Here is a 56,942-nt window from a genome sequence, read left to right as displayed (position 1 = left end):
GCGACGCCGAGCGAGAACGGATCGCCGAGCCGGCGCGGGGCCGGAAATCGGGCACTACCCGCCGCTGCGGTGCCCGCCAGGACCGCGGCAGACCCCGCGGCGCCGAACCGGAACAGTTCCCGACGTGAGAGGGCCATACATCAGCGTAAAGCCGCGTACGGCGACGGGAAGGCGTCGCGCGAGCGGATGCGGCGTCAGAGCAGGCCGCCGCGGCGAGCGTGATGCAGCGCGTCGACGCGGGAATTGGTGCCCAGCTTGCCGTAGATGCCGCGCAGGTGGGTCTTCACGGTGTTGACCGAGACGCCGAGGTCCTCGGCGATCTGCTGGGCGGTGCGACCGGAGGGCAACTGCTTGAGCACGGTCATCTCGGTGTGGGTCAAGGCGGGGTAGGCAGGCCTGCGCCGCGCCGCGGGATGACGGCGGATCGACTCCGCGAAGCTCTCCGCCCGGCCGAGACGGCCCGCGTAGCTGTCCAGCAAGGGCATCGCGGCGGGCACGTCGAGGAACGGCCGCAGCAGCCGGTGCGGTGTCGCGGAACCCAGCGCGTTCTCCAGCGCGGCGAGGGCTTTGGCCGGAGCGCGGGACTCGTGCTGTGCCGCGGAGTAGAGCAGCCACCCGGTGACCGCGCTGACCGGACGCAGCTCGCCCGCGCGGTCCAGCAGTGGTTCGAGCACCGCGCAGGTCGCCTTGCGACGATCGGCCGCGGTGTGCAGTGCCGCATCGGCCAACCGCACCTCGGGCAGTTCGCCGACGATACCGCGGGCGCGTTCGACCAGCAGTTGCGCCGTCCTGGCATCGTGCACGCGCAGCAGCGCCCACACCACCGGCAGGATCAGGCTGCCGGTCGCCGCGGGCACCGCCTTGTGCTCGAGCAGGACGAGCAGGCTGCGGCGCAGCGCGTCGACCGCGGCCGACTGCTCCTCGGCTCGCTCGAGGTCGAGCAGGCGGCCCACGACGTGCGCGCGCCATCCCGCGACCGGACCGTGGGATCCGTCGTGGTCGACCCGCTCGGTGAGCACCGACGCGATCTGCGCCGCGCCCGGCGTCTCGCCTTGCAGGTAGGCGCCGTAGGCGGCCACGGCGGTCGCCTGGACGGCGTCGGTGGTCTCCAGCAGCCCGTGTTCCTCCGCGATCGCCAGCGCGCGCGCCGCGCGGTCCCGCATCGCGGTGGCGGCGTCGACGGCGTCGGCGGCGAACGCCAGCCGGGTCAGCGCACGCAGCACCAGGCGAGGGCGCCCCGCGTGCTCGGCCAGCGCGAGCCCGGAGTGCAGCAACTGTTCTCCACGCGTGACCGCGCCGCCCGCGACGAAGGCGGTGGCGATCTGGATCTCGGTGTACGCGTCGAGATCGGGATCGCCGGTCGGCGCGACGTCCTCCGGAGACTCGGGCAGCACCGCCCCGGTGGTCGCCGCGACGTCGATGGTCGCGGCGAGGGTGAGCGCGTCCAGCCGCTGCGCGTCGGCGAAGGAGGCCTTGGCCGCGCGCCGCGCCGCCGCGGTGTCCAGGCACGCCACCGCGGCGGCCGCGCTGCCCGCGACGAGAGCGTCGACGACGCGCACCAGCCAGAGAAAGGGGTCGTCGAGCAACGCCGGCGCCGAACGGGCCAGATGATCGAACAGCGTCCGGCCCGTGCCGTCGAGAACCATGCGCAGCGCGCACGCCGACAAGAATTCGCACAGTTGCTCGTGGTCCGCGCTCGCGAGCTGATGCGGCAGCGCGGTCTCGGGCAGCCCCGCGGTCCGCAACCAGCGGGCCGACCGGCGATGCAGTTCCGCGCACACGTGCGGCCCGAGGCGGCGAGCTTCGGCGAGGAAATAGGCGCGCACCAGCGGATGACAGGAGAACCAGACGTCGCCGTCGCGCACGACCGAGTCGATCGGGAAGCCGATCAGGTCGAGTTCGTGCAGCGAGTGCCCCGCACCGCCGCCCACGAGTTCGTCGGCGAGGTGCTCGGTGAACGCGACGGGAATGCTGGTGCAGGTGAGGAACCGGCGCAGCGTGGGCGGCAGTACCTCGACGAGTTCCCCGAGCAGGAAATCGGTGACCGCGCGCGCCGGGCGGGCGAGAACGGCGAGCGCCGCGGCGCGGTCGTCGGATCCGGCGGCCAGATGGATGGCGGCGATGCGCACGAGCGCGGCCCAGCCCCGGGTCAGGGCGCCGAGCGCATCGAGTTCGGCGCCGGTGAGTTCGCACCCGTGGTGGCGGCACAGCGCGTCGATCTCGTCCGCGGTGAAGGCGAGTTCGCCCGCGCCCCAGCGGGTCAGCCGCGCGTGCAGTTCCAGGACGTGCCAGCGGATCGGCGGAGCCGAGCGGGCGCACAGCATCGTCGTGACGGTGGGCGGCGCGTGGTGCAGGAAATATTCGATACCCGCGAGCAGGAGCGGATCGGTGAGCAGATGAGCGTCGTCGAGCACGAGGATCGTCGGCGTCGTGCGCGCGGCCAGTGTCTCGACGAGCGCCGCGGCGTACGCGGCAGGGGGGCAGGCGTCGGTCGTGGTCGCGATCTCGAACCGCTCGTGCAGCACCGTCCACAGCGACGTCGCGTCGTCGAGCTGCTCGGTGACGGTCAGCCAGGCGACATCGGATCCGCCCGCGGCGTGCCGGGCCGCCCAGTCGGCCGCCAGCACCGACTTCCCGGTCCCGGCGGGTGCGCGCAGCAGTAGTACGTGCCCGGTGCCGGACATGCTGTCGGCGGCGGCGTACAGATCGGGCCGGGGAATCGGGGTGAACGGCAACGCCGGTATTTCGGCAGCGGACCGCGCCGCGGCGGGGATGCGGCGTAGAGCGGGGACGTGCGATGTGGTCACCGTGCCTCCCGGGCCGTGTGCTGGCAGATCACTACCGCGCCTCGGTAGCGGAACATACCCGGTGCGAAGTCCGCTCGATCAGATCGTGTGTCGTCGTTATGGAACTTTCATTTCGCGCGAACACGAAGTATCGGAGTCATCCGAAACGGGTGAAGTGCTGGACGGGGCGACTGGTGGAGATTCGGAAGGCGTCCATTACTTCCCGAGAAAGGGGGCGACCGATGACGCACATGACCGAACCGGAGGCACACCCCGTTCGCCGTGGCATCGCGGCGGGCACGTCCATCGCGGCCGCGATCCTGCTGCTCACCGTCGGTGTGCTGTCGATCTTCGAGGGGATCTCCGCCGTCGCCGAGGACGAACTCATCGTCGTCGGCGCCGACTACGTCTACAAGTTCGACACTACGACGTGGGGCTGGATCCACATCGTGCTCGGCATCCTCCTGGTCATCGCGGCGCTGGGCTTGATGACCGGTGCGACTTGGGCGCGGGTGGTGGCGATCTGCCTGGCCGCGCTGTCGATCATCGCGAACTTCCTGTGGCTGCCGTACTACCCGGCGTGGTCGATCCTGGTGATCGCGCTGAACATCGTCGTGATCTGGGCGGTCGCCACCTGGCGTCCGGAAGCCGTCTGACCGGGCGAACATTGTGGCATGTCACTACTCCGGCGTGCGGGAATCGTGGTCCGCCGGTGTGGGTGGGACGGGGGTGGCGGCGATACCCGCTCGGCGAGCAGCGTTGCGGAGAGCAAACTCCGGCGATCGCCCGGTGAAGTCGGGGTTTCCGCTGCCCCCATAGGTGAGGTTGTGGTATCCACCTTCGAGACCGCACTACGAATTCGAAGGGACGCCAATGCCCAGCAAGCCCCCGCTCGTTCTCCTGCACGGTGTCACGATGTCCGAACGGGTGTGGGATGACGTCACACCCTTGCTCGCCGCGCGGCACGAGGTGATCACGCCGACCGCGGTCGGGCATCGGGGCGGACCGCAGGCCCTGCGGCGTCCGGCGCGGGTCGAGCACTTGGTGGACGACATCGAACGGCGGCTGGACGGGCTCGGACTGCGCCGGGTACACGTCGCGGGTAATTCGCTGGGCGGCTGGATGGCCATCGAATTGGCCCGGCGCGGGCGAGCCGAGACCGTCTGCGCGCTCTCGCCAGCGGGCTTCTGGGAAGCCGGGGACCGAAGCCGTTCGGCCGCGACCCGCCGCATCGCCCGCGAGGTGAGCACCGGGCGGCTGCTCGGCTTCCTCGCCCCGGTGGGCCTGCGCAGCGCGGTGGTGCGGCGAACGGCGTTGCGCAACATCGCCGTCCACGGTGATCGCGCCTGCGCGGCGCAGGCCATGACGTTCCTCCGGGACCTGCTCGGCTGCACCGTCACCGCCGATCTGCTCGGCACCGACGAACAGATCGCCGCGCTGGACCCGTTGCCGTGCCCGATCACGGTGGCCTGGTCGGAGCACGATCGTGTGCTGCCCGCGCAGGTCCACTTACCGATCGCGCGGGCGCGGCTGCCCGAGGCCGCGTTCTCCGTTCTGCCGGACACCGGGCACGTTCCGATGATCGACGACCCCGAGCTGGTCGCACAGACGATCCTGACCACCACGAGCATGACCGCCGCCGAGGCATCCTAGGGCTGCCCTGATTCGCGCGGCCGCGGCTCAGGCTCCATGGGAGCGGGCCGCTCACACGTCGAGCAGGTGCGGCAGTCCGGCGCGGTAGCGGTCGGCGTCGATGCGTTTCCACGGGTCGAAGACCGGCAGGGACACCAAGGGAAAGACCGCGACGCGGGGCGCGGGATCGTCGGCGGCATCGAGGATCGCGTTCGTGGCGGCGCGGCCGGATTCGTTGGCGCCCTCCATGGTGGCGAGGTCGATGTTGTTGCGCACGTGGTCGCCGCCGAAGAAGAGGTTCGGCACAGCGCAGCGGGCCTCCGGGCGATGGTCGTAGGAGCCGACGGTGTTGACCAGCAGTGGGGTTTCGTTGTGGATGCCGCTCGCGGTCCAGCTGACTCCGGGGTCCAGATGCCAGGAGCGGATGTCCTCGGGACGCAGCCAGCCCGTGCCGGTGTTGAGCCATTCGCTCAGCTGTGCCCACACCTCTTCGGCGATCTCGGCGGCGGTGCACTGTTTGGCCGTTCGGTGGAAGCGGATGCCGGGGGAGTCCCAGTCGGAGATGTCCACCGAAAGGCATTCCCGCACGGTGCCGTCGCCGTACCGGGCGGCGAAGTCGCCTACCCACATCGGCGCTTGACGCAAGGCGGTGAGCGCCCACGGCGAGCCGAGCGCGGCGATGTGGCCTTCCGGCAATTCGGTCGGGCGGGAGAGGTAGTACTGGATGCCGACCATCCAATCGGTCCGGAGTTCGCGCATGCCCGCCAGATGCGGGTCGGCGTCGATGATCTCGTCGCTCAGTAGCGCGACCGCCTTGTCCACCGGCATCGCGCACAGATACCAGTCCGCGGTGACCGCGCTGGAGCGGCCGCTGGGATCGGTGACGATTGCCGAGGCGATCCGGCCGTCTCGCAGCTCCAACCGCCTCGCCCGCTGCCCCAGCACGAATCGCACGCCCCGCGACCGCAGGTGCGTCACCCACGGATCGATCCAGGCTTCGTTGGTGGGGCGGTTGAGAATACGGTCGATACCGGCGGAGTATTGCGGGATCGCCCCTGTTCCCGCCAGGACCAGGGCCTCCCCGATGGTGCCGATCGTGCGGGCCGAACTCGACTGGGGTTTGGCCGCGACGGTGATGCGGGTGAGGGCGCTGACGAGGTATTCGCGGTAGGCCGCCGACTTGCCTTCGGCGCGCAGGATTTGTTCCCACGTCACGTATTCCCATTGCCCGAACCGCCGTTCGGTGCACGAGGTGAACCAGACGGCCATCTGTTTGGCGAAGAACGCCAGTTCGGCCGGGGGCAGTTCGGGGATGAAGCCGAAGGCGCCGATCAGCGTGTTCTGTATGCGCTGTGGTGTGAGTTGGTCGATGCCCCCGAAATCGACCGGTGCGAACAGTGGCGGCCTGCCGCGGAATCCCGCGACCGTACCCTCGACGCGAACCAGGTTGCCCGCCACGCCATCGGCATTGCCGGGGAACGGAATTCGGCGCATGGTGTCCGGAAGATTCTGATAGCAGCCGGGGAAGAACCGGAAGCCGTGCTCGCCGGGCAGGTCCGCGCGGCCGTCGGCGCCGGTGCCCGGCACGCCCATACTGCGTGCCTTGCCGCCGAGGAACGCCGGTTCGTACACGGTGACCTCGTAGCCGCGTTCGATCAGTTCGTGTGCCGCCGAGAGCCCGGCGACTCCGCCGCCCAGTACCGCGACCGACTTTCCGCCGGTGCGTAGTCCTGGCGTTCGGCGTACTCCCGGTGGTGCGGCGTGGGCGGGGGCGGCGGCGATGGATACTCCGGCCGCGAGCGCGCCGCGCAGCAGGTCGCGGCGGGTGAGGTCCAGGGTCGGCCGAGGGCGCGGGTCATGCATGTCGATCTCCTGAAGATGCCGCGAGACTGTCTCGCGGCGGCCGGGACGGGATGGCGTCGGCGGGCCCGGTGCTGGTGAAGGCCCGGGCTTCCCTTCGTTCGGAGACCGTGTCGCGGCATTCGCCGACCAGGTCGGCGAGGACGGGCCACGGTGCCCGCCACGAGTCGCGCAGCGCTCCCGCCGCGAACGCTGCGGCGCGTGCGGGAGTGAAGACGTCCTTCGGTTCGACGGTGCGGGAGAAGACTTCGGTGACCCGGTCGGCCAGCACGGGGTCGCCGGCGGCCTTGCGGTAGAGCTCGAACTCCAGCGGGCGCATCGCCGTGCCCCGGGCCAGGCGGTTGGTCCATTGGTAGACGCCTAGGCACTCGCGATCGCGCAGCTGTTCCCACGCGGTCAGGACGATGTCGAGATGAGCGGTGTCGTCGAGGGCGGGTGCGGCGAGTTCGCCGAGCAACCGGCCGTAGCGCAAGGCGTCGCGTATGCCCTGCGCGGTCACCGGGTCCTTGAAATGGCCCGCGTCACCCGGCAGCGCCCAGCCCGGCCCGGTCGAGCGCCGGAAGTAGGACGCCAGGCCGGTGGCCGCACGCACCCGCCCGACTCTGCGGCAGTCGCGCAGCCGCAGCCCAAGACCCGGTAGTCGGTCGATGGCCTCCTGATACCGGAGCTCGGCCCGACCGGCGCCCGGCTCGGGAGGCTGCGCGGGCGGTTGGACCAGGCTGAGCAGCAGACCGTCGTCGCAGGGGAACGCGGTGCCGAGGTCGGGACCGCAACGCCATTGCGCGGCGACGTGCCGCTGGTCGGTTGCGCCGTCGTGCCAGTACGCGAAGTAGCAGTCCCGCCCGCTCGGTGCGGACAACCGGGGCCGGGCGGCGCCGACGAGCCGGGCCACCGTACTGCGGCGGCCGTCCGCCCCGACGATCAAGCGGGCGCGCACCTCGTGCACGCCACCGGCTTCGGTGTAGCGGACGCCGACGCAGCGACCGCCGGACCACACCAGGTCGGTGACCCGGACGCCCTCTCGGATCCGCGCTCCGGCCGCGACGGCGGTGGCCACCAGCGCGGCGTCCAATCCGGTGCGCCGCACGCACATCGCGTGGCCGATGCCGTCCACCGGTGTGAACGACGACCGGACCTGAAGGCCGTCACCATCGGCGAAGGCCGTGGTCAGCGGGGGCGCGCCGAGCCGAAGGACGCGCTCGAGAGCGCCCACGCGGCGCAGTTCGGCCAGGCCCGCGGGCCACAGCAGGTGCGTCGAGAGGGTGTCGGACGGAAAGCGCGCCGAGTCCAGCGCGACGACGTCCCGCCCTGCCGTGGCGAACGCGATGGCGGCCGCGGAGCCCGCGCAGCGCGCGCCGACCACCACCACGTCGGTGTACTCGATTGCCGGAGCGGAGGATCCGCGCATCCCCGAACACCTCGGTCGCATAGTCTCGGACACTGTGTCCGATCGATCGTGAGCCGTGGGTGCCCGAATGTCAATATCGGTGCCGTGTCGGCAGAATGGACGCCATGGTGGGACGCACCCGACCGGCACAGCCGAGTAAGGCGGCCGCCGCGCCGCAGAGAGGAGCCGGATGCCCTCGCTGACCCGAGTCCCCAGAAGCGCGCGGAAACCGGTCGACGACCGGCGCGCGGAATTCGAACGACGTGTCCTCGCCGCGGTGGAGGAGTTGCTCGCCGATGGCACGCCCTACACCGAGATCGCCGTCCACCGGATCGCCGCCGCGTCGCAGTCGGCCCGCTCGACGTTCTACCGGTACTTCCCGGACAAGAGTCAGCTGCTGATCAGGATGGCGGAATTGGCCACGGCCGATCTGTTCGAGGCCGCCGAGCGCTGGTGGCTCGCCGAGCACAGCGGGCGGCAGGCCGGTGTGGTGGCCGCCGTGCGAACCATGATCGCGGGCTTCCGCGAGCACCGCTCCCTGCTGCTGGCGCTGAGCGAGGTGGCCGCCTATGACCGTGACGTCGGCGCGTATTGGCGCGGGCGGGTCGCCGAGTTCGTTCGAGTGGTGCGATCGCGATTGGAGACCGAGCTGGCCGAGGGCCGGATCAGCCCGGCGATCGACCCGCAGGCCACCGCCATCGTGCTCACCTCGATGGTCGAGCGGGCGATCGCGGCGAGCTTCTCGTCCGGGTCGGGAGTCACCGACGACGCACTGGCGGAGGCGCTGGGCCGCGCCATCTGGTTGACCGTATACGGCGACGCACCGTCCTCCTGACGGATCACTCGGCGGCACAAGCGGTCCCATTGCTACAGTCGCGCCCATGACGCAACCCGGACCGCCCCTGCGGATCGGCATCCTGGGCGCCGCACGCATCGCGCCCGCGGCTCTCGTGCGGCCCGCCGCGGCGAGCCCGGACGCGGTGGTCGCCGCCGTGGCCGCCCGCGAGCCCGGACGCGGACGCGCGTTCGCCAGGAAGCACGGCATCGCGCGGGTCTTCGACAGCTACGCCGCACTGATCGCCGCACCCGACATCGACGCGGTCTACAACCCGCTGCCCAACGGTCTGCACGGCCGGTGGACCAAGGAGGCGCTCGCGGCGGGCAAGCATGTGCTGTGCGAGAAGCCGTTCACCGCCAACGCCGCCGAGGCGCGGGAGATCGCGGCGCTGGCCGCGACGTCGGACCGGGTGGTCATGGAGGCGTTCCACTACCGCTACCACCCGATGACCAGGCGGGCCGAGGAGATCATCGCCTCCGGCGAACTCGGCGAGCTGGTGCGGGTGGACACCGCGATGTGTTTTCCGCTGCCGCGGTTCTCGGATATCCGCTACGACTACACCCTCGCAGGCGGGGCGCTGATGGACGCGGGCTGCTACGCGGTCCACATGGCGCGGGTCTTCGGCGGCGAGAATCCGGATGTCGTCGCGGCGACGGCGAAATTACGTGGCCAGGATATCGACCGCGCGATGAGCGCCGAGCTGCGCTTTCCTTCCGGCCACACCGGACGGCTGCGTTGCTCGATGTGGTCGTCGGACGTGCTGCGCATCGGTGCGCGAGTGGTGGGCGAACGCGGTGAACTGCGGTTGCTCAATCCGGTGGCGCCGCAGTTGCCGCGCAGGCTGTCGGTGCGTTCGGAGCGCGGCAGTCGCACCGAGCAGGTCTCGCGCCGCAGCACCTACGCCTATCAGCTCGACGCCTTCGTCGCGGCGGTGCGGCACGGCGAGCCGGTACTCACCGCGCCGGACGACGCGGTGGCGACGATGACGGTCATCGACGCGATCTACGCGGCGGCGGGTTTGCCGCTACGGCAACCGGCCTGACGCGGCGATCGCCTCGGTGTAGACCGCGACCAGGCGTTCGGTGAACCGGGACTGCAGCGTCCGATCCGCGTGCCGCGCCAGCACCTCGCGCATGGCGTCGAGCCGGTCCCGCTGCTGCGCCAGCAGGCGCAACGCCTCGGCGAGCGCGTCCGTCGAGGCGTCGCGCGCACGGAATTCGCCGCCTTCGGGGACGGTTTCGGTGACGTCGGGGTCGCAGTGCAGCACCGGAATCCCGGCCGCGACCGCTTCGAGCAGCACCATGCCCTGCGTGTCGCACCCGGCGGACGGGAACAGCAGCACGTCGTTGGCACGCATAGCCGTAAGGCACTCCGCCTGGCTCACTTCGCCGTGCAGCCGGACTCGCTCACGCAGGCCGGGCCGGTCGACGGCCGAGCGCAGGCGCGTTTCCAGCGCTCCCGCACCGTAGATGTCCAGGGTGCAGCCCTCGGCCAGGCGCACCGCCTCGACGGCGTCCAACGGTCGCTTCTCCGCGGAGAAGCGACCGCACCACAGCACCCGCATCCGGCGACCCCGGTCGCGGGAACGCTCCGGGAGGGCGCGCACCAGATCGTCGTCGACTCCGTTGGACACCACGTGCAGCGGCCGATCCATCCCGTGAGCGGCCAACCGCTGCGCGAAATGCCGTGTCGGCACCACGACGTGGTCCGCGGCCTGTGCCTGCGCGACGAGCGGCCGCCAGGCGTGCCGCGCCGTTCGGCTTTCCGGCAGGCGCGGCAGCTCCTTGCGCAAGCCGACGAACCCGCCGTGCAGCACGCGCATGGTGAGGGCGGCGAGGTAGGGAAACGGCGAATTGCGCTCGATGAAGGAATCGTCGCGGCTGTGCATGGACTGGACGACGGGAAGTCCGTGCCTGCGCGCGGCGCGCAATCCGGCGATGCCCGCGCCGTAGGTGGTCTGCGCGTGCACGACGTCGAAACCGCGCTCGGCGAAGACCGTGTCGATGAGGCGCGCGTTCCTGCGGGTCGGCAGCGCCACCGGATACCCGTTCACGCTCATTCCGCCCGTGGTCGTGAGAACGACGATCCCGGAGTCCGGCGGTGTGGGCTCCGGCGGGGGAATGGTGAACACGGTGACGCGATGCCCGAGCCGCTCCAGCGCCGCGCGTTGTGCGCGCATCGACGTCTGGATGCCGCCGAGGGTGGCGGGGTGGAAATCCGCGAACATCGCGATGCGCAGCGAACGTCCGTCGCCCGGTGGCTCGCTCACGCCGTATCCCGCGTTCGGGGTGTGGAGCAGCCGTCGAGGAATTCGAGGATGTGCCCGTACACGTCGAGTGCGGAGCCGCGTCCGAGGAAGGTGTCGAGATGGCCGTAGGAAGGGATCTCGACGTAGCGGACGTCCAGCCCGGGGTGCCGGGCGGTGAGCACGTCGTGGCACAGCTTGTTGGAGTCGAGCCAGACTTCGTTGCGGCTGCCCGACAACAGCAGGACCGGGCAATCGATCCGGTCGGCGTGGTCCAGCGCGTTCTCCGGTAGCACGCGGTAGCGGTCGTCGTTGTCGTTCCAGCGCTGCACGGCATGCGCCAGCTCCATCCGCCGCAACTGGGGCAGAACATGCACCGGGACCGGCCCGAACAGTTGCGCCAAGCGGTCGTGGGTGCGCGGATCGAGATGGTCGTGGACGAACAGCTCGGCACCCATGCCCCAGCCGCCGTGGACCATCCGGCAGGTGGGGTCTGTGCATTCCCCTTTCCGGGTGAGCAGCGCGTACAGCAGCGTTTTCCGCGACCACAGCCCGACTTTGCGGAAATCGGACTCGAGGTGATGGACGCGGGAGCCGAGCAGTTCGCCGCCGACGAGCACGCGCATCCGCACCGCGGCGCTCACTTTCGGAGTGAGGAAGACGCCTTGGGCGACGACTCCGGCGAGGCCGGGCACCAGGCCCGCGGCCATGCTCATCGACAGCGCCAGGGCGCCGACGCAATGCGCGACCACGAACAACCGCTGGTCGCCGATGCGTCCGCGGATCTCCTCGACGGCTCCGGGCAGGTCGTAGAGCGCCACGTCGTCGAAGCTGAAACGCGGGCCTGCGGCGTTGTAGGGCAGCCGACAGCTGCCGCGCCAGTCCAGCAGCCACGGCTGGTATCCGGCGTCGACGAGAGCGTCGACGATCGTGCGGATCTCCGGCAGCAGGAACATCTCCGAGGACACGCCGTGGCCGTGGACCAACAGAACCGAGGGCCGCTCGGGATCGTCGACGACCACGCGCCGCAGGCCGAGCAGGGTCCCGTCGGCGGTGCGGAACGGGATCTCCTCCACGACCGGTGCGGCTCCGGGCCGGGTGGGGGTGAGCATCAGCGCGACTCCTTCGCGTTGCGGCGCAGATCCAGCAGTTCGGTGCCCACGCGCAGCGCCGGTTCCAGCAGGCCCTTGCCGAGCTGGGATCCGAACCAGCTCAGCCACAACAGTTTCGCGGTCCGCCGCTGGCGTTCGGACAGGCGTGGATCCACCTGGATGCCGTCGATTTGATCGTGCAGGTAGGTGTGCAGGGGGACCGCGACCTCGCCCGCGAGGCTCGCCGGTTGGTCCTCCCGGCCGAGTTCGACGGTCAACGTGCGTGCCTGCCGGATGATCGTGCGGCGCGCTTCGGCGTATTTGTAGCCCGACAGCCACCACGTCCCGCCATCGGCGTCGCGCAGCGACAGCCGGTAGTGCATCAGCGGGTGTTTCAGTCCGTGCCGCATCGGGATGCCGTCGTGCGGACGCACCGACGCCACACCGGATACCGTGAGCGGGCCGTCGTGCAGACGCGCGCACCGCAGCTCGCCCCCGACATCGACTGTGCGCCCGGCCACCAGCTGGTGGGTGCTCGCGATGGACAGCCGCAGGTTGAGCGTGCAGGAAGTGTCCGCCGCCGCCGCGACGGGCCCGATCGTGCCCACCAGGGTCTCCGCGAACCACAGATACGGTGGGTCCTCCGGCCGTGGCAGCCGTGCCAGGCCGGTGCCCGCGAGCATCTCCAGCGTTTTGTGTTGCGACCGGGCGCCGTAACGGACCGGTTGGGGCAGGTTGTGCGCGCGCAGGAAGGCGCGGGTGCGTTCGTCGGTCGCGGCCGGAACGGACGCCATCGTCTCCAGCGGATGACGCGCGGTAGGGCTGCCCAGCACCTGCGCCAGCGATTCCAGCTCCGGGACCGGCTCGGTGCGGATCCGCTCGACCACCTCGTCACACCAGGCGGCCCAGTGCCGCACCCGCATGTCCATGCCGATCGCCGCCGATTCACCCAGCATCTGCTCCAGCGTGGTCGGCGTGCCGGTGAGATGGTAGTTGTGGCCCCACGCCGTCGGCGCGCACACGATCGCCGCCGCGACCTTGCTCACCCAATCGACCGGGGCCACATGAAGATTGCGCAGCGCGGGGACGGTGCCGAACCGCGACAGCGCCGCGATGATGCCGCTGTTGAGGTCGCGCGGATTGTGCGCGCCGGTCTCGCGGTGCCCGCCGATTCCACCGGGGCGCAGCACCGTGACGACCAGTCCGTGTTCGCGGGCGCGCCGCAGGACGGCCTCGGCCGCCCATTTCGTCCGGTCGTAGCCGATCACGAGTTTGCCGATGTTCGCCACCGGATCGTCCTCGCCCATCGAGGCGATGCCGAGCTCGTTGAACACCGCGATGGAGGAGACGTGGTGCAACGGTTTCGGTCGTCCGGTTGCCGCCAGCCGGGCCAGGGTCAGCGGGCCGACCACGTTGCCGCGGCGCAGCGACCGGTAGCCACGCAGGAAGTCGACCGCCGCGCCGACGTTGACGATCGCGTCGATCTCCTCCGCCAGCGCGGCCCACGCTTTCTCCGAGAGGCCGAGATTCGGTTCACGCAGGTCGCCCGGCAGCACTGTCACCCGCCTGCGCACCTCCGGCGACCACGGCAGCAGGAAACGCGTCAACGCCGCGGCCAGCCGGTCCACGGCGTCGGCGTCGTCGCGCGCGCGAACGAGGCAGACGACGTGGGCGTCACTGCCGCGCAACAGGTCCAGCAGCAGGTGGCTGCCGAGGAAGCCGGTGGCGCCGGTGAGCAGAACGCGGCGCGGCGCGACCCGCTCCGGCGGGTCGGTGAAGGGCAGCCGGTCGGCTCCGGCGACGTCGGCCATGAGCTGCGCGAGTTCGTCGTCCACGGTATCCGCCACCGGCGACGGCGTTTCGCGTTCGGTGGCTTCCGCTCGCGCGCCCAGCCAGCGCTGCGCCAGCCTGCGCGGCCGCGCGTCGGCGAATACGTCGTCCAACTCGAAGTGGACGTCGAGTTCCCTGGCGAGCGCCGCCACGAATTGCACCGCGGCGACGGATGTTCCGCCGCCGTCGAAGAAATCGGTATCCGGCCCGAGAGGTTCGACGATGAAGCGGTCGGCCACCTGGATGACCGCCGCCGTGAGCGAGTCGGTGTCCCACGCGCCGGGACGCGCGATCGCCGCCGTCGCGGTCGCCACGTCGCCGCCCGCGCGGGCCAGCAACGCGGACACGTCCAGACCGCCGCCGCGTTCGATCGCCTCGGCGAGGTCGCGCCGATCGGCTCGCTCGGCGGGCGGCGGGTACCCGCCGTTCGGACTGCGCACAGGAAACTCCTTGTCGGCCATGGTCATCGCGCCCAGGATCGGAACGTGCGCAGGCGATCCAGCGGCACGTCGACCTCGATTCGTTCGCTGTCGATGTCGCCGCCGCCGAGCGCGGCGGCCAACCGGCGGGCGGGCACGTTGCGCGCGGTGCGGTGCACGGTCATACGCACCGTCGCGCGATCCAGCGCCGCCGCGCGGTCGGCCAGCCAGCCGAGCAGGCGTTCCTCGACGCCGCGGCCGAGGGCGCGGCAGCTGAGATGCCATCCGCGCACCCACAGCGCGGTCGCGTCGGTGTGCACCGCCAGCACGGCGATCGTCCCGTAGTCGCCGAACCGGTCGCACGCCGCGGCGGTCCACACCTCGCCATCCTCCCGCCAGCGGTCGACATCCTGGTCGGTGCTCGCGCCCAGCGCGAATTGGCTGGTGCGCCGGACCAGTTGGACCGCACGCGTCAAGCCGTGGTCCGACAGCGGCTCGACGGTCACCTCCAGATCCAGTTGGTCCAGGAACTGCGCGAAATCGACGTGCTCCCTGGCCAGGTCGCGTTCGCGCTCGTGCCGGTAGAACTCCGCACGGCCGGCGTCCTCCGCGGTCACCGCCACCGGTGTCACCGGCCACAACCGGGTCAGGAACGCGGTCAGCTCCTCGATCGGGGGACAGGTCACCGCGAGCACTTCCGGCAGGCGGGAACGCATCTTCGCGATCTCCACCGGGTTGTCGTCCAGATAGACCACGTCCTCCAGCGCGAGGCCCAACGTTCGCGCCGCCGCCTCGAGCCGGTCGGTCTTGCTGTCCCACCCGGTGCAGACGAGGGTGAAATCGGTGGCGCGCAGCGGACTGTCCGGGCGGTCCAGCACCGCCTGGACGGAATCCTCGTCGTTGTTGCTGATCAGCACCAGCAGCGTGCCCGCGGCGCGCCATTGCCGCAACCGCCGCGCCAGCGAGCGCCGCGGCGGATCGAAAGTGACCGCCGCGGGGCCGATCTCACCCACCACGCCACTCCACAGTGTGTCGTCGCCGTCCACGGCGATGACCTTCGGCGCGGGCAACAGGGCCGTGCGGGCGACGGCGGCGAGCGTCAGCGCCACCGCCGCCTGGAACTCCTCGGTGAACGGCAGGTGTGCCAGCGCGTCGGTCTGCGCGTCGAAGCGATGCGCCACCCGGTGGTCGCGAGTCCAGTCGGTTTCGGTGAGAACCGCGACGCCGGGGATCTCCCGTAGCCGCTCGGCGGTCAGCCGGTCCCACCGCGTCAGTCGCCCATCGGGTTCGGGCGACGGGAGGACGCCGACGATGATCGGAACGCGCGCGCGTTCGGCCGCTTCCCGGACGGCGGCGGGATACCGTGCGGCGAGTTCATCGAGATCGTCGTCGGTGAGCGGTCCGAATCGCTCCAGGTCCGCCGCGCGCAACAGCACGATGCCCAGGGCGGTCGACGGTTGGGCGAAGACCCCGGACGGGTCGCGCAGCCCGGCCGGCACGTGGTGGTACGGCGCCTCGAACACGGTCGGACCGTCGATGCCGTGAGCGTGTGCCGCCGCGCGATACAGATCCGGCAGCTTGCCCAGCGCGAACGTGGCCGCGAACGCGACGCCGCGCGGCGCCTCCGGACGCGCGGGGCGCACCGGCAGCCCGGGACGCTCCACCACCTCCTCGAGCAGCGCGAGGTAGTCGCGCCCGAGCCGGGTGCAGCTCGCGTCATCGATGATGTCGGCGTTGTAGGTGAACCAGATGCGGTCCGCTCCGGCGAGCACCGCCACCATGAGGTCGAGATCGGAGTATCCGGTGCCCACCGGAATCAGGTCGGCGCGGTGCACCGGCGCATCGGCCCGCAGATAGTTGAAGTACACCTCGACCAGCGGCGCGTTGTCCCGATACAGGCCCTCCGCGGCGAGCGTGGCGAGCACGTCGGAGAAACCCGCTCCCGGCACCAGCAGGCGCCGCAGCCGGTCGCCGGTCCTGCGCAGTAGGTCGTCGATCGACTCGCCGGGCTCGACGGCCGCCGGATACGGCACGGGCACACCGAAGTAGCCGACCGCGGTCGGCGCGTCGGCGTGGATGCGGGTGTCCACCGGCACGGCGAGCGCGAAACGATCGGTGTCCTGCCGCCGGGCGAGCAGCACTGTCAGCGTGCCGAGGAACAACGCCGCGGGCGTGATACCCAGCTCCCGAGCGCGTCGCGCCGCCCGCTCGCGCAGCCCCGCGGGCAGCTCCAGCAGCACCTCGCCCGCACGATGGGTGCGCTGGGCAGGCCTGGGCCGGGCGAGGGTGAGTTCGAGGCGGCGGCATCCGGCGAATTCCGCGCGCCACTCGGCGTCGGGCTCGGCCTGCGGCGCCTGGGCGGCGAGCAGATCGTGCATGTCCTTGTTGGACAGCGTGTCCGGGAATTGGGCGCCGGACAACTCGGCGCCGATCTCTCCGGCGACCAGCACCATCGACTGGACATCGCACATACCGTGGTGGGCTCCGAAGACGAGCTCCTGCTCGCCGGAATCGGAACTCAGCAGTTCGAACCGCCACAGCGGCCCCTCCGCCAAGTCGAACGGCTCGCGCATCAGCTCGCGGAACCGGACCCGCGTGACGGCGTGATCGAGCCGATCGACGGCCGACGAGCGCAACAGCGGCCCGCCCGGTCGGGACCGCACCTGCAACCGGGTGCCGTGCTCGTCGCTGGGCACGATCACCGTGCGCAACGCCGCGTGCCGCGCGGCGAGGCGGTCGAGAATCGCGTCCAGTTCGGCGTGTTCCACCGTCCTGGGCAAGCGCATGGCCAGCCCGCCGGTCTGGGCGACGCTCGGAATGCCTTGCTGGGCCGTGCGCAGCAGCCGCATCAGATCGCGGGTGACGGGCAGCGTGACGACCTCGGGGACGTCCTGGTCGTCCGGGCGCGCGGCGGGCTCGCCCGTCTGCGTGCGCGCCGCCTCGCCGACGAGATATTCCGCCAGCGCGGCGGGACTGCGACCGGCGAAGATCTCGCTCAGCGGCACCAGGATGCCGGTGTCGTCGCGCAACCGGTTGCGCAGTTCCACCGCCATCAGCGAGTCCATGCCCAGCCCCTGGAACGACCGGTCCGCCGTAATGGCCTCCGCACCGGAGTGCCCGAGCACGTCGGCGGCCCGGCGCGCCACCACGTCGATCGCGATCGCGGTCGCCTCGCCGGGCGGCAATCCACGCAGCCGCTCGGCGAACCGGGACCGCACCGACGGGTCGGCGGCGTCGCGGTGCACGACCGTTCGGCGCGAGGGCGGACGGATCGTCCCGCGCAGCAGCAGCGGAACATATGGTGCGCGCCGCATCGCGTCGGCATCGATCCGCAGCGGCGCCAGCACCGGCTCGTTCCGTCGCAACGCCGCGTCGAAGGCGGCCAAGCCGTCACGCGCGCCGAGCGGGCGCACGCCGGAGCGTTCCATGCGCCGGATGTCGGCCGCCGCCATCACCTCGTGCATGTCCAGGCTCCACGGACCCCACGCCAGCGACTGCGCGGGCAGGCCTCGGGCGACGCGATGGGTGGCGAGGGCATCGAGGTAGGCGTTGGCGGCGGCGTAGTTCGCCTGCCCGGGATTGCCGAGAAGGCCCGCGACCGAGGAGAACAGCACGAAGCACGACAGGTCCATGCCCGAGGTCAGCTCGTGCAGGTGATACGCCGCGTCGACCTTCGGCCGCAGCACCGCTTCGAGACGTTCGGGCGTCAGCGAGCCCAGCGTGCCGTCGTCGAGCACCATCGCGGCATGCACGACGCCGCTGAGTGTGCGTCCGCGCAGCATTTCGGCCAGCGCGGCACGGTCGGCCACATCGCAGCGGGCGAAGACCACGTCAGCGCCGAGGCCGGTGAGCTCGGCGCGCAGGTCCTCCGCGCCGGGGCCGTCGGCGCCGCGGCGGCTGGCGAGCAACAGCTTCGTGACCCCGTGCGCCCGCACCAGATGCCGCGCCAGCAGCGAGCCGAGCCGCCCCGGCGCTCCGGTGACGAGTACGAAACCGTCGCCGAAATCGGGGGCGGCACCACCGGACACCGGAGGACGCACCAGACGCGGCGCGAACAGGACGCCGTCACGCACCAGCGCCTGTGCCGCACCGGAGGCGAGCACCGTCGCGACGTCGACCTCGGCGTCATCACTGTCGACCAGCACGATGCGGTCGGGGTTCTCCGACTGCGCTGTGCGGGCCAGGCCCCAGACCGCCGCTCCCGCGGTGTTTTCGATGTCCTCGCCGGGCAGCGCCATCGCCCCGCGGGTGCGTACCACGATGGTCGCCGCCGCGAGTCGCGGATCGTCCAGTGCCGCCTGCAGGCCTGCGAGCGCGCGCCGCACCGCCGTGTGCACCGTATCGATCGAATCGCCTCGAGCGGCTTCGATGATCACCGCGTCCGGCGCGGGCTCGTGCGGACCGAGCCGCGACCAGGCGACGGCGGTGACCGGCCGCGGCGTCATCGGCGTCGGAAGCGCCGCCCACTCCGGCCGGAACAAGGTGCGGTGCGCGGCGGACAACGCGCTGTCGAGCAGCTGCGCCTCGGGTGCGGGCCGAAGGAGCAGCGACCGTATCGACACGACCGGTTGTCCGGTGTGATCCTCGGCCATGACCCGCACCCCGCCGGAGTCGTCGAGCGAGATCCGGACCCGCAACGCCGTCGCGCCGGAGGCATGCAAGCGCACGCCGGTCCAGGCGAACGGCAGCAGCGCCGAACCACTCTCGTCCGCGCCCAGCAGCAGCGCCGCGTGCAGCGCGGAGTCGAGCAACGCGGGATGGATCTCGAAGCGTGCGGCATCGCCGTGGGCGTGCTCCGGGAGCGCCACGTCGGCGAAGACGTCCCCGCCGCGCCGCCACGCCGCGCGCACCGACCGGAACAGCGGCCCGTAGCGATGCCCGCGATCGGACAGTCGCGCGTACATGTCCTCGACGTCGACGGCCGTCGCCCCGGCCGGAGGCCACCGGTCGGCATCGAGGCCGCCGGAATCGGTCTCGTCCGTCGCCGCCAGAATCCCGCGGGCGTGCAATGCCCACGAGGTGTCGAGATCGCGTTCGAGTCGCGAGTGGATCGAGACGGGTCGGCAACCGTCGGCGTCGGCGTCGGCGACCACCACCTGGATCTGCACCGCGGCCTCCTCGGTGAGCACCACCGGGGCGTGCAGCACGAGTTCGCGCACGTTTCCGGTGTCCACCTCGTCACCGGCGCGGATGGCGAGCTCGACCAGAGCGGTGCCGGGCAGGACGACCGCGGCGGGCGCGGCATGCTCGGCCAGCCACGGATGGGTCCGCAGGGAGATCCGGCCGGTCAGCGTCACACCGCCGGAATCCGGTTGCGGCACAACAGCGCCCACGAAAGGATGGCTCGCGGACCGCAAACCCAGCGCCGCGGCGTCCTCGGACACCGATTCGGTCCAGAACCGCCGCCGGTCGAAAGCATAGGTCGGCAGGTCGACGCGGCCGTGCGCGGGCGTGAGGCGGGTCCAGTCGAGGTCGTGGCCGGCCACCCACAGCGCGGCCAGGGCGCGGGCCAGACTGCGCGGACCGTCCTGGTCACGCACCAGCGAGCCGACCGCGACGACCTCGTGACCGGTGTCCTCCGCGACGGCTCGCACCGCCGTGGTCAGCAGTGGATGCACGCCGAGTTCGACGAAATACCGGTATCCGTCGCCGATCATCCGCTCGATCGTGCTCGCGAACCGGACCGGTTCCCGCGCATTGCGGTACCAGTAGTCGGTGTCGGCGGGGTCGGTCATCCGCCCGCCCAGCACCGTCGAGTACCAGGGAACGACCGGCGCGGCGGCGGCCGCCCCGGCGAGTTCGTCGAGCAGTTGCCGCCGGATGGGCTCCAGCAGAGCGGAATGCCCGGCCAGCGCGGGTCCCGCGGCCAGCATCCGCACGTCGACCTGTTCGTCCTCCAGTTCGCGCACGAGCGCCTCGACCGCCTCGCGCGCTCCCGCCACGATCGTGGAGCGGGGGATGTTGATCGCCGCGATCGATACCGCTGTGTCCGACGCCAGCCGTTCTTCGAGTCGCTGTGCGGGCAGGCCGATCATCGCCATCGCGCCCTGCTCGGTGATGCCGGCCATCAGGCGGCTGCGTGTCACGACGACGTGGGCGGCTTCGTCGAGGCTCAGCGCACCGGAGACGTAGGCCGCGGCGATCTCGCCCTGGCTGTGGCCGATCACGGCATCCGGTATGACGCCCGCGTCCCGCCAGGTGGCCGCCAGCGCCGCCATCGTGGCGAACAGCAGCGGTTGCACGAGGGTGAAGTCGCCCAGTTGCGCCGCGGTGAGACCGAACAGCGCGGTCGCCAGCGACCATCCGGTGCGGTGCCGGAACGCTTCGTCGCAGCGCGCGAACTCGGCGCGGAACACTTCGGAGCGAGCCAGCATGTCACGTGCCATCCCGGCCCACTGCACGCCCTGCCCCGGGAAGACGAATGCCGTCTTGCCCGCGGTGAGCGCCGCGTCCGCGCCGACGACCACATCGGGCGTCGCTCGGTGCTCGACCAGATCGCCGAGTGCGGAGAGCATTTCGCCCCGCTCGCCCGCCACGACGACGGCCCGCCATTCGAACGGCGTGCGGTGCAGAGCCAGCGAGCGGGACACGGGTGCGGGATCGAGTGTGGGATCTTCGGTGAGGTGATCGAGCAGGCGTCGGGCTTGACCATGCAGCGAGGCCCGGTTGCGTGCCGAGATCGGCAGCAGCGCGATCCCGCGATCGCCCGGCTCGTCGTCGAACGGGCCGGACTCGTCGTCGACGGCGGGCGCTTCTTCGAGAATCAGGTGGGCATTGGTGCCGCTGAGCCCGAACGCGCTCACTCCGGCGCGGCGGGGCCGGTCGCCTCTCGGCCACGGCGCCGAATCGGTCCGCACGGCCAAACCGCTACCGTCCCAATCGATCTGCGACGTCGGCGGCCCGTCATGGGCCATCCCCGGTATCCGCTCGTGTTGCAGCCCGAGTACCAGTTTGACGACGCCGCCGATGCCGGCCGCCGCTTGGGTATGGCCCACATTGGATTTCAGCGAACCCACGCCGAGCGGGCGTTCGGGCTCCCGGTCGGGACCGAAGACGCGCGCCAAGGCGCGTGCTTCGATCGGATCGCCGAGGGCGGTGCCGGTGCCGTGCGCCTCCACGTAGTCCAGATCCGCGGGCCTCAGCCCGGCGGCGCGCAACGCCGCCTTGATGACCTGCTCCTGCGCGAATCCGTTGGGCGCGCTGATACCTTGGCTGCGCCCGTCCTGGTTGACCGCGGAGCCGCGGACCACGGCCAGCACCCGGTCGCCGTCGCGCCGGGCGTCGTCGAGCCGCTTCAGCAGCACCAGACCGGCGCCCTCGGCCCACACCGTGCCGTCCGCGCCCGCCGAGAACGGCGCGCACCGTCCCGACGGCGACAGCACACCGAGTTTGCACAGCTCCACGTGCGCGGTCGGTCCCATCAGCAGCGTCGCGCCGCCGGCCAGGGCCAGATCGCATTCGCCCGCGCGCAGCGCCTGCGCGGCCAGATGCATGGCGACGATCGATGAGGAACAGGCCGTGTCGAGGGTGACGGCGGGTCCGTGGAAACCCAGCGTGTACGCGACCCGCCCGGAGGCCACACTCGGGGAGAGCCCGGTGCCGACCTGCCCGTTCAACTGGCTCGGAGCGGGGTCGGCGAGATAACCGGTGCTGTACACCCCGAAGTACACCCCGGTCGTGCTGCCCTGCAGCTGTCTGGGGTCGCGGCCGGACCGTTCGATCGCCTCCCAGCTCAGCTCCAGCATGAGCCGCTGCTGCGGGTCCATCACCGCCGCCTCGCGCGGGCCGATGCCGAAGAACGCGGCGTCGAACTGGTCGACCTGGGTGAGGTAGCCGCCGCGGAAGGTGTAGGCCTTGCCTTCCGCCGCCGGATCCGGGTCGTAGAGCCCGTCGACGCTCCAGCGTCCTGGCGGCACCTCCGACAGACCGTCGCGTCCGTCGTCCAGCAGGCGCCACAACGCCTCCGGATCGTCGGCGCCGCCGGGAAACCGGCAGGCCATCGCGATGATCGCGATGGCGTCGTCGCTGCGCTCCTGCTGCGGAACGGGCGCGTCCTCGGTTGCGGTATCGTGCAGCGCCGCCACGACTTGCGCGATGGTCGGGTGCTCGAAGAACAGGTTGGTGTCCAGACTCCGCCCGACCCGGTCGGAGAGCTCCACGACGAGTTCCACCAGATCCGCTGAGCCGAGACCGAATTCGACCAGCGGCCGATGCACGTCGATGCGCGCCGGATCGAGGTAGGCCAGCCGGGCGATGATCTCCACCAGCCAGCTCCGCATCTCGTCGGCGCCGAGCGCCTCGCCTCGCGGTGCGCCCGGCGGTGCACCGACCTCGTCGAATTCGCCGCGGACAGGCGACACCGGCGCGAACTCGTCGTCGAGATACGCCGCGCGGCAGGCTTGTCGCTGAACTTTGCCGCTGCTGGTCTTGAGCAGGGCGCCGGGCCGGATCAGGACCACCGATCGCAGCGTCAGCGCGTGTTCCGCGCCGATCACCGCGCGGATCGCTGCTTCGGCGTCGGCGAGCTCGGCGGGATCCTCGGTGCGCACTTCGGCGACCACCACGGGCAGCTCTCCGTCGATGCCCCCGTCCACCGAGAACGCCGCGACGCACCCCGGGCGGACGGCCTCGTGCGCGGACTCGACCGTCGACTCCAAGTCCTGCGGATAGTGGTTCTTGCCGTCGATGATCAGCACATCTTTGCGCCGGCCCGTGACGAACAGCTCACCGCCGGAGAAGAATCCGAGATCGCCGGTGCGCAGGTAAGCGCGATCGTCATCGTCCAACCCGGCATGGAAGGTCTCGGCGGTAGCCGTCTCGTTGCCCAGATACCCCGCGGCGACACTGGTTCCGGTCACCCAGATCTCGCCCTCGACGCCGTCGGCGCACGCGGTGTGCCGGTCGGGATCCACGATGACGATCGACAACCCTTCGGCCGGGCGCCCCACACCGACCAGCTCGGACCGGCCGGGCGGCAGGATCACCGTCGGCGGCGCGCCGAGCCGCGCGGCGCTGACGATGAGCGTGGCCTCGGCCAAGCCGTAGACCGGCTGGAACGACTCCGCCCGGAATCCCGTACTCGCGAAGGTGTCGGCGAACCGGCGCACCGTGGCCGGACGCACCGTCTCCGCACCGTTGAACGCCACTCTCCAGCAGCTCAAGTCGAGGCGGTCGATCTGTTCGGAAGTCATGCGGCGCAGGCACAGCTCGTAGCCGAAATTGGGGCCGCCGCTGGTGTGCGCGCCGAACGCGGAGACCGCTTGTGGCCAGCGCTCGGGGCGCTGCAGAAAATCCTTGGGCGACAACAGCACCGCGTTCGCGCCGACGAACATCGTCTGCAACACGGGGGCGATGAGCCCCATATCGTGATACATCGGCAGCCAGCTGACGAACAGCGCGTCGGTGAGCGAAGCCAGCAGATCCGGCGTATGGCCCAGTGCCGTGGCGATGGCGCGTTCGTTGTGCAGCAGGTTCGCGTGGGTGACCACGACGCCGCGCGGCGCGCTCGTCGAACCCGAGGTGTACTGCAGGAAGGCGACCGAGTCCGGCCCGACGGCGGGCCTGCGCCACGAGGCGGCCGCGTCGTCGGGGATCTCGTCGGTCGCCAGCCAGGCCGGCTCGCCCAGTTCGGGCAGGTGCTCGATCGGCGCGGTGGCGTCGGCGCGGACCTGGGCGGTGGTGAGCACCGCGTCCACGCCGGCATCGGCGACCAGGTGCCGCAACCGCCGCAGGGAGCGGGAGTCCAACTGCGGCAGCGGGGCGGGCACGGCGACGACGTTCGCGGCCAGACAGCCGAAAAAGCTTGTGATGAAATCCAATCCGGACGGGTACAGCAGCAGAGCCCGGCGGATGCCGCGATCCTGCAACGCGGCGGCGATCGCCCGCGCCCGGGCAGACACCCCGGCATAGGTGATGTCGTCGATGGGGCCGTCGGCGTCGCCGGTGCGCAAGAAGCGGTACGCGGTCGCGGCGGGCACGGTCTCGCCGCGGGTGAGCAGGATATCGAGGAACGAACGGTAATCGGTCATGCGGTACAACCTTCGGAACTCGACGGTCACGGTTGTCGTGCGCTCGCCGGTCGCCGCCGCGATCGGTCCGCGGCGGCCGACCGGCAGCTCATGGTCGGGGGGTCGCGGCGGCGAGTTTCTCGACGGCGTCGACCGCCGCGGGCACGCCGTTCTCCTTCGCGGCCGTGTGGCCGACCTCTGCCGCTCGCTGCCGCACCTGGGGCGTCAAGACCTGCGCCAACGCGCGATGCAGACGATCGGTGGTGATCGTGCGATACGGGAAGGTCGCTCCGATGCCGAGCGCGGCGATGCGCCAGCCGTAGAAGAATTGATCGCTGTGCACCGGGATCACCACGGCCGGGATCCCCGCTCGCACCACGTCATGGGTGTTGCCGCTGCCGCCGTGGTGCACCACCGCGGCGCACCGCGGCAGGACGCGGTCGTAGTCGAACGAATCGATGATCAGCAGGCTGCGGTCGGCGCTGAACCCTTTCGGGAATCCCTCGCCTTTCACCGTGACGAGTGCCCGTGCGCCCAAGCGCGCGCAGACCGTCGCGATCATCTCGCGGCATTCCACCGGATCCAGCACGGGCATTCCGGTCATGCAGAAATAGATGGGCGGTGACCCTTCGCCCAGCCACGCGTCGAGTTCCGGATCGATGACCGCTTCGCCCCAGGCGTCACGCAGCGGCTGCGGCAGAACGGAAGCGCCCACGATCGTCGCGCGGTCCGGCCAATCGTGCGGCTTGGGCAACAGCATCGGGCTCACCATGTGGACCAGCGGTATCCGCTCCGCACGCAGGCGCCGGAAAGGATTGCGCGGCCTGCCGGGCAGGCCCATGTGACGGCGCAATTGCCGGTCGACCTTGCGATACAGGAACGTATAGGACCATTCGAACAGGCTGTAGCTCGCCCGTGACAGCGTGCGCGACGAGGTCATGTTCTTCGCCATGAACGACGACGGGAACTCATCGGTGCGTTCGAGCGGATAGGGCAGGCAGCCCAGTACCGGCGTCCCGGTCTTCTCGCGGAACTCCATCGCCCACGGCAGCGTCGACGCGCAGGCGACGACGACGTCCGCGGACGTGCAGGCGCGCAGGAGTACCTCGTGCATCGCGACACCGCGCTCACCTTCGATGATCCGCACCGTGTCGAGCATGATGCGCACGAACGGCAGCGTCTTGCCGGAGGCCAGCGCCCGCTTGGCCGCGGTCGTCTCGAGCAGTTCCGCGGCGTCGAAGGGGATCACATGGGGTTCGAAGCCCGCGTTGCGCACGATCTGCGCTTGATTGCGGGTGGCGGTGATGTCCACCTCGTGACCGCGGGCGCGAAATTCCTGCGCCAACGCGAGATATGGTTGATGATCGCCCCGGGTACCTGCGGGCAACAACGCCACACGCATACTATCGACTTCCGCTCGTGCACTGGGCTCGTCCGGCCGAATCCCACGGATCGACCGACATCTGGTTCGTTGTCGGGGTCCGCCTCCCGCGGACGTCCCGCTCGCTCGACAGAGTTCGGAACGGTACTCGGCCCCCCGCCGTTCTCAACGGGCCGATTGCCTGTCTGCAGAATCGAGAGTTGGTCCTTTCGTTCGAACGATGAGCCGACGGACCGCGCGGAACCCGGCATGGTCGGTTCTGCGAAACCGGCGCAGGCCAGTATCCCGGCTCGACCGGTCGTCGTCCAGACTAGGCGCGGACGGGGGTGCGTTCTTCTCAGTGCTGGGAGGTAGCGGCCCTCGAACCCGCGGCCGAGCCGACCGGAAAATAAGGGGCGTCAAGCGGATCCGGTGCGCTACGGTGCCCGGATGCGCGATACCGACGATTACTTCGGCGAGCAGGTCGCGGCCAGCTATGACGAGTCCTCGGCCGCGATGTTCGAGCCGGGCGTCGTCGACCCGGCGGTGACCTTTTTGGCAGAGTCGGCCGAAGATGGCCCGGCCTTGGAATTCGGCATCGGAACGGGGCGGATCGCCTTGCCGCTCGCCGCGCGCGGAGTTCCCGTGCACGGCATCGATACGTCACCCGCGATGCTCGCCCGGTTGCGTGCCAAGGCCGGCGGCGACGAGATCGCCGTGACCGTCGGAGATTTCGCGTCCACGAAGCTGACGTCACGATTCTCGCTGGTCTACCTGGTGTTCAACACGATCATGAACGTGACCACCCAGGCGGGTCAGGTCGCCTGCTTCCGCAACGCGGCGGCCCACCTCCGACCCGGCGGCCGCTTCGTCGTCGAAGTCATGATGCCCGGACTGCGCGGGCTGGCGCCCGGCCGCAACACGGTGCTGTCTCGGGCCGGATCGTCGAAATGGGCCTACGACGAGTACGACATCGCCACGCAGACGATGAGTTCGAACTACCTGGAGGTCGTCGAGGGACGCGGCAGTTACCGATCGATTCCGTTCCGCTACGTGTGGCCCGCGGAATTGGACCTGATGGCCGAGATCGCCGGCCTGCGGCTGGATGCGCGGTGGGACGGGTGGACACGCGAACCGTTCACCAGCGAGAGCCGCGGACACGTCTCCGTCTGGCAGAAGCCCGGCGGCTGAGCCCGGCGCTGCGGGTTGCGTCGTCGTCCGAGGCGAGGTGTCCTCGCCGTTCGTGAGTCGAACGCGCGGAACGCGCTGGGGCGTACCGATCCCGTCACCACACGCGATAAGGCACGGTGGCGGTATAGCCGGTGGTGCGGTCCAGGAGGACGGTCAACCGCAACTGCCAATAGCCGGGGAGGGCAACGCGCACCGGTTGGGAAACGAAATAGTGCGGGCCCAGTTCGACGGGCTCGATCCGTCGGAAGGGAACGTCGATGGGGCCCGAGGTATCGCCGGTACGGGTCAGGCGGCCGGTGACGGCGGAGGCGTCGATCGGGGTTCCGCTCGCGTCGCGCAGGTGGACGGTCAGCTCTTGTTCGCCCGCACCGGCGCCGTCGACGGTGACCTCGGCTCGTGCCCGGCCGAGGTCGGCGGTCACCGTGATCCGCGGGTCGTAGGCGTCCCTGGCCGGTGTCGTGCCCGCGAGGACGCCGGTCACCACCAGAACGGCCGCCAGAAGGACGAATTCGAGGCGCAGCGCCGAGTGCGGAACGCGGCCGCGAACGATTCGCCGCGCGGCGAGCACCACACCGGCCGCGGCGAGCACCAGCGCCGATTTGAGCAGCAGGAGCCGACCCCACGACGTCGTCCACAGTGCCGCGAGCGGGTCGACCGAGCGGAGGCTCTGATAGACGCCGGTCAGCGCGAGCGCGGTGACGGCGGCGATCGCGACGCGGCCGAAGCGCGGGAGCAGGGCGGATCGGTCGGGCCGCCGCCGGACCGCGACGGCCAGCACGACGGCACCCACCCACAACGCCATCGCGAGCACATGGACCGCGGTGGAGAACAACGCGGCGGGTCGGTCTCCCCCTGCCAGGGCGTGGCCCGACGCCGCCGTCGCCACGACGATCACCGCTCCCGCGACGGCGATCACTTTCGGTCGCGACCGACCGGCCGCGAGCGCGGCGCCGGCGACAGCGCGCACCACGGCCGCCACACCCGGCGAGGATGTGAGAGCCTGCGCCCACACCTGTGGATCGGCCCAGCCGTCGGGGCCGGTGAGGCGAGCCGGTGTCATGGCGAGCGCGAGCAGCGAGACGGCGACGACGGTGGCCGACCCGATCCCGGTCAGTTGCGCGACCAGCGCCGTCCTGGTCCCCGCACGCCACACCAGCAACGTCACCCCGGGGACGCCGACCGCGAGCACCACACCGAGATATCCGACGGCGGTGAGCATCCTGGCTACGCCGTCGGCGGTGACCGCGATCGGATCACGAGGTGGATCGCCGAGGGTCAGGTCGGGCGGCACCCGGATACCGAACACACTGGAACCGCTGACCGTGTGACCGTCCGCGGACAGCACCACCCAGCTCAGCAGATACGTCCCAGTGGGCAGCTCGGGCCGCACTCCGACCACGACGGCACGGCCGCCGTCGGCGGCCGACACCGCCTCGGTGTCGACCCGGCGGCCGTCCTTGTCGGAGACAGTGACACCGGCGCCCGCCGCCGTCACCGGTTCGTCGAAACGCACCGTCACCCGCGTCGGAGCGTCCGGGATGGTCGCACCGTACGCGGGGTCGGTGGCGACGAGCACGGCATGCGCCGACGCGACCGCCGACGGAGCCAGTAATACGGCCGCGACCGCGGACAGCCCGGCCAGCAGTACGCGTGCCCGGACGGTCACCGGCTGCGCGCGCCGCGCACGAACGGCGCCGCCGCCAGAGCCAGCGCGCCGAGCGCCGCCACCAGCGCGATCCAATCGACCCATCCACCGGAATCCGAATTCTGCCCCGCTACAGGCGATTGCGCGGACGCCGCCGCGGTGGCGCCGGGCGCCTGGTGCCCGCTGTGGCCGGATTCGGCGCTCAGACGCACCACAGGAGCCGGTTTGTCGGGCGGTGTCCCGTCGGTGCTGCGTTCGATCCAGGAGACCACGGTGCCGTCGCTGTAGGTCTGGATCGCGGGCAGCGCGAGTTCCCGGACATCCGGTAGCGGACCGAGCAGCAGCCGGAATTCCCCGAATTCCCCCGGCCGCACGGCGGACCCGGGTTGCGCGGTGAACGTCACCGACGAGGTCACCGTCGCGCCGTGCCCGTTGTCGATCGGCGCGGGTAGCGTGGTGCGGCGCGTCGACACATTCCATCCGGGTGTCGTGGCGGTGCGTACGACGGCGAGCGGATGGTCCAGAGGCAGGCCGACTTCCAGCTGCACGGTGCCCGCCGTCTCGGATTCCGTGGGAACCCGCAGCGTGACCACGCTGTACCCGCCGGGGGCCGCGTCCGGTGCGCCGGCCGTGACGTGCGCGGCCGCGATTCCCGGTCCGGCGCACAGCCCGGCCAGCACCATCGCGGCCGTGGCGGCGAGACGTCTCACTGCGAACCTCCCTGTCGTTCTCCGAGTTCCCGCGCCGCGGCCGTGATGCGCGCGGCGTCGACGAGCGTGATGGCCCGCCCTTCGTGCGCCACCACGACCGGCCCGGAATGGCCGGAGATCCGGGCGGCGGCGCGGGTCAGCGGTTCCGTGGTGCCCGCCACCGGCAGCGGCGGTGCCAGATGAGCGATGACGGGGTGGTCGTCCGGCGCACCGGCCAGCGTCGTCGCGACCGCCGCGCCGAGGATTTCCGGTACCACGACCGGTCCGGCCTCGTCGCGCAGCAACAGCACCGGAAGCGCGGGTGCCGCGCCGAGCAGCGTTCGAGCGTGGGCGACGGTCGCATCCGACGGGATGGTGCGCGGACTTCCGGCGACCTCGCCCACCACATCGGCCACCGTCGGTCCGGTCACTCGGTCGCGCAGCGCGAAGCCGAAACGGCCGAGCCACTGGTCGTCGAAATATTTGGTGAGATAGGAGCGACCGGAGTCCGGGGCGATGACGACCACCACGTCGTCCGACCGCAGTGTCCGCGCGACACGCAGGGCGGCGGCGATCGCGGTTCCCGACGATCCGCCCAGCAACAGCCCCTCCTCGCGGGCGAGGCGATGCAGCACCTCCAGCGCCTCCGGGTCACCGATCCGCTCGATGTGATCCACGACGGCGGGGTGATACGAGGTGGGCCACTGGTCGTCCTCGGTGTCGGGATGCCGGTAGTGTCCGACGGATTCGACGTACCAGGCACGACCGTCGCCGCCGCCGTAGACGGAGGTCTCCGGGTCGGCGCCGATCACGCGGACCGCGCCCCCGGACACCTCTTTGAGGTACTCGCCCGCGCCGGTGACGGTGCCGCCGGTACCAACGCCCGCGACGTAGTGGGTGATTCGCCCGCCGGTCTGGGCCCAGATCTCCGGACCCGTCGTCCGGTGATGCGCCGCCGGATTCGCGGGATTGTCGTACTGCCCGGCGAACCACGCGCCCGGGATCTCGGCGGCCAGCCGGGTCGCGACCGTGCGCACGTGCTCCGGATGATCGGCCGGCCGCCCGCCCGGGGTCACCCGCACCTGTGCGCCGTAGGCGCGCAGCAGCGCGAGCTTCTCCTGGCTGGTCTTGTCCGGCACCACCACGATCGTGCGGTAGCCGCGTGTCGCGGCGATGGCGGTCAACGCGATGCCGGTGTTGCCGGAGGTCGCCTCCACGACCGTGCCGCCGGGCCGCAGCTTACCGGAGGCCTCGGCGGCGTCGATCATCGACCGCGCGGCGCGATCTTTCACGCTGCCCAGCGGATTGAGGTACTCGAGTTTGACGTATACCGTCGCGGTGATCCCCTCGGTGACCCGGTTCAGCCGGACCAGCGGGGTATTGCCGATCGCGTCGGTGACGGAGTCGAAGACCCCGCTCGTGCGCGGGTGGGTTGCGGTCATGCGACGGCCCTGCCTGTCTCGCCGAGCAGCCGCAGGATCTCGCCCCGCAGCCGCAGATATTCCGGATCATCATGCGTGCGGGGCCGGGCCAGTGCGATCGGCACGTCCCGCACCACCTTCCCGGGCCGGGCGGAGAAGACCACGACCCGGTCCGCCAGCCGCAACGCCTCGTCGACGTCGTGGGTGACCAGCACGGCGGTGAACCCGTCCTCCTGCCACAGCCGGACGATCTCGGTCTGCAGCGTGGCGCGGGTGAGCGCGTCGAGCTTGCCGAGCGGCTCGTCGAGCAGAAACAGCCGCGGCCGGTTCACCAGCGCCCGCGCCAACGCCACCCGCTGCGCCATCCCGCCGGACAGCTGCGCCGGATAGGTGTCCCGGAAACCGTCGAGACCGACCAGTGCGAGGGCTTCGGCCACCCGGGTCCGGTCCTCGGCCAGGGTGCCGCGAGCCTGCGGTCCGAGCGCGACATTCTGCTCCACGGTCCGCCACGGGAACAATGTCGGATCCTGGAACATCAACGCCCGGTGCGGATCCGGGCCCTCGATCGGCGCACCGTCGGCGCGCAGCACGCCCCGCGACGGCCGCTCGAGTCCCGCGAGCAATCGCAACAAAGTCGACTTGCCGCACCCCGACGGCCCGAGCAACGCGACGAACTGCCCCGCTTCGATCCGCAGGGACACGTCGGTGAGCACCCGCAGCCGGCCCAGTTGCTGGGCGCGGGTCGGTTCGGGTGCGGGCCGCCCGAGCAGGCGCTCGACGACGTTGCGCGGGCGTGCGCCCGCCACCGCGAATTGATGTGAGACCGCATCGATCTCGACCGCGCTGCCGCGTGCCGCGCCGCTCACCATCGCACCAGATCCTTCTCCCAGGCCAGCACGCGGTTGCGGACACGGAACAGCAGCAGCATGAGCGTGCGGCACACCACCACCATGATCACGATCGCCGCGTACATCCGCGGATAGGCCGCCCACCCCTTGGTCCACTGGATGTACCAGCCCAGACCGTTCTTCACGCCGAGCAACTCCGCGACGGCCAGCGCGGCCAGCGAAGCGCCCAGACCCATGAACAGTCCGGTGAAGATGCTCGGCAGAGCGCCGGGCACCGCGACCCGCCAGACGAGGAAATGCTTGGACGCCCCGAGGGTCTGCGCGACATCGAAGTAGCCACGCGCGACCCCCGCGATGCCCGCGCGGGTGAGCACCGCCACCGGGAACCACACACCGAACGCGACCATGAAGATGCTGCCGCTGTAAGTGGTGGGGAACAGCACCAGCACCACCGGCAGCAGCGTGCCCGCCGGCACCGGGCCGACGGTCTGCAGCACCGGATTACCCCAGTAGGCAGCGAGTTTCGACCAGCCGAGAGCGATGCCGGTGCTCAGGCCCGCGACCGCGCCGATGACGAACCCGACCGCCAGCAGCAGCAGCGAATGCCACGTGCTCGACGCGAGCAGTCCCGCGTCGCTGTAGAACACCAGCAGCATCTGCTGCGGCGACGCGAAATGCGGTGGTTGCAGCCACCCGGTCTTGGCGGTGGCGAATTCCCAGAACAGCGCCCAGACGCCGAGCGCCGCGATCCACGGTGTCCAGTACCGCAGCCGCAGGGTGGCCGCGCGGTCGCGGTAGGCGTAGGCCGCCCACACCGTGAGCGCCGCCGTCCAGGCGGTGAACAGCACTCCGGCCGCCAGCGGCGCCGCGACGTCCAGTTCGTCCGGGACCGCGAGCGTCACCACCGCGGTCAGAGCCCACACCGCCCAGGCGAGCGCGAAGCCGAGCGTCGGCGGATAACGTGTCACCGCGGTTCCCGGCGGCCGCGTCGCAGAAGAGGCCGAATCGGCCCGGACGGGGGCGGTGTCGGCCGTTGTCGTCATCGCGGCGTCACCAGTTCAGCCCGAGATCCGCGTAGACCTTGCCGGCCAGCGCGTTCGGATCGGTCTTGCGGTCCAGGTAGCCGGTCTTGGCGAATTTGGCGATGCCGGAAGTGATCTCGCTCTCGAGTCGCGCCGCCGACGGGTTGTACCCGTAGGTCTTCAGGATCGCTTCGATGGTCGGCTGATCCGCCGCCACGTACTTGTTGTCGACTTCGATGGCCGCGGTCTGCGGGATGTTCGCGCCCGCCCATCGGCTACCCTCGGCCCACGCGGTCACCAGCGCCCGCGCCACGTCCGGGTCCTCGCGCAGCAGCCGCCCGTTGATGGCGGTCGCGCAGCAGTAGAGCTGCCGGTTGGTGCCCTGGGAGTTGTTGGTCAGTTCGCGAGCCTTGCCCTTCAGTGTGGGCAGCAGCCCGTTGGGGTCGCTGGCCGCGATCGCGGCGATGTCACCGCGCACCAGCGCGTCGGTCAGCTGGTCGGCGGCGAAGACCCGCCAGTCGATGTCCTCGCTCGGGTTGATGCCCGCGTCGAGCAGGTCCAACGAGAAGAACGACATCGCCGAATCGCCGATCGCGCCGACGCCGATCGGCTTGCCCCGCAGCTCGGCGACGGACTTGATCGGGCTGTCGGGGGGCACCACGATGCGCAGGCAGCCCTCGTGCAGCCCGGCGGCGAGTTTGGCGTCGATGCCCTGTTCGATCGGTTTGAGCCAGGAGAAGAAGATGCCCGGCGCCGCGTCGAGTTTGCCCGCGCCCACCGCGTCCTTGATCTCGTCGCCGCCGGTTTTGACGATCTGCACGTTCAATCCGTGCTTCTCGAAGATCTTCTCGTGATGCGCCACGTACAGCGGCGCCTCGCAGACGCCGCCGCCGTAGCCGATCTTCAGGGCGCGGTTCACCCCTCCGGCGCCGGGAGTGCGGCGTGTGGTGAGCCACGCGGCCAGGCCGCCGCCCGCGACCACCGCCGCGGCGATGCCCGCGCCCGCGAACAGCTTGCGCCGCGACAGTGCGGGAGTGTCCGGTTCCGCCGGTGCTGCCAGATCCTCGTCCTCCGGATCTACCTGGGCGGGCGGGTCCGCGGGCGCGGTGAGCGCGTCGTCCGGCTCGCCGCCCTGCTCCGGGGCGTGCTGATCGTCGTTGTCTGCCATGTGCTCGATGCCTTTCCCTGCTGGCCGACGGTTCACCGCGCCCGAGATTCCGGCGGGCAGGGCGCACCGATCAGCCGAAGCGCCGGAGGCTCTCAGGTTCGCAGCAACACCTTCGCGGAGACATATTTCGCGTCAGCGCGATCGAATTCGGCTGCCTTGTCGTCGCAGCGGCGGTGCGGGGAAGCACAGGCGGTGGTGTTCGCAATTCGGGTGGGATGCCATCGATCTCGCGCGTTGTCCCGCTTCGGAGGTCCGGTTCACCGACGCGACCGACCAGTGTCGTCTTGCCCGGCACCGTCGCCGACGGCGGGATCGCGTGGATTGTTCGGCTGGCCGGAGCCGCTTCGGCCGATGGCGTTGCCGCTCGAAAAGTGAAATGCAGCGTGCGAATGTCGATTGCGCACATCGGTCACCGATAGCCCGCCACCGCGTCTTTCTCCGGTCGCGCTCGTCCTGGCAGGGCGGTTTGCCACTGCGCCGGGTGCGCGGGCAATATGTGGAGGCTCGACGGTTGCCGCAATAGCTGTTCGCCGCGAACCGTCCTGCGCCGCGAGGGGGACCCCGGTGTTCCGGGGGCGGAACCGATCTGTTATTTACTGGCTACGATTGTTTTTTCGACTGCACGCGCTCGGTAACCGTGAAGGGATTATCTGTATGGCACGCAAGGTCGTCGTGACACTGGTCGATGACTACGACGGCAAGTCTCAGGCCGAGGAAACCGTGTCTTTCGCCGTGGACGGCGTGGCCTACGAGATGGACTTGTCGACGGAGAATGCCGGTCAGTTACGCGGATTCTTCGAACAATGGGTTCCGTATGCCCGCAAGGTCGGCCGTGCGCGGCGCGGCCGCGGCGGTGTCATGCGGTCGGCGAACGACCGGGAACAAGCCACGGTGATCCGGGAGTGGGCGCGCAAGAACGGCATCGACGTCTCGGCGCGTGGACGTATCTCCGCCGAGGTGGTCGAGGCGTACAAGAAGGCGAACGGGTAGCTCCGGGACAGTTCGTCTCGGTTCGTGGCCGTCCTCGCGTCTGCGGGGACGGCCACGGCATTCTTACCGCGCCGCGCCGCGATAACAGCGCTCGACGGGGGTAAACGATCGGTATGACGGTCACGATAGGCGCTCCGAAGCAGGACCTGCCCCGCCCGCGCGGCGAGCTGTCGGAGGCGGTGGTGAAACTGCTGGGCAGCCGATCAGGTGGTTCGGTGCCGGTGCCGGTGCCGGTGCCGGGCTCGGTGGACCCGTACGGCGAAGACCTGCATCTGGCGCTGCACACCTGCTACGAACTGCACTATCACGGTTTCGCGGCCGTCGACGCGGGATGGGAATGGGACCCGGGTCTGCTTGGGCTGCGCGCCGCGCTGGAACAGCGATTCCTGCGCGCGCTGCGCGAGGACGTGCCCGGTGGCGACGATCTCGACGCGGAGCTGGAACGGTTGCTGGTGACGCCCGCCGACCCGGAGGGGCTGAGCCGTTTCCTGCGCGACGAGAGCGAATGGTGGCAGATGCGCGAATACTTCGTGCACCGTTCGATCTATCACCACAAAGAGGCCGACCCCTACGCCTGGGTGATTCCCCGGCTGCGCGGCCAAGCCAAGGCGTCGCTGGTGGCGGTCGAGTTCGACGAGTTCGGAGGAGGGCGCGGCGAGCGCGTGCACGCGCAGCTGTATGCCGATCTGCTGGCAGGCGCCGGGCTCAACCCGGACTATCTGCACTATCTGGATGTGGTGCCCGCGCCGATGCTCGCGCTGATGAACATGATGTCGCTGTTCGGGCTGCACCGGTCGTGGCGGGGCGCGCTGGTGGGGCATTTCGCCACGGTGGAGATCACCTCGCCGCCGGGCGCGCGGCGCCTGGTGGAGGCGCTGGAACGTTTGGCCGCCGACCCCGCGTGCCTGCTGTTCTACCGCGAGCACGTCGAAGCCGACGCGGTGCACGAGCAGGTCATGCGCACCGGCGTGATCGGCGATCTGCTCCGGCGGGAGCCCGAGCTGACCGAGTCGGTGGTATTCGGTATCCAGGTGACGAACCTGCTCGAGGACCGATTCGCCGATCATGTGCTCGACGCCTGGCGCGCGGGCCGCAGCTCGTTGCGGGAAACCGGCAGCGGGACGGTCAGCGGGGGTGATTGAGTACCGCTGGGCGGGCTATCCGGCGAATGTGATGTTGATTCGACCCCCCGGTGTCTATCCGCCGCAGCTGGACACCTGGCTGCTCGTCCGCGCTCTGTCCGAGGCGGGTGTTCCGAGCGGCGGGCACGCGGTGGACGTGTGTACCGGCACCGGCGCCTTGGCCGTCGCCGCCGCGTACGCGGGAGCCTCGAAGGTGACGGCGGTGGACGTGTCCAGGGCCGCGGTGGTGTCCGCCTGGCTGAACTGCCGGATGCGCGGTATCGAGGCCGAGGTGCTGCGCGGCGATTTCACCGCGGTCCTCGGGGGGCGCAGTTTCGACCTGGTGCTGGCCAACCCGCCGTATGTCCCGGCCCCCGTGGGGGCCCACACGCGCGGCATCGCTCGCGCGTGGAACGCGGGTTCCGGGGGCAGGGCGGTCCTCGACCAGTTGTGCGTGGCGCTGCCCGCCCTGCTGAAACCGCGTGGTGTCGCGTTGATCGTGCATTCGGCGCTGTCGGATCCGGATACGACGCTGGCCCAGCTACGCGAGCGAGAATTGAAGGCCGCTGTCGTGGCCAGGGCGACCGTGCCGTTCGGGCCGGTGCTGCGCCGCCGCGCGGACTGGCTGGAATCGGCCGGGCTGATCGGACCCGGCCAGCGTATGGAAGATCTGGTGGTGATCCGTGCCGACCGAATCCGGCAATGAGCAGTGGCGGCGAGTGACGCTCACCGCCGACGGCCCCGCGTTGATCGAGGGCCCGGTCGAGTTCGTCACCGCGGACGGCCGGACGGTGCGCTCCGACCGGTTCCTGGTGGCCTTGTGCCTGTGTAAGCGCTCGAAGAACTACCCGTTCTGCGACACCAGCCACCGTAAGCATCGCCGTTCGTCGTGACCGCGGGTCACTTCGGCGAACGGTCCGAGCGCAGGTCGCGCACGGTGTCGAGCAGCGCCTCGGCCGCGCAGGCGGTGGTCTGCTCGAGCACGTCCTCCGGTTCCCCGTCGAACTGATGGTGCCATGCGCGCACGTCGTGCTCGGTGGCGATCGCGAACCACACCGAGCCCGGCGGCTGTCCGTCCTGCGGGTCGGGACCGCCCGCGCCCGTGACGGCAACGGCGACAACTGCATTCAGCAGGCTCCGGACACCGGTGGCCATCGCTTCGGCCGCGGGACGTGACACGACCGGCACGTCGGGCACCCCGAGAACCGTTCGCTTGACCTCCGAGCTGTAGGCGACGAGGCCGCCGCGAAACCAGGTGGAAGAGTCGGGCGCGGCGCCGAACGTGGCGCACAGCCTGCCCGCGGTGAGCGATTCGGCGACCGCGACGGTGGTTTCCGAGCGCTGCGCCAATTCGGCCAGCTCGTGTGCGTAGTCATCGGCGTGGGGCATCTTCGTCCTTCCTGTGCTGTCCGCGGCTCACCATACGACCCGCTGAGGGTCCGGCCGCGCGGCGGACGTCGCGGTTTCGGGGGCGCGGCGCCGGGAATGTCGGCAGAGAACCGGCCCCGACGCAAGGAGAAAGCGATGACCACCGACGCGATCGTGCTGCTTCGTGACGACCACAAGGCGATCCGAAAACTCTTCCGGGAGTTCGAGAAAGCAGGCGACGACGCCATCCGGACCAAGGCGAACGTGGTGAACAAGATCATTGCGGCGCTCACCGTGCACACCTATCTCGAGAACGAGTGCATGTACCCCGAGGTGCGCAAGCTCGTCCCCGAGCTCGAGGACGACATCCTGGAGTCCTACGAGGAGCACCACGTCGCCGACGTGCTGGTCAGCGAGCTGGCGACGATGAAGCCCGACGACGAGCACTTCACCGCCAAGACCACCGTGCTGATCGAGAACGTCGACCACCATATCGATGAGGAGGAGAACGAGTGGTTCCCGAAGGTGCGGGAACGCCTGGGACGTAAGCAGCTCCAAGAGATCGGGGCGCGGCTGCAAGAGCTCAGGAAGAAGGCGCCGACCTCGCCCGCGCAGCCGTCGGCTTTGAAGAAGGCCGTCGACGCCGTGCTGGCCTGATCCGGTCGGGGGGGGGGGGCGCCCCCGGCGGGGGGGGGGGGGGGGGGGGGGGGGGGGGGGGGCCGGGGGGGGGGGGGGGGCCCCCCCCCCGCTACGGCACCGCCCGCTGCGCCGAGGGCCAGGGCGGTGGGTACGCCGATCTTTGCCGCCTTGCGGCCGGTTCGGAAGTCGCGGATCTCCCAGCCGCGGTTCTTGGCGACCTCGCGTAGATCCGAGTCCGGGTTGATCGCGACGGCGGTGCCGACCAGCGAGAGCATCGGCACATCGTTGTGGCTGTCGGAGTACGCGGTGCACCGCTTGAGGTTCAGGCCCTCGCGGATCGCCAGGGTGCGCACCGCATGCGCTTTGCCGAGTCCGTGCAGGATGTCGCCAACCAGGCGGCCGGTGAACTTCCCGTCGACACTCTCGGCCACGGTGCCCAGCGCTCCGGTGAGCCCGAGCCGCTTCGCGATCACCTGCGCCAGCTCCACCGGGGTCGCGGTCACCAGCCACACCTGCTGGCCCGCGTCCAGGTGCATCTGCGCGAGCGCGCGGGTGCCGGGCCAGATCTTGTCGGCGATGATCTCGTCGTAGATCTCCTCGCCCAGCGCGGCCAGTTCGGCGGTCGAGCGCCCGGCGATGAACGCCAGCGCCTTCTCCTTGCCGCTGGCCATGTCGGTGCTGCTCTCCTTGCCGGTGACCCGGAACTTCACCTGTTTCCAGGCGACATCCACCAGATCGGAGGTCTTGAAGTACTTGCGCGCCGCCAGACCGCGGGCGAAATGCACGATCGAGGCGCCCTGCACCATCGTGTTGTCGACGTCGAAGAACGCCGCCGCGGTCAGGTCGCGCGGCGCCTCGGGACCAGCGGCCTCCACCTCGCCCGCGGCGAGCTCGGCGTCGTGCAGGGTCAGCGCCGCGTCCGCGCTCGCCTCACCGGCCAGATTGGCCCGCAATTCCTCTTCAGTCGGGCCGAAGGGGCTGCGCGAGATGCGGGCGAGCTGGTCCTGCAGACCTTGGCCCATCTGGCTCAGATTCCACCGCGCCGGAAACTCACCGAATCGTCCCGCGATGAATCCGGCCCTCGCCACCTTCGATCGTTCCGGCACCAGTACCTCCGCCCGTCGCGCGAACCATGTCAACAGTAGCCGGATCGGCCGACAGTCACGGCAGAAGGCGGCGCGCGACACAATCGCGTGGCGCGCACCGAGCCCGCATGGCGTTCCGGCCGCTGATTGAATTCCGGTCATGACCAATCACACACATTCGGTGACATTGCTGACTCGCGCGGGCTGTGGACTGTGTGCGACGGCACTGGAACAGCTGCGCGTGATCTGCGCCGAATTCGGTTTCGAACCGGCGACCGTCGACGTCGACGAAGCCGCCGCTACCGACCCTGGCCTGCGCGCGGAGTACGGCGACCGGCTTCCCGTCGTCCTGCTCGACGGCCGCGAACACAGCTATTTCGATGTCGACGAGACTCGATTGCGGGCCGACCTGGAGCGCTGAGCGCGCCGTTTTCCGTCCGATTCGGCCACTGTGCTGGTCGCGGCGGAAAATGAGGCCAATTTCACCGACTTTGTGCAGGGCTTCACAAGCAGTTACGGTGGTGGCAACGCGACCCGCATGCCGAGGCTGCGGAGCCGCCCCGAAATCCGAAACTTCGACACCATGGCACCGGACCGCCCCCGGGTCAGAAGGGTCGAGCGACGAACCGGAGCCCGAGGCCCGGGACGAGGAGCCGACGACGTGACAGAGCAGCATGAGGCGCCAGGCGGCGTCTCCGGCAGGGCTCTGCAGAAGGACATCCCGCAGGCCACCGTCGCGCGGCTGGCTACCTATCTTCGGGTCCTCGCCATGTTGGCCGACGACGGTGTTGCCATCGTATCGAGTGAGGAACTGGCTGTCGCGGCGGGTGTCAATTCGGCCAAATTGCGCAAGGATCTATCCTTCCTCGGCCCCAACGGCGTTCGCGGCGTCGGCTACGACGTGGCCAAGCTCCGCTCCCGGATCGAGGATGTGCTCGGTCTGTCGCAGGGCCACCGTGTCGTGCTGGTCGGCGCGGGAAACCTGGGCCGGGCACTGGTGGGCTACGGCGGGTTTCAGCGGCGCGGTTTCACCGTGGTCGGCATTCTCGACAGCGACCCCGCGGTGATCGGCATGCCGGTCGCCGGACTGGTGGTGCGCGACGTCGCGGAGCTGGCCGCGGCGGTCGCCGAGCTGGAGCCGACCATCGCGGTGATCACCGTTCCCGACGACGCGGCCCAGGACGTGTGCGATCGGCTCGTCGCGTTCGGACTGCAGTCGATTCTGAGTTTCGCCCCCTGCGAGCTGGTCGCACCGGCCACGGTCGAGGTCCGTCGCGTCGACCTGGCCGTCGAGATGCAGATGCTGTCGTTCGAACGGGTGCGCAACGCGGAGCAGGCTCCGCTGCCGGTCGCGCACGCCGGGTCGGGTCGCATCGCGCACCGCCTGCCGACTTCGCATCCGGCACTCCAGCACTCGGCAACCCCGCATACGGCAACCTCGCATACGGCAACGGAGCCAAGCAGCAAGGGATCGGTGGTCACACCATGAGTGAGCGCAGCGAGCGAATCATGCAGTTCAGCACGGCGGAGGATTCCGTTCGTGCCGGGACGGTGACGGCATGAGCGTTCTCCTCGTCGGCATCTCGCACCGCAGCGCGCCGGTTCCCGTGCTGGAGAAGGTGGCCGTCACCGACACCGACCGGCCGAAGCTGATCGACCGCCTGATCTCCTCGAGTCATGTGTCCGAGGCGATGATCGTCTCCACTTGCAACCGGGTCGAGGTCTACGCGGTGGTCGACGCCTTCCACGGCGGTCTCGCCGAGATCGGCGATCTGCTGACCAAGCACTCCGGCCTGCCGATGCCGGATCTGACCAAGCACGCCTACGTCCGCTACTCCGAGGCCGCCGCCGAGCATCTGTTCGCGGTCGCCAGTGGCCTGGACTCGATGGTGGTCGGCGAGCAGCAGGTGCTCAGCCAGATTCGCGGGGCCTACGCCTCCGCCGACGCGCAGCGCGCGGTCGGGCGGACCCTGCACGAGCTGGCGCAGCACGCGCTGCGGGTCGGCAAGCGGGTGCACGCCGAAACCGGCATCGACCGCGCGGGCGCGTCGGTGGTGTCGGTCGCGCTCGATCGCGCGCAGCAGGTGCTCGGCCCCCTGGCCGGCCGGACCGCCGCGGTGGTCGGAGCGGGGGCCATGGGCGGTCTCGCGGTCGCGCATCTCTCCCGAGCCGGGATCGGCCGGATCATCGTGGTGAACCGCACCATCGCGCGGGCGCGCAGGCTCGCCGAGACCGCGCGGACGCACGGCGTCGAGGCCGAGGCCATGGAGCTGTCGCGGCTCACCGAGGCGATGTCCGCGACCGACGTGGTGGTCACCTGTACCGGCGCGGTCGGCGCGGTCGTGACGCTCGCCGACACCCACCGCGCGCTCACCGACCGCGAGCGCGGCGAGGAATTCGCCACGGTGGACCGGCCGTTGGTGTTCTGCGATCTCGGCTTGCCGCGCGATGTGGAGCACGCCGTGGCCGGACTGCCCGGCGTCACACTCATCGACATCGAGACCTTGCAGCGCGATCCGGCTGCGGGCGCCGCCGCCGACGACACGGCAGCCGCCCGATCGATCGTCGCCGACGAGCTCGCGAAGTATCTCGCCGGACAGCGGATGGCCGAGGTCACCCCGACGGTGGCGGCGCTGCGCCAGCGTGCGGCGGAGGTGGTCGAGGCCGAACTGCTGCGTCTGGATTCGCGGCTGCCCGGCCTCGCCGACCCGGAACGCGACGAGGTAGCGCGCACGGTGCGCCGGGTGGTCGACAAGCTGCTGCACGCGCCGACGGTGCGGGTCAAGCAGCTCGCCTCCACGCCGGGCGGCGACAGCTACGCCGAGGCGTTGCGCGAATTGTTCGAACTGAAGCCGGGCGCGGCCCAGGCGGTCGCCGCGCCGATGGAGATCACCGCGCTCGCGGACGACCGCGCCGAGATCACATTGGCCGACGGGGAGATCGCGCTGGCCGACGACTTCACCGCGGGCCATCGCGGCGAGGAACAGGGGCAGACGGCATGACCATGGTTCACCGAGAAGGCAACGCCACCGCGGAAGGCACTCGTGCCCCGTGGCGGATCGGCACCCGCGGGAGCCTGCTCGCGCTGACCCAGGCGGGCACGGTGCGCGACGCGCTGATCGCGGCCGGTCAGCCCGCCGAGCTGGTCGTCATCAAGACCGCCGGTGACCTGTCGTCGGACCCGGTGCAGAAGATCGGCGTCGGCGTGTTCACCTCCGCGCTACGCGACGAGTTGGCGGCGGGCGCGATCGACATCGCCGTGCACTCCTACAAGGATTTGCCGACCGCGCAGGACCCGCGCTTCACCATCGCCGCCATCCCGCCCAGGGAGGACCCGCGTGACGCGCTGGTCGCGCGCGACGGACTGGTCCTCGGCGAGCTGCCCGCGGGCGCGAAGGTCGGCACCTCCGCGCCGCGTCGCGCCGCTCAGTTGCGGGCGCTCGGGCTGGGCCTGGACATCGTCCCGCTGCGCGGCAACCTGGACACCCGGCTGCGCAAGGTCCGGGAGGGCGAGTTGGACGCCGTGGTGGTGGCCAGAGCCGGACTGGCTCGCATCGATCGGCTGGACGCGGTCACCGAGTCGCTGGAGCCGGTGCAGATGCTCTCCGCTCCCGCGCAGGGCGCGCTCGCGGTCGAATGCCGCAGCGATCACACCGCGCTGGTGGAGATCCTTTCCGGCCTCGACGACGCGGCCACCCGCGCGTCGGTCGTCGCCGAGCGGTCGCTGCTGGCCGAACTCGAGGCGGGCTGCACCGCACCGATCGGTGCGCTCGCCGAGGTGGTCGAATCGCTCGACGACGAAGGGCGGATCGTGGACGAGCTGTCGCTGCGCGCGTGCGCGGCGGCCGTCGACGGATCCGACGTGCTGCGCGCATCGGTGGTCGGCGCCCCGGACGACGCCGCCGAGCTCGGCCGCGCACTTGCCCGCGAGTTGCTCGACATGGGTGCGCGCGAGTTGCTCGCCACCGAACCGGACGACGGTTCCCCCACCCGGGCGGTGAGTTCGCCCGCCACAGACTTGCCCAACCCCAGCCCAATGGAGAACAGCCGATGAGCGGAAGCATAGGCACCGTGCCTTCGGGTATGCCGGAGCCGAGCGCAAGCGAGGTGCAGGCATGAGCCGAGCCACGAAGAAGCACCCCGGTCGCATCCTTTTCGTCGGATCGGGTCCGGGTGACCCGGCGCTGCTCACGGTGCGGGCCCGTGAGGTCATCGGGCGGGCGACGCTGGCGTTCACCGACCCGGATGTCGACAAGGGTGTGCTCGCCCTGATCGGCACCTCGGTCGAGCCGGGGCCCGACGGCGAACGTCCCGTCGACGTGCGGCCCGCGCTCGGCGAGCCGGCCGAGGTGGCCAAGACGCTCATCGCCGAAGCGCGTGCCGGGCACGACGTGGTGCGCGTAGTCGCGGGCGACCCGCTGACCACCGATTCGGTGATCGCCGAGGTCAACGCCGTCACCCGCTCGCACATGGTCTTCGAGGTGCTGCCCGGCCTGCCCAACGGTTCCGCGGTGCCCAGCTACGCCGGCATCGCGCTCGGTTCCGGGCACACCGAGGCGGACGTGCGCGGCGAGGTCGACTGGGCCGCGCTCGCGGCCGCGCCCGGCCCGCTGGTCCTGCACTCGACCTCGGGTCATCTCGCGGAGACCGCGAGCGCCCTGGTCGAGCACGGCATGGCGCCGCAGACCCCGGTCGCGGTGACGGTACGGGGCACCACCCGTCAGCAGCGCACCATCGAGGCCACTCTGGCCACGCTGAACAGCGCCGCCTCCGAACTGGTCGGCCCGCTGGTGGTGACCATCGGCAAGGTGGTCGCGCAGCGCTCGAAGATGTCCTGGTGGGAGTCGCGCGCGCTGTACGGCTGGACCGTGCTGGTGCCGCGCACCAAGGACCAGGCCGCGGAGATGAGCGAACGGCTCGTCACGCACGGCGCCATCCCGATGGAGGTGCCGACCATCGCGGTCGAGCCGCCGCGCAGCCCCGCCCAGATGGAGCGCGCGGTCAAGGGTTTGGTCGACGGTCGCTACCAGTGGGTGGTGTTCACCTCCACCAACGCGGTCCGCGCGGTGTGGGAGAAGTTCGCCGAATTCGGTCTGGACGCGCGGGCGTTCTCCGGTGTGAAGATCGCCTGCGTGGGGGAGGCCACCGCCGACAAGGTGCGGTCGTTCGGCATCAACCCCGAGCTGGTGCCCAGCGGCGAGCAGTCCTCCGAGGGCCTGCTGGCCGACTTCCCGCCTTACGACGACGTGTTCGACCCGGTGAACCGGGTGCTGCTGCCGCGCGCCGACATCGCCACCGAGACGCTGGCCGAGGGCTTGCGCGATCGCGGCTGGGAGATCGACGACGTCACGGCCTACCGCACGGTGCGCGCTTCGCCGCCGCCCGCGGAGACCCGCGAGATGATCAAGACCGGCGGTTTCGACGCGGTCCTGTTCACCTCGTCCTCCACGGTGCGCAACCTGGTCGGCATCGCGGGCAAGCCGCACGCCCGCACCATCGTGGCCTGCATCGGCCCCAAGACCGCCGAAACCGCCATCGAATTCGGCTTGCGCGTTGACGTGCAGCCCGATGTGGCCCAGGTCGGTCCCCTGGTCGAAGCGCTGGCCGAGCACGCGGCCCGGCTGCGCGCCGAAGGACTCCTGCCGCCGCCGCGCAAGAAGAGCCGCCGCAGTAGGTAGTTTTGCTGTGTCGGTCTTTCCAGCGCCTGCGGCGCTGGGTGTTCGCGGCCCGGTCTCGCTTCGCTCGAAAGACGTGGTTGCGGTGCGCTGGGCGCGCCAGGGGTGATTCGCGGTCGCGAAGGCTCGCTTATGCGACTTCGCGACCGCGACCCGAACCAGCGATCGGATCTCAGTACCGTCTGCGCATCAAGGTGCGGACCATGGAGCAGGTGGCGTCGGAGGGTGGGCGGATGCCGATTACCTCGGCGGTGTGCCTGATTCGCTTGTTCGTGGCGTAACTCGGTGCGTAGACGCCGGAGTCGAGCAGTGCGATCGCCAGGCGCATCGCCTTGAGCCGCCGGTTGTGCAGGACGTACCACGCCTTGGGGCGGCCCGGAGGCAGCGGGCGCTTCTGCAAAGGGGTGTAGGGGCGATCGATGAGAACGGTTTGTGGTGTGCGCATTGGCATCCCTCCCGTGGCGATCGGGGGCGGGCGAGCCCCCTCGAACGTACCTTCGATTGTACCCGGGGGGACCGACAAACTTGGCTGGCCAGAAGGGTTTTCGAGCGTCCAGTGGCTCACAGATCGTGCAACAGTCGCATCGACTGCGGATGGCCGAGCGCGGCCGCGCGTTCCAGCCACTGCCTGGCTTCCCGCTGCGCCGGCGTGCGGCCGGTCGCGATGGCGGCGGCGGTCCGCAGCACCTCGGGGTCGGCGAAATCGCCTGCGAGGTAGGGGGTGTTGGCGGCGCGCAGCAATAGGGCGAGGTGGAACATCGAGTCCGGGTCGCCCGCTTCGGCGCCCTTGCGCAACCACCGCTCACCCTCGATCGGCTCGCCGCGGTCCAGATGCAAGGCGCCGAGCACTGCCATCGCATCGGTCCTTCCCCGCCGCGCGGCCTCGGTGAGCAGGTCGATCGCGCGGTCGAATTCGCCGCGGCGCGCCAAGCGCAAGCCGAGACTGCGCATGGCCGTGGGGTTTCCGGCGCGGACAGCTCGTTCGTACCACTGCTCGGCCTCTTCGTCGCGTCCACGCCGGTTGGCGATGACGCCCATATTGCAGAGGGCTTCCGGCAACCCGCGCTCGGCGGCCGGCCGCAACCAGCGCTCCGCCTCATCGATATTCCCGCGCTCGGTGTGCAGCAGGCCCAGCTGTATCCCCGCCGCTTCGTTGCCGCGGCCGGCGGCGGTCTCCAGCCAGTGGATCCCCTCGCCGATCCGCCCGTCGGCTCCCAGCAGCGCGCCGAGCATGCCCATCGCCGGCGCGCTGCCACCCGCGGCGGCCCGGCGCAGCCAGCGTTCGGCGCCCGCCGCGTCGCCCGCGTGCCACAGCGCTTCGGCGCGCCGTTGCATGGCGACCAACTCGACCTCGCTCGGCGGCTCGGTCATCTCAACAGCCCGTCTCGCGGAACACCACGCCGTCCATCATCGCGCCTGTTCCATCGGGACGCGGTACCCGTTCGCGTGCGCGTAAGCGGTCAGCTGCGCGTCGTAGTTGCGGAGGCTGTCCAGCAGCCAGGTGTGTCCGGTGTCCTTGACGACCACGATCGGCCCCCGGCTGCCCGGCGGAAGCGTGGGTACCGAGCCGTCGAGGTACCAGGACGTGGTCGACCACGGGAAGATGAAGGCCCAGCCGATGTCGGCGACCCGCTGCGGCGGCCCGAGCTGTAAGGGGTCGGCCGGGGTGGCATGCCGTGCGCTGTGCTGGGCGAGCAGATGCCGTGCGCTGTTGCGGGCCACGCGCACGTCCAGCGGCCCCGAAGCGGTGTCCGGAAACCGGAGGCTGGTCTCCGCCCCTGCGCACAGTCGTCGGCCCGCCGCCTCCGTCACCTGACACGGCCTGCTCTGCAGGCGGAGGAAGACGCAGCGGGCGGTGTCGGAGAAGCGCAACTGGACGATGGCGTCCTCGGTGCCGCCGGCCAGGTGCGTCCCCCGGCTGCGTATCCACTCGGGCTCGTCGGGCCGGATGCCGAGCATCCGGAAGGCGACGTGCGCGCCCGGCATCACCTCGGGCGCGGCCGATTGTCGTGCGACGAACTCCACGGCGAAGTTCTGCCCGGTGGCGTCGGTGGCACGCCAGACCCGCAGCATGAACGCGGGCGGAGGCAGACCGTCGGTGAGCACGGGCCACCAGTCGGCCAGCAACACCGCCGCCCACGACTCGAAGTCGGCGGCTCTGGCCAGCGAGATGTCGATGTGCGGATCGGTCATGCTTGTCCCCCAGCGGGTCTCGCCTAGTCGGAGTATGCGCCTTCGTCAGGGGGGTAATGTGTGATTTCGCACACTGTTATCACTCGGATGGCATGAGTGATCGCCGGGTAACGCGCGGCAGCTGTCCCAGAGGGTCGGGCCCGGCGTCGCGGAGCGGGCCACGGGCGCTCGCGACAGCGGATCGCGCCGGGCGTATCGTGCGATTCATGACCGGAATGGACCGCCCACGGCGGTTGCGCCGTACTCCCGCTCTGCGCCGTCTCGTGGCCGAAACCACGCTCGAACCACGGCAATTGGTGCTGCCGATGTTCGTGGCCGACGGCTTGGCGGAGCCGCGTCCGATCGGCTCCATGCCGGGCGTGGTGCAGCATTCGCTCGACTCGCTGCGCAAGGCGGCGGTCGAGGCGGTCGCGGCGGGTGTCGGCGGCATCATGCTGTTCGGCGTGCCGCGTCCGGAGGACAAGGACGCGGTAGGCAGCGCGGCCAGCGATCCGCGCGGCATCCTCAACCGCGGCCTGCGCGCCCTCGCCGACGAGGTGGGCGACTCGACCGTGGTCATGGCCGACACCTGCCTGGACGAGTTCACCGATCACGGGCACTGCGGTGTGCTCGCGGCCGACGGCGCGGTCGACAACGACGCGACGCTGGACCGCTACGTCGAGATGGCGCTCGCCCAGGCCGAGGCGGGCGCCGACCTGCTCGGCACCAGCGGCATGATGGACGGCCAGGTAGGCGCGATCCGGCGCGGTCTGGACGCGGCCGGGCGCATCGATACCGGCATCCTGGCCTACTCCGCCAAATACGCTTCGGCGTTCTACGGACCGTTCCGGGAAGCGGTCGCTTCCTCGCTGGAAGGCGACCGGCGCACCTATCAGCAGAACCCGGCAAATCGGCGCGAGGCGATCCGCGAGCTCGAACTGGACCTGGCCGAGGGCGCGGACATCGTCATGGTCAAGCCGGCCATGTCGTATCTGGACATTCTCCGCGAGGTCGCCGATCACTCGACGGTCCCGGTCGCCGCCTACCAGATCTCCGGCGAGTACGCGATGATCACCGCCGCCGCCGAGCGCGGCTGGATCGACCGCCGCGGCGCCGTCCTCGAGTCGCTGCTGAGCATTCGCCGGGCCGGCGCGGACTTCGTGCTCACCTACTGGGCGACCGAGGCCGCGAACTGGCTGTCGTGACGAATATGGCGGGACCGTTCGCCGCGGGCTCGGCCCGGCCCCCGATGCCGGAGGATGTCGGTACCGCGCGGCAGCTGTGGTGGGGTGTCGTCGGATTCGGCGTGGTGCAGTTGATCGCCTCGATCGTCGCTGCCCTGGATCAGCGGCGCACGTTCGCCGAGCAGGTCTTCGAGCAGGCCAGGACGCAAGATCCGCAGGTCACGATGGCAAGCGCCGAGCTGATGGTGTCGCTGGTCTACGTAGTCGTGGTGCTGATCGGGCTCGGTCTGTCCGCGCTCGCTCTGGTGATCGTGCACCAGTTCGGGCGTGGCAAACCGTGGGCGCGCACCGTGCTGACGGTCCTCGGCGCTTGGTCCGTGGTGATCGGCGTCGGCGCGTTGCTGGCAATCGACGCGGTGACCGGGACGGCCTCGCTCGTCGCGGGCGGTGCTTCCATCGTGCAGGGCGTGCTCGCGGTCGGCGCCATCTATCTGTCCCACCGACCCGAAGCCACCGCTTACTTCCAGCCGGGCAGGCGTTGAGGCTCTGAATGGAACAGGTTTCCAATTTGTCCGAGACAGTCCGGCATGTATGGTGAGGGTTGTCACAGTGGACGTGGAAACCGGTAGTCGTCTGCCGTTCGTTGGCGCTTATTACGCGCGCGAACTCGGCAAATGGCTCCGGAGGATCGGAGGCATCGATGCGAGTGGTGATCCAGCAGCCGCACAGCATTCGGCGGGATCTGGCCGTCTTGAGTCTGCTGATTCTGTTCGCCGTGCTGACCGTCGCCGTGCTGTTGCTGCCCGGCTTGAGTCGCTGATTCCGCTCTCCGCCTTGGTCCACGCTGCCGCGGGGGCTCCGGCGTGACCGCCGAAGCCGTCTTGTTCACCGAGCCGGGCGCCCGCTGGCGCGCCGTAGCCTACGGGCCGATCCTGTGCTTGGCCGTTCTCGTCCTGGAACTCGTCACCGGTGGTGACGTGCACTGGTTCGCCCTGCTGTTCTGTGCCGCGCTGATCGCCGGTTTCGTCGCACTGCAAGTGGTCGCGGGCAAACGGCACGTCGGCGTCGAACTCACCGCGGAGACGCTGCGTTCGGGCACCGAGTCGGTCCCGCTGAGCTCGATCGCGGAGGTCATGCCGGAACGGGACGAGAACTCCTGGGACGACGAAGAGTGGGAGTCGGCCAGGGCGCTCGGTGAGCTGAGCGGCGTGCCGCGCCGCCGTACCGGCATCGGCCTGCGGCTGGCCGACGGCAGCCTGGTGCAGGCCTGGGCCAGAGACCACAAGGCGCTGCGCGCGGCGTTGACCGAGGCCGTTCAACGCAGTTCGGACGGAGTGGACCGATGAGGCGCTGGCTGGTCGCGGTGCTGGTGGAAGTGGATCTGTTCGTGCTCGCGCTGATCGGGGCGGCGTTGAGCGCACGCGCGGGCATGCGCACCACCGATTTCCCGCCGTCCGGCGACGCCCCGGGTTTCACCGCGATCCGCTATGCCGCGCCTTGGTGGCTACTGGCCACGCTGCTCGTCGCGGTGGCCGGTGTGCTCGCCATCGACGCCGCGGCCCGGCTCGCGCGTGGACTGCGTGGCGCCGGAGCCGTGCGCTGATCGACGCGAATTCGTCTGCGATCGTTTCATGCCGCGCGCAGCGGGAACGCCGATCACATGAAACCAACTGTCCAGCGAACACTTTTCGGTGCGGTGGCGGCCGGTGTGATCGGCGCGGCCGCAGCCGTACCAGCCACCGCGTCCGCCGAAACCGTTCCGCAAGAGCCTGTTCCGGTGACACCCGCCTTCGCGGCCACGCCGCCGGCACCGCTGCTGCACGCGCTGCCGACGCCGTTGGCGTGCCTGGTGACGACCGGCTTCGCCGCGTTCTGTCTGGGCATCACGTAGCCACGGATTGCCTGCTAACCGCTGCGGACCGCGCGCAGGCGGGTTACCGTGCTACCGCCCCCGGTTCGGCGCCCGACGCCCGCCGACCGTGCGCTTTGGTTGGAATGGCCCTGGGGCCTTTAGTATTTCGGCCGTATCTGGTACGTGCGTCGATGAAGGAAAGTGTTCGATGAACCGGTTCGCCGTGAAGATTTGTGCCGCGTTTGCCGTGGCCGCCGCCCTCGGACTCGGGGCCGCGCCCGCAGGCGCGACCCCGGGACTGCCACTGGAGGACGCGAATCCGGTCGATGCGCCGATCCTGGTGCCGGATTCCGGATCCGCCGGCCCTTACAACGGGTTCATGTGCTTCCTGCACACGATGTCGGCGCAGGTCCCCTGCATGTACGCCTGACTGCGGCGGCCCGGCGCCCGTTCAGTTCCAGTGCTGGTAGATGTCCAGCACACGGCCGTCGCGGGTGCCGGGGGCGTTCAGGTAGACGGTGACCGTGCCGTCCGGATGGCCCGCCGCCTCCAGCACCACCTGGCGCAGTGTGGCGTGCACCGCACCGCGGTCGTCGCGGTAGATCGCGGAGTCGTTCTTCAGTCCGGCGCCGATCCGGCTGGGCGGGACGAACATGGTGACCACGGCGGGAATCGGCCCGCCGGCCAGCGCTGCGGTCGCCGTGTGGTCCAAGGGGATGGCCAGCCGCACGTCGTCGATTTGATCGAGCGGCTGCGCGGCGGCGGATCCGGCGCCGAGTGCCATTGCGGCCCCCGCGACGACGGCGAGCACACCCACGCTGACGATGGCAATCCGCATGCAGACCCTCCCGAACGATGGACGAATGTGAGCTGAGACTACGCACCGGCAACCGTTCAGCGATCGAAATCCGCGCGAACCCCACCTCGGCGTGTTGCCGGGCGGCTGCGGCCTGCATCACTGCACTACACCCTGTCGTCAAGCCGATTTTCCGGTGCTGAGAGACTGGAACTCGTGAGTTCTTCTCCGCGCGTGACCAGTGCCGCTGTGCCGGTTTCCGCTCAGCTCTTCGACCGGGCGAGTTCGGTGATTCCGGGTGGCGTCAACTCTCCGGTGCGGGCATTTCGATCCGTCGGCGGCACACCGCGATTCATCGCCTCGGCCGACGGCTGGAGGCTCGTCGACGCGGACGGCAACGAGTACGTCGACCTGGTCTGCTCCTGGGGGCCGATGATCCTTGGCCACGCGCATCCGGCGGTAGTCGAGGCGGTGCGCGGCGCGGCGAGCGGGGGTCTGTCCTTCGGCGCGCCGACCGAAGCCGAGATCGAACTCGCCGAGGAGATCGTGCGGCGGGTCACGCCGGTGGAGCGGGTACGGCTGGTGAACTCGGGCACCGAGGCGACGATGAGCGCGGTCCGGCTGGCCCGCGGCTACACCGGACGCACCAAGATCATCAAGTTCGCCGGTTGTTATCACGGCCACGTCGACGCGCTGCTCGCCGACGCGGGCTCCGGCGTCGCCACGCTCGGGCTGCCCACCTCGCCCGGCGTGACGGGCGCGCAGGCCGCCGACACCATCGTGCTGCCCTACAACGACATCGACGCCGTCGCCGCCGCGTTCGCCGCGAACCCGGGTCAGATCGCCTGCGTGATCACCGAGGCCGCGGCGGGCAACATGGGCGCGGTGGCGCCGCTGCCCGGATTCAACGCGGGACTGCGCGCGCTCACCGCCGAGCACGGGGCGCTACTCGTCATGGACGAGGTGATGACCGGATTCCGGGTCAGCGCCGCGGGTTGGTTCGGCCGGGAAGGCGTCGCGGGCGACCTCTACACCTTCGGCAAGGTGATGAGCGGCGGTCTGCCCGCGGCCGCGTTCGGCGGTCGCGCCGAGATCATGAACCACCTCGCGCCGCTCGGGCCGGTCTACCAGGCCGGGACGCTGTCCGGTAACCCGGTCGCGGTGGCCGCGGGCCTCGCCACACTGCGCGCGGCCGACGAGGCGGTGTACGCCGCGCTGGACCGCAACGCGCGGCGGCTCGGCGAGCTGTTCACCTCGGCGCTGACCGCCGCGGGGGTCGGGCATCAGGTCCAGTTCGCAGGCAATATGGTGAGCGTGTTCTTCGCCGAACGCCCGGTCACCGACTACGCCGCCGCCAAGGCGAGCGAGACCTGGCGCTATCCAGCGTTCTTCCACGCCCTGCTCGACGGTGGCGTGTACGCGCCGCCGAGCGCGTTCGAAGCGTGGTTCGTCTCCGCGGCGCTCGACGAGGACGCGTTCGACCGTATCGCTGCCGCCCTGCCCGCCGCCGCGCACGCGGCGGCGGCCGCCACCCCCGAAGGATCCCGCGCGTGACCTCCGACCTCGATCAGCCCGATGCCGACCGGCGCGAGCCGGCCAAGCCGTCCGCCGCGCCGGAGGTGACCGCGACGCACGGCGCGACCGCCGTCGCGGTCGATCCGGCCGCGGACGCGACCGTGATCGACGCTGGTGAGCAGTTCGCCGCCGCGAGCGCCGGGACGCAGACCGCCGAGCCAGGATCCGAGGAATCCAGCCTGGTCGAGGCGGGCGCCCAGTTCGCGGCGGCTGCCGCGTCGTCGGACGCGCAGGTCGTCGCGGCGCGTAAAGGGGACAAGCCGGCTCCGGCCGAGACCGAGACCAATGGAACCGAGGCGGCGGAGCACGCCGACGCGCGGACCAGCGCCACCGACCGGGTGCACGACGGCGGCGCCGCCGCGATCGAGACGATCGTGCACGTGCTGCGCCACGGCGAGGTGCACAACCCGAACGGCATCCTCTACGGCCGCCTGCCCGGCTTCAGCCTTTCGGTGGCGGGCCGTGCGCAGGCCGCCGCTGTCGCGCGGACCCTGGCCGATCACGACATCGCCGTGGTCATCGCGTCGCCGCTGCAGCGTGCTCAGGAGACCGCCGAGCCGATCGCCGCGCAGCACGACGTCATCGTGCGCACCGACGAGAACCTCATCGAGGCGGGCAACACCTTCGAAGGCCTGCGCGTCTCGGTCGGCGACGGCGCGCTGCGCAAGCCGCGGCACTGGTGGAAGCTGCGCGACCCCTTCACCCCGTCCTGGGGCGAGCCGTACCTCCAGATCGCGCACCGCATGCTGGCGGCCGTGAACAAAGCCCGGGTCGAAGCGGCCGGGCGGGAGGCCGTGCTCGTCTCTCACCAGCTACCCGTTTGGACGCTTCGGCGGTTCCTCCAAGGCCAGCGCCTATGGCACGACCCCCGGCAACGGCAGTGCTCGCTCGCCTCGCTGACCTCGCTCGTCTATCACGGCGACACGCTGGTCGACATCGTCTACTCCGAGCCCGCGGGCGGCTCGGACCCCTCGGTGCACGGCGCATGACGCACCGCACCGCGTTCCCCATCCCGCCTTCGGCGCGCGCCGGGCGGGTGCTGCCGGCTCTGCTCGCGTGCGTGGCGCTGATCGCCGCGCTCGCGGGTTGTTCGACCGGTTCGGACGCGGTGGCCTCGGGCGGCACCTTCGAATTCGTCTCGCCCGGCGGCAAGACCGACATCCGCTACGACCCGCCCGCCGCGCGCGGCACCATCGGCAAACTCGCCGGTCCGGACCTGATGATCGCGGGCAAGACCACCTCGGTGGAGGACTACGCGGGCAAGGTCGTGGTACTCAACCTGTGGGGCCAGTGGTGCGGTCCGTGCCGCGCCGAGGCGCCCGCCCTGGAAAAGGTCTACGAAGCGACCAAGGACAAAGGCGTCGCCTTCCTCGGCATCAACGTCCGCGATCCGCAACAGGACAAGGCCCAAGATTTCGTGGTCGACAACAAGGTCGGCTACCCGTCCGTCTACGACCCGTCGATGCGCACGCTCTTGGCGCTCGGCGGGAATTTCCCTACCAGTGTCATCCCCACCACGCTCGTCCTCGACCGGCAACACCGGGTCGCCGCGGTATTCCTGCGGTCCCTGCTGGCCGAAGATCTGCAGTCAGTGGTCGAAAGTATCGCCGCGGAGGAATCACAGTGAATCGCGACCGTCGTACCCGCCACCTGCGTGCCTGTCGGCCACGGCAGGGCGCCCGACGAATCGGCGGCGGATGGGCCGTCGACGACCGGTGGGCGGGCATCGCCACCGTGCCGCGCAGCGTCGCGGCCGAGTCGTTGCTGGACTTCCCGGCGTTCGACGCGGCCGAGGAACCCGCGGCCACCGAGCGCACGGTGGCGCCACGCCGCGGCGCCGGACGATCGTCCGAGGACACGCGGGAGGACTCGGTGTGACCCTCGCGCGCACCGCGCCGCGTACCGGGGAGGACCTGTGATGGTGCTCGCCGCAGTCGGTGATTCGTTCCAGCAGACGGCGGCCTCCGGGCCGCTGCTGCTGGCGCTCGGCGCGTGCCTGCTCGCGGGTCTGGTGTCGTTCGCCTCGCCGTGTGTGGTGCCCCTGGTGCCGGGGTACCTGTCCTATCTGGCCGGACTCGTCGGCGCGGAGGCGCCGCCTGCCACGGTGGCGGAGGCCACCGGCGGACGCGTCGCGACTGCCGCGCGGCCGCTTCGGTCGGGGCGGATGCGGGTCGCGGGTGCGGCCGGTTTGTTCGTCGCCGGTTTCACCGTGGTCTTCGTGCTCGCCACCGCGACCGTGTTCGGCGTCATCCAGACCCTCAACGTGAATCGGGAACTGCTGCAACGCATCGGCGGTGTGGTGACGATCCTGATGGGCCTGGTCTTCATCGGCCTGGTGCCCGCGTTGCAGCGCGACACCCGGATGGAACCGCGCAGGCTCACCAGCCTCATGGGCGCTCCGCTGCTGGGCGGGGTGTTCGCGCTGGGATGGACGCCGTGCCTCGGCCCCACGCTGTCGGGTGTCATGGCCGTGGCCGCGGGCACCGACGGGACCACGGCGGTGCGCGGGGTCGCGCTGATCGTCGCTTACTGTCTCGGCCTCGGTCTGCCGTTCGTGGTGCTGGCGTTCGGGTCGGCGAGCGCGCTGCGTGGGGTCGGGTGGCTGCGCCGCAATTCCCGCACCATTCAGATCATCGGGGGCATGTTGCTCGTCGCGGTCGGCGCCGCGCTGGTCACCGGGGCGTGGGACCAGTTCGTCGCCTGGGTGCGGGACGCGTTCGTCTCCGAGGTGACCCTGCCGATATGACCGTGACCGACCACCCCACGATCGAAAGCCCCGAGCGTCCGCCGCGTCAATCGCTGATCGGGCGGGCCTGGGCGTTCCTGCGCAACACTTGGCGCGGGCTCACCAGCATGCGCACCGCCCTGGTGCTGCTGTTCCTGCTCGCCCTCGCCGCGATTCCCGGCGCGCTGCTGCCGCAGCGGAACCTGAACGAGCAGAAGGTCGAGCAGTACATCGCGAGCCGGCCCACGCTCGGCCCGTGGATGGACCGCTTCGAGCTGTTCGACGTGTTCTCCAGTTTCTGGTTCACGGCCGTCTACGTGCTGCTGTTCATCTCACTGGTGGGTTGCATCCTGCCGCGCACGCTCGACCACTACCGCGCTCTGCGTACACCGCCGGTGCGCGCGCCGCGCAATCTGACGAGGCTTCCGCACCACTACGCGGCCCGGGTCGAGCGGTCGCCGCAGGAGCTGATCGACCACGCCCGCGCCCAGCTGCGCGGCTGGCGCAGCGAGGTCCGCCCCGGCCCCCGCGAGGGTGAACTGGCGCTGTCCGCGGAGAAGGGCTACACCCGCGAACTCGGCAATCTGGTGTTCCACCTCGCGCTGGTCGGGCTGCTGGTCGCCATCGCGATGGGCAAGCTGTTCGGCTACGAGGGCAGCGTCATCGTGCTGGCGAACAACGGCCCCGGCTTCTGCACCACCTCGCCCGCGGTGTTCGACTCGTTCAAGGCGGGCAACGTCAACGACGGCACCGGCATGACCCCGGTCTGTGTGCGGGTGAAGGATTTCCAGGCCGATTACCTGACCAACGGGCAGGCGGAGATGTTCACCGCGAACCTCTCCTACCAGGCGGGCGACGATCTGCGGACGAACACCTGGCGCGACACCAGGGTGCAGGTCAACCATCCGCTCCGCGTCGCGGGTGACCGGCTCTACCTGCAAGGACACGGCTACGCGCCGACCTTCACGGTGACCTTCCCCAACGGCCAGACCCGCTCCGAGTCCATTCAGTGGCGGCCCGACGACGCCTCGACGTTCCTGTCCAGCGGCGTGCTGCGGATCGACCCGCCCGGTGGGATGTACGCCACCGACGAGGAGCGCCGCAAGAACCAGATCGCGATCGAGGGCTTGTTCGCGCCCACGGCGATGTTCCACGGATCGTTGCTGTCCTCCGCGTACCCCGCGATGAACGATCCCGCTGTCGCGGTCGACATCTATCGCGGCGACACCGGCTTGGACACCGGTAAGCCGCAATCGTTGTTCGCCCTCGATCCCGAGCAGGTCAAGCAGGGCAGGCTCGCCAAGGAGGCCAGGGTCAATCTCCGCCCCGGCGAGTCGACCACGCTGCCGAACGGCACCAAGGTCACCTTCGACGGCGCGCAGGAGTTCGTGAATCTCCAGGTCTCGCACGACCCGGCACAGCAGTGGGTGCTGGTGAGCGCGCTGCTGATGATGGCGGGCCTGCTGGTCTCGCTGCTGATCAAGCGCAGGCGGATCTGGGTGCGGGTCTACCCGGCCGAGGACACAGCCGGTACCGTGGACCAACGACGCACTGTAGTAGAGATGGGCGGGCTCGCCAGGACCGACCAGGCGGGCTGGGGCGGCGAGTTCGACCGGCTGCGCATGCGCCTGCTCGATGAGCACGCCGAGACCACGGGAGAGTGACGATGCCGATCGACGAGACCATCGCCAGGTACAGCGATTTCGCCTTCAAGACGGCGATCGTGGTGTACGCGCTGGTGCTGGTGCTGCTGATCTGGCAGTACGCGACGGCGCGCAGCCGCCAGGTCTCCGAGCGCGAGCTGGTGACGGTGGGCGGCGGGTCGACACCGCAGGGACCCGGCCGCGTCAGCGAGCCCGAGGGGCGGCCGCTGTCGGAGCGGCTGGGCAACATGGCGTTCTCGGTGCTCATGGTGGCCATCGCGCTGCACGTGGGCGCGATCGTGCTGCGCGGCTTCGCGACCCACCGCTTCCCGCTGGGCAACATGTACGAGTTCGTCACCATGGCGACGGCGGCCGCCGTGCTGGTCGGGATCGCGCTCCTGCGCGAGCAGCGCTACCGCGCCATGTGGGTTTTCCTGCTGGTGCCGGTGCTGATCCTGCTGTTCCTCGCAGGCACGGTGCTCTACGCCGACGCCGCACCCGTGGTGCCCGCGTTGAAGTCGTTCTGGCTGCCGGTGCACGTCACCATCGTCAGCGTGGGCAGCGGCGTCTTCCTGTTCGCGGGCGTGGCGAGCATGCTCTTCCTCTACCGCCTGCGTCAGCCGGACGGCCAGGAGTCGGCCAATGTGCTCGGCGCCATCGCCCGCCGCCTGCCCGACG

The 56,942-nt window shown here is 70.5% G+C and carries 48 protein-coding genes and 1 pseudogene (2 of these 49 only partly in view); 28 read left to right on the top strand and 21 right to left on the bottom strand.

All coding sequences use genetic code 11. The annotated features are described in order from the left end of the window. Together ACL03I_RS29710 and ACL03I_RS29705 are read right to left on the bottom strand one after the other, a co-directional pair. Positions 1–137, bottom strand: partial view of an alkaline phosphatase D family protein gene (locus ACL03I_RS29710; protein WP_412807496.1) — the start only. It extends 1,519 nt beyond the left edge of the window; the window shows 137 of its 1,656 coding nt (coding positions 1–137); it begins with the start codon at positions 135–137; its stop codon lies beyond the left edge, outside the window. A 57-nt stretch (positions 138–194) separates the two neighbouring features. After that, positions 195–2,807, bottom strand: a complete 2,613-nt coding sequence (locus tag ACL03I_RS29705) for a LuxR C-terminal-related transcriptional regulator (RefSeq protein ID WP_412807495.1) — start codon at positions 2,805–2,807, stop codon at positions 195–197. A gap of 221 nt (positions 2,808–3,028) precedes the next feature. Between ACL03I_RS29705 and ACL03I_RS29700 the strand changes: the two genes are divergently transcribed. Then, positions 3,029–3,442 (top strand): DUF7144 family membrane protein, encoded by a 414-nt coding sequence (locus ACL03I_RS29700; RefSeq protein WP_355080529.1) that lies wholly within the window; start codon positions 3,029–3,031, stop codon positions 3,440–3,442. Between the two features lie 217 nt (positions 3,443–3,659). After that, complete coding sequence (locus tag ACL03I_RS29695) at positions 3,660–4,439, top strand: alpha/beta fold hydrolase (protein ID WP_355080531.1); 780 nt, start codon at positions 3,660–3,662, stop codon at positions 4,437–4,439. 51 nt (positions 4,440–4,490) lie between these two features. Here the strand turns inward: ACL03I_RS29695 and ACL03I_RS29690 are convergent, their stop codons facing one another. Both ACL03I_RS29690 and ACL03I_RS29685 read right to left on the bottom strand, forming a co-directional pair. Beyond that, a complete protein-coding gene (locus ACL03I_RS29690; protein WP_412807494.1) occupies positions 4,491–6,281 on the bottom strand; it encodes a hydroxysqualene dehydroxylase in 1,791 nt (596 codons plus the stop codon). Beyond that, positions 6,274–7,686, bottom strand: a complete 1,413-nt coding sequence (locus tag ACL03I_RS29685; protein ID WP_412807493.1) for an NAD(P)/FAD-dependent oxidoreductase — start codon at positions 7,684–7,686, stop codon at positions 6,274–6,276. The genes ACL03I_RS29690 and ACL03I_RS29685 overlap by 8 nt, the downstream gene beginning before the upstream one ends. Before the next feature lie 169 nt (positions 7,687–7,855). Here ACL03I_RS29685 and ACL03I_RS29680 point away from each other — a divergent pair, with 169 nt between their 5' ends. Together ACL03I_RS29680 and ACL03I_RS29675 are read left to right on the top strand one after the other, a co-directional pair. Then, positions 7,856–8,500 (top strand): TetR/AcrR family transcriptional regulator, encoded by a 645-nt coding sequence (locus ACL03I_RS29680; protein ID WP_379255811.1) that lies wholly within the window; start codon positions 7,856–7,858, stop codon positions 8,498–8,500. Positions 8,501–8,546: 46 nt separating this feature from the next. Continuing rightward, complete coding sequence (locus ACL03I_RS29675; RefSeq protein ID WP_412807492.1) at positions 8,547–9,545, top strand: Gfo/Idh/MocA family protein; 999 nt, start codon at positions 8,547–8,549, stop codon at positions 9,543–9,545. Here ACL03I_RS29675 and ACL03I_RS29670 read toward each other — a convergent pair. The 5 genes from ACL03I_RS29670 to ACL03I_RS29650 form a co-directional block, all read right to left on the bottom strand. After that, positions 9,528–10,772: a glycosyltransferase gene (locus ACL03I_RS29670; RefSeq protein WP_412807491.1), complete on the bottom strand. Its 1,245-nt coding sequence runs from the start codon at positions 10,770–10,772 to the stop codon at positions 9,528–9,530. The genes ACL03I_RS29675 and ACL03I_RS29670 overlap by 18 nt on opposite strands. Next, positions 10,769–11,860 carry an alpha/beta hydrolase gene (locus ACL03I_RS29665; RefSeq protein WP_412807490.1) on the bottom strand — a complete coding sequence of 364 codons (1,092 nt, stop codon included), beginning with the start codon at positions 11,858–11,860 and terminating at the stop codon, positions 10,769–10,771. The genes ACL03I_RS29670 and ACL03I_RS29665 overlap by 4 nt, the downstream gene beginning before the upstream one ends. Then, entirely contained in the window at positions 11,860–14,136 is a 2,277-nt protein-coding gene (locus tag ACL03I_RS29660; protein ID WP_412807489.1) for a thioester reductase domain-containing protein, read from the bottom strand. The genes ACL03I_RS29665 and ACL03I_RS29660 overlap by 1 nt, the downstream gene beginning before the upstream one ends. Beyond that, the gene (locus ACL03I_RS29655) at positions 14,133–24,116 is read right to left on the bottom strand and encodes an HAD-IIIC family phosphatase (protein ID WP_412807488.1); all 9,984 of its coding nucleotides are present in this window, start codon (positions 24,114–24,116) and stop codon (positions 14,133–14,135) included. The genes ACL03I_RS29660 and ACL03I_RS29655 overlap by 4 nt, the downstream gene beginning before the upstream one ends. A gap of 88 nt (positions 24,117–24,204) precedes the next feature. Beyond that, positions 24,205–25,497, bottom strand: coding sequence for a glycosyltransferase (locus ACL03I_RS29650; protein WP_364434912.1), 1,293 nt, complete (start codon positions 25,495–25,497; stop codon positions 24,205–24,207). A gap of 408 nt (positions 25,498–25,905) precedes the next feature. On the opposite strand from ACL03I_RS29650, the gene ACL03I_RS29645 reads away from it, so the two are divergent. Next, positions 25,906–26,646, top strand: a complete 741-nt coding sequence (locus tag ACL03I_RS29645) for a class I SAM-dependent methyltransferase (RefSeq protein ID WP_412807487.1) — start codon at positions 25,906–25,908, stop codon at positions 26,644–26,646. Positions 26,647–26,740: 94 nt separating this feature from the next. Here ACL03I_RS29645 and ACL03I_RS29640 read toward each other — a convergent pair whose 3' ends face one another. The 6 genes from ACL03I_RS29640 to ACL03I_RS29615 all read right to left on the bottom strand — a co-directional run bounded on the left by ACL03I_RS29640 (position 26,741) and on the right by ACL03I_RS29615 (position 33,439). Beyond that, positions 26,741–28,312, bottom strand: coding sequence for a copper resistance CopC/CopD family protein (locus ACL03I_RS29640; RefSeq protein ID WP_412807486.1), 1,572 nt, complete (start codon positions 28,310–28,312; stop codon positions 26,741–26,743). Next, positions 28,309–29,001, bottom strand: coding sequence for a YcnI family copper-binding membrane protein (locus ACL03I_RS29635; protein ID WP_412807485.1), 693 nt, complete (start codon positions 28,999–29,001; stop codon positions 28,309–28,311). The genes ACL03I_RS29640 and ACL03I_RS29635 overlap by 4 nt, the downstream gene beginning before the upstream one ends. After that, the gene (locus ACL03I_RS29630; RefSeq protein ID WP_412807484.1) at positions 28,998–30,422 is read right to left on the bottom strand and encodes a PLP-dependent cysteine synthase family protein; all 1,425 of its coding nucleotides are present in this window, start codon (positions 30,420–30,422) and stop codon (positions 28,998–29,000) included. Before ACL03I_RS29630 ends, ACL03I_RS29635 begins: the two co-directional genes overlap by 4 nt. Further along, positions 30,419–31,270: an ABC transporter ATP-binding protein gene (locus ACL03I_RS29625; protein WP_355080558.1), complete on the bottom strand. Its 852-nt coding sequence runs from the start codon at positions 31,268–31,270 to the stop codon at positions 30,419–30,421. Before ACL03I_RS29625 ends, ACL03I_RS29630 begins: the two co-directional genes overlap by 4 nt. Continuing rightward, a complete protein-coding gene (locus tag ACL03I_RS29620) occupies positions 31,264–32,217 on the bottom strand; it encodes an ABC transporter permease (protein WP_412807483.1) in 954 nt (317 codons plus the stop codon). Before ACL03I_RS29620 ends, ACL03I_RS29625 begins: the two co-directional genes overlap by 7 nt. Before the next feature lie 82 nt (positions 32,218–32,299). Further along, on the bottom strand, positions 32,300–33,439 hold the full coding sequence (locus ACL03I_RS29615; RefSeq protein ID WP_355080562.1) for an ABC transporter substrate-binding protein: 1,140 nt from the start codon (positions 33,437–33,439) through the stop codon (positions 32,300–32,302). 654 nt (positions 33,440–34,093) lie between these two features. Between ACL03I_RS29615 and ACL03I_RS29610 the strand changes: the two genes are divergently transcribed. From ACL03I_RS29610 to ACL03I_RS29595, 4 genes are all read left to right on the top strand, one after another. After that, positions 34,094–34,429 carry a histone-like nucleoid-structuring protein Lsr2 gene (locus ACL03I_RS29610; RefSeq protein WP_355080564.1) on the top strand — a complete coding sequence of 112 codons (336 nt, stop codon included), beginning with the start codon at positions 34,094–34,096 and terminating at the stop codon, positions 34,427–34,429. Positions 34,430–34,542: 113 nt separating this feature from the next. Beyond that, positions 34,543–35,571, top strand: coding sequence for an iron-containing redox enzyme family protein (locus tag ACL03I_RS29605; RefSeq protein ID WP_412807482.1), 1,029 nt, complete (start codon positions 34,543–34,545; stop codon positions 35,569–35,571). 31 nt (positions 35,572–35,602) lie between these two features. Continuing rightward, positions 35,603–36,256, top strand: coding sequence for a HemK2/MTQ2 family protein methyltransferase (locus ACL03I_RS29600; RefSeq protein WP_355080568.1), 654 nt, complete (start codon positions 35,603–35,605; stop codon positions 36,254–36,256). Next, positions 36,234–36,443, top strand: a complete 210-nt coding sequence (locus ACL03I_RS29595) for a CDGSH iron-sulfur domain-containing protein (protein WP_355080570.1) — start codon at positions 36,234–36,236, stop codon at positions 36,441–36,443. Before ACL03I_RS29600 ends, ACL03I_RS29595 begins: the two co-directional genes overlap by 23 nt. Positions 36,444–36,450: 7 nt before the next feature. Here the strand turns inward: ACL03I_RS29595 and ACL03I_RS29590 are convergent, their stop codons facing one another. After that, on the bottom strand, positions 36,451–36,939 hold the full coding sequence (locus tag ACL03I_RS29590) for a CinA family protein (protein WP_355080571.1): 489 nt from the start codon (positions 36,937–36,939) through the stop codon (positions 36,451–36,453). A 135-nt stretch (positions 36,940–37,074) separates the two neighbouring features. On the opposite strand from ACL03I_RS29590, the gene ACL03I_RS29585 reads away from it, so the two are divergent. Then, positions 37,075–37,575, top strand: coding sequence for a hemerythrin domain-containing protein (locus ACL03I_RS29585; protein WP_364434943.1), 501 nt, complete (start codon positions 37,075–37,077; stop codon positions 37,573–37,575). Between the two features lie 89 nt (positions 37,576–37,664). On the opposite strand, the pseudogene ACL03I_RS29580 reads toward ACL03I_RS29585, so the two are convergent. Beyond that, positions 37,665–38,579: pseudogene (locus ACL03I_RS29580) on the bottom strand (HAD family hydrolase); the annotation flags it as partial. Between the two features lie 223 nt (positions 38,580–38,802). Between ACL03I_RS29580 and ACL03I_RS29575 the strand changes: the two are divergent. From ACL03I_RS29575 to ACL03I_RS29555, 5 genes are all read left to right on the top strand, one after another. Next, a complete protein-coding gene (locus ACL03I_RS29575) occupies positions 38,803–39,063 on the top strand; it encodes a glutaredoxin family protein (RefSeq protein ID WP_355071929.1) in 261 nt (86 codons plus the stop codon). Positions 39,064–39,303: 240 nt separating this feature from the next. After that, positions 39,304–40,131, top strand: coding sequence for a redox-sensing transcriptional repressor Rex (locus ACL03I_RS29570; RefSeq protein WP_355071931.1), 828 nt, complete (start codon positions 39,304–39,306; stop codon positions 40,129–40,131). Positions 40,132–40,201: 70 nt separating this feature from the next. Then, positions 40,202–41,644 carry a glutamyl-tRNA reductase gene (locus ACL03I_RS29565; RefSeq protein ID WP_355071933.1) on the top strand — a complete coding sequence of 481 codons (1,443 nt, stop codon included), beginning with the start codon at positions 40,202–40,204 and terminating at the stop codon, positions 41,642–41,644. Then, positions 41,641–42,696 (top strand): hydroxymethylbilane synthase, encoded by a 1,056-nt coding sequence (gene hemC, locus ACL03I_RS29560; RefSeq protein WP_355071935.1) that lies wholly within the window; start codon positions 41,641–41,643, stop codon positions 42,694–42,696. Before ACL03I_RS29565 ends, hemC begins: the two co-directional genes overlap by 4 nt. A gap of 61 nt (positions 42,697–42,757) precedes the next feature. After that, on the top strand, positions 42,758–44,320 hold the full coding sequence (locus ACL03I_RS29555) for a bifunctional uroporphyrinogen-III C-methyltransferase/uroporphyrinogen-III synthase (protein ID WP_355071937.1): 1,563 nt from the start codon (positions 42,758–42,760) through the stop codon (positions 44,318–44,320). A 169-nt stretch (positions 44,321–44,489) separates the two neighbouring features. Here ACL03I_RS29555 and ACL03I_RS29550 read toward each other — a convergent pair whose 3' ends face one another. The 3 genes from ACL03I_RS29550 to ACL03I_RS29540 form a co-directional block, all read right to left on the bottom strand. Then, the gene (locus ACL03I_RS29550; protein WP_355071939.1) at positions 44,490–44,762 is read right to left on the bottom strand and encodes a hypothetical protein; all 273 of its coding nucleotides are present in this window, start codon (positions 44,760–44,762) and stop codon (positions 44,490–44,492) included. 116 nt (positions 44,763–44,878) lie between these two features. After that, positions 44,879–45,688, bottom strand: coding sequence for a tetratricopeptide repeat protein (locus tag ACL03I_RS29545; RefSeq protein ID WP_412807481.1), 810 nt, complete (start codon positions 45,686–45,688; stop codon positions 44,879–44,881). A gap of 36 nt (positions 45,689–45,724) precedes the next feature. Beyond that, a complete protein-coding gene (locus ACL03I_RS29540) occupies positions 45,725–46,510 on the bottom strand; it encodes a hypothetical protein (protein ID WP_412807480.1) in 786 nt (261 codons plus the stop codon). Between the two features lie 206 nt (positions 46,511–46,716). Between ACL03I_RS29540 and hemB the strand changes: the two genes are divergently transcribed. The 6 genes from hemB (at position 46,717) to ACL03I_RS29510 (ending at position 49,955) form a co-directional block, all read left to right on the top strand. Beyond that, complete coding sequence (hemB, locus tag ACL03I_RS29535; protein WP_364424309.1) at positions 46,717–47,694, top strand: porphobilinogen synthase; 978 nt, start codon at positions 46,717–46,719, stop codon at positions 47,692–47,694. A 5-nt stretch (positions 47,695–47,699) separates the two neighbouring features. Continuing rightward, complete coding sequence (locus ACL03I_RS29530) at positions 47,700–48,215, top strand: hypothetical protein (protein WP_355071947.1); 516 nt, start codon at positions 47,700–47,702, stop codon at positions 48,213–48,215. Positions 48,216–48,536: 321 nt separating this feature from the next. After that, on the top strand, positions 48,537–49,019 hold the full coding sequence (locus ACL03I_RS29525; RefSeq protein ID WP_412807479.1) for a hypothetical protein: 483 nt from the start codon (positions 48,537–48,539) through the stop codon (positions 49,017–49,019). Next, on the top strand, positions 49,016–49,276 hold the full coding sequence (locus ACL03I_RS29520; RefSeq protein ID WP_355071951.1) for a hypothetical protein: 261 nt from the start codon (positions 49,016–49,018) through the stop codon (positions 49,274–49,276). The genes ACL03I_RS29525 and ACL03I_RS29520 overlap by 4 nt, the downstream gene beginning before the upstream one ends. Positions 49,277–49,333: 57 nt before the next feature. Further along, complete coding sequence (locus ACL03I_RS29515; protein WP_355071952.1) at positions 49,334–49,564, top strand: hypothetical protein; 231 nt, start codon at positions 49,334–49,336, stop codon at positions 49,562–49,564. Between the two features lie 169 nt (positions 49,565–49,733). Beyond that, positions 49,734–49,955 (top strand): hypothetical protein, encoded by a 222-nt coding sequence (locus tag ACL03I_RS29510; protein WP_355071954.1) that lies wholly within the window; start codon positions 49,734–49,736, stop codon positions 49,953–49,955. Positions 49,956–49,976: 21 nt separating this feature from the next. Here ACL03I_RS29510 and ACL03I_RS29505 read toward each other — a convergent pair whose 3' ends face one another. Further along, entirely contained in the window at positions 49,977–50,363 is a 387-nt protein-coding gene (locus tag ACL03I_RS29505) for a hypothetical protein (RefSeq protein WP_355071956.1), read from the bottom strand. A gap of 174 nt (positions 50,364–50,537) precedes the next feature. On the opposite strand from ACL03I_RS29505, the gene hemL reads away from it, so the two are divergent. The 7 genes from hemL to ccsB form a co-directional block, all read left to right on the top strand. Then, on the top strand, positions 50,538–51,875 hold the full coding sequence (gene hemL / locus ACL03I_RS29500; protein ID WP_355071957.1) for a glutamate-1-semialdehyde 2,1-aminomutase: 1,338 nt from the start codon (positions 50,538–50,540) through the stop codon (positions 51,873–51,875). A 359-nt stretch (positions 51,876–52,234) separates the two neighbouring features. Then, positions 52,235–52,885, top strand: coding sequence for a histidine phosphatase family protein (locus ACL03I_RS29495; RefSeq protein ID WP_355072138.1), 651 nt, complete (start codon positions 52,235–52,237; stop codon positions 52,883–52,885). Next, on the top strand, positions 52,882–53,523 hold the full coding sequence (locus tag ACL03I_RS29490; RefSeq protein ID WP_355071959.1) for a TlpA disulfide reductase family protein: 642 nt from the start codon (positions 52,882–52,884) through the stop codon (positions 53,521–53,523). The genes ACL03I_RS29495 and ACL03I_RS29490 overlap by 4 nt, the downstream gene beginning before the upstream one ends. Further along, entirely contained in the window at positions 53,520–53,774 is a 255-nt protein-coding gene (locus ACL03I_RS29485; protein ID WP_364424300.1) for a hypothetical protein, read from the top strand. Before ACL03I_RS29490 ends, ACL03I_RS29485 begins: the two co-directional genes overlap by 4 nt. A gap of 40 nt (positions 53,775–53,814) precedes the next feature. Further along, positions 53,815–54,642: a cytochrome c biogenesis CcdA family protein gene (locus ACL03I_RS29480; protein ID WP_355071962.1), complete on the top strand. Its 828-nt coding sequence runs from the start codon at positions 53,815–53,817 to the stop codon at positions 54,640–54,642. Beyond that, a complete protein-coding gene (gene resB / locus ACL03I_RS29475) occupies positions 54,639–56,285 on the top strand; it encodes a cytochrome c biogenesis protein ResB (protein ID WP_412807478.1) in 1,647 nt (548 codons plus the stop codon). The genes ACL03I_RS29480 and resB overlap by 4 nt, the downstream gene beginning before the upstream one ends. A gap of 2 nt (positions 56,286–56,287) precedes the next feature. Further along, a protein-coding gene (gene ccsB / locus ACL03I_RS29470) for a c-type cytochrome biogenesis protein CcsB (RefSeq protein ID WP_355071966.1) crosses the window boundary here: on the top strand, positions 56,288–56,942 show its 5' portion. 311 nt of this gene lie beyond the right edge of the window; the window shows 655 of its 966 coding nt (coding positions 1–655); its start codon is at positions 56,288–56,290; its stop codon lies beyond the right edge, outside the window.

Source organism: Nocardia sichangensis, assembly GCF_047200615.1.
Lineage (GTDB): Bacteria > Actinomycetota > Actinomycetes > Mycobacteriales > Mycobacteriaceae > Nocardia > Nocardia sichangensis.
The sequence above is the reverse complement of the archived record's forward strand: the minus strand, read 5'-3'. Positions and strand labels throughout refer to the sequence as shown.

What these genes read in the sequence shown, in the direction of transcription:
- ACL03I_RS29630 (WP_412807484.1), bottom strand. Translation starts at nt 30,422, where the DNA reads ATGACCGCAACCCACCCGCGCACGAGCGGGGTCTTCGACTCCGTCACC.
- ACL03I_RS29555 (WP_355071937.1), top strand. Translation starts at nt 42,758, where the DNA reads ATGAGCCGAGCCACGAAGAAGCACCCCGGTCGCATCCTTTTCGTCGGA.
- ACL03I_RS29480 (WP_355071962.1), top strand. Translation starts at nt 53,815, where the DNA reads ATGGTGCTCGCCGCAGTCGGTGATTCGTTCCAGCAGACGGCGGCCTCC.
- ACL03I_RS29565 (WP_355071933.1), top strand. Translation starts at nt 40,202, where the DNA reads ATGAGCGTTCTCCTCGTCGGCATCTCGCACCGCAGCGCGCCGGTTCCC.
- hemC (WP_355071935.1), top strand. Translation starts at nt 41,641, where the DNA reads ATGACCATGGTTCACCGAGAAGGCAACGCCACCGCGGAAGGCACTCGT.
- ACL03I_RS29660 (WP_412807489.1), bottom strand. Translation starts at nt 14,136, where the DNA reads ATGACCATGGCCGACAAGGAGTTTCCTGTGCGCAGTCCGAACGGCGGG.
- ACL03I_RS29550 (WP_355071939.1), bottom strand. Translation starts at nt 44,762, where the DNA reads ATGCGCACACCACAAACCGTTCTCATCGATCGCCCCTACACCCCTTTG.
- ACL03I_RS29610 (WP_355080564.1), top strand. Translation starts at nt 34,094, where the DNA reads ATGGCACGCAAGGTCGTCGTGACACTGGTCGATGACTACGACGGCAAG.
- ACL03I_RS29685 (WP_412807493.1), bottom strand. Translation starts at nt 7,686, where the DNA reads ATGCGCGGATCCTCCGCTCCGGCAATCGAGTACACCGACGTGGTGGTG.
- ACL03I_RS29585 (WP_364434943.1), top strand. Translation starts at nt 37,075, where the DNA reads ATGACCACCGACGCGATCGTGCTGCTTCGTGACGACCACAAGGCGATC.
- ACL03I_RS29515 (WP_355071952.1), top strand. Translation starts at nt 49,334, where the DNA reads ATGAAACCAACTGTCCAGCGAACACTTTTCGGTGCGGTGGCGGCCGGT.
- ACL03I_RS29520 (WP_355071951.1), top strand. Translation starts at nt 49,016, where the DNA reads ATGAGGCGCTGGCTGGTCGCGGTGCTGGTGGAAGTGGATCTGTTCGTG.
- ACL03I_RS29625 (WP_355080558.1), bottom strand. Translation starts at nt 31,270, where the DNA reads ATGGTGAGCGGCGCGGCACGCGGCAGCGCGGTCGAGATCGATGCGGTC.
- ACL03I_RS29605 (WP_412807482.1), top strand. Translation starts at nt 34,543, where the DNA reads ATGACGGTCACGATAGGCGCTCCGAAGCAGGACCTGCCCCGCCCGCGC.
- ACL03I_RS29655 (WP_412807488.1), bottom strand. Translation starts at nt 24,116, where the DNA reads ATGACCGATTACCGTTCGTTCCTCGATATCCTGCTCACCCGCGGCGAG.
- ACL03I_RS29540 (WP_412807480.1), bottom strand. Translation starts at nt 46,510, where the DNA reads ATGACCGATCCGCACATCGACATCTCGCTGGCCAGAGCCGCCGACTTC.
- ACL03I_RS29505 (WP_355071956.1), bottom strand. Translation starts at nt 50,363, where the DNA reads ATGCGGATTGCCATCGTCAGCGTGGGTGTGCTCGCCGTCGTCGCGGGG.
- ACL03I_RS29680 (WP_379255811.1), top strand. Translation starts at nt 7,856, where the DNA reads ATGCCCTCGCTGACCCGAGTCCCCAGAAGCGCGCGGAAACCGGTCGAC.
- ACL03I_RS29490 (WP_355071959.1), top strand. Translation starts at nt 52,882, where the DNA reads ATGACGCACCGCACCGCGTTCCCCATCCCGCCTTCGGCGCGCGCCGGG.
- ACL03I_RS29690 (WP_412807494.1), bottom strand. Translation starts at nt 6,281, where the DNA reads ATGCATGACCCGCGCCCTCGGCCGACCCTGGACCTCACCCGCCGCGAC.
- ACL03I_RS29590 (WP_355080571.1), bottom strand. Translation starts at nt 36,939, where the DNA reads ATGCCCCACGCCGATGACTACGCACACGAGCTGGCCGAATTGGCGCAG.
- ACL03I_RS29530 (WP_355071947.1), top strand. Translation starts at nt 47,700, where the DNA reads ATGGCGGGACCGTTCGCCGCGGGCTCGGCCCGGCCCCCGATGCCGGAG.
- ACL03I_RS29695 (WP_355080531.1), top strand. Translation starts at nt 3,660, where the DNA reads ATGCCCAGCAAGCCCCCGCTCGTTCTCCTGCACGGTGTCACGATGTCC.
- hemB (WP_364424309.1), top strand. Translation starts at nt 46,717, where the DNA reads ATGACCGGAATGGACCGCCCACGGCGGTTGCGCCGTACTCCCGCTCTG.
- ACL03I_RS29600 (WP_355080568.1), top strand. Translation starts at nt 35,603, where the DNA reads ATGTTGATTCGACCCCCCGGTGTCTATCCGCCGCAGCTGGACACCTGG.
- ACL03I_RS29650 (WP_364434912.1), bottom strand. Translation starts at nt 25,497, where the DNA reads ATGCGTGTGGCGTTGTTGCCCGCAGGTACCCGGGGCGATCATCAACCA.
- ACL03I_RS29700 (WP_355080529.1), top strand. Translation starts at nt 3,029, where the DNA reads ATGACGCACATGACCGAACCGGAGGCACACCCCGTTCGCCGTGGCATC.
- ACL03I_RS29645 (WP_412807487.1), top strand. Translation starts at nt 25,906, where the DNA reads ATGCGCGATACCGACGATTACTTCGGCGAGCAGGTCGCGGCCAGCTAT.
- resB (WP_412807478.1), top strand. Translation starts at nt 54,639, where the DNA reads ATGACCGTGACCGACCACCCCACGATCGAAAGCCCCGAGCGTCCGCCG.
- ACL03I_RS29510 (WP_355071954.1), top strand. Translation starts at nt 49,734, where the DNA reads ATGAACCGGTTCGCCGTGAAGATTTGTGCCGCGTTTGCCGTGGCCGCC.
- ACL03I_RS29675 (WP_412807492.1), top strand. Translation starts at nt 8,547, where the DNA reads ATGACGCAACCCGGACCGCCCCTGCGGATCGGCATCCTGGGCGCCGCA.
- ACL03I_RS29545 (WP_412807481.1), bottom strand. Translation starts at nt 45,688, where the DNA reads ATGACCGAGCCGCCGAGCGAGGTCGAGTTGGTCGCCATGCAACGGCGC.
- ACL03I_RS29615 (WP_355080562.1), bottom strand. Translation starts at nt 33,439, where the DNA reads ATGGCAGACAACGACGATCAGCACGCCCCGGAGCAGGGCGGCGAGCCG.
- ACL03I_RS29575 (WP_355071929.1), top strand. Translation starts at nt 38,803, where the DNA reads ATGACCAATCACACACATTCGGTGACATTGCTGACTCGCGCGGGCTGT.
- ACL03I_RS29665 (WP_412807490.1), bottom strand. Translation starts at nt 11,860, where the DNA reads ATGCTCACCCCCACCCGGCCCGGAGCCGCACCGGTCGTGGAGGAGATC.